The 50,922-nt window shown below is 67.4% G+C and carries 75 protein-coding genes and 1 pseudogene (2 of these 76 only partly in view); 33 read left to right on the top strand and 43 right to left on the bottom strand.

From position 1 onward, the window contains the following. Nucleotides 1-57: the start of a hypothetical protein gene (locus ABIE45_RS22940; protein ID WP_192708161.1), read on the bottom strand. 663 nt of this gene lie to the left of the window's left edge; the window shows 57 of its 720 coding nt (coding positions 1-57); the start codon lies at nt 55-57; its stop codon lies beyond the left edge, outside the window. Nucleotides 58-72: 15 nt separating this feature from the next. Beyond that, nucleotides 73-747, bottom strand: coding sequence for a MarR family winged helix-turn-helix transcriptional regulator (locus ABIE45_RS22935; protein WP_192708162.1), 675 nt, complete (start codon nt 745-747; stop codon nt 73-75). Between the two features lie 969 nt (nt 748-1,716). On the opposite strand from ABIE45_RS22935, the gene ABIE45_RS22930 reads away from it, so the two are divergent. Then, nucleotides 1,717-2,394, top strand: coding sequence for a class I SAM-dependent methyltransferase (locus ABIE45_RS22930; RefSeq protein ID WP_192708163.1), 678 nt, complete (start codon nt 1,717-1,719; stop codon nt 2,392-2,394). A gap of 59 nt (nt 2,395-2,453) precedes the next feature. Here the strand turns inward: ABIE45_RS22930 and ABIE45_RS22925 are convergent, their stop codons facing one another. Continuing rightward, nucleotides 2,454-2,588 carry a hypothetical protein gene (locus ABIE45_RS22925; RefSeq protein ID WP_373622545.1) on the bottom strand — a complete coding sequence of 45 codons (135 nt, stop codon included), beginning with the start codon at nt 2,586-2,588 and terminating at the stop codon, nt 2,454-2,456. A 193-nt stretch (nt 2,589-2,781) separates the two neighbouring features. Between ABIE45_RS22925 and ABIE45_RS22920 the strand changes: the two genes are divergently transcribed. Both ABIE45_RS22920 and ABIE45_RS22915 read left to right on the top strand, forming a co-directional pair. Continuing rightward, nucleotides 2,782-3,036: a hypothetical protein gene (locus ABIE45_RS22920; protein WP_192708164.1), complete on the top strand. Its 255-nt coding sequence runs from the start codon at nt 2,782-2,784 to the stop codon at nt 3,034-3,036. 32 nt (nt 3,037-3,068) lie between these two features. Beyond that, complete coding sequence (locus tag ABIE45_RS22915) at nt 3,069-3,302, top strand: hypothetical protein (protein WP_192708165.1); 234 nt, start codon at nt 3,069-3,071, stop codon at nt 3,300-3,302. Between the two features lie 108 nt (nt 3,303-3,410). Here the strand turns inward: ABIE45_RS22915 and ABIE45_RS22910 are convergent, their stop codons facing one another. After that, nucleotides 3,411-4,205, bottom strand: a complete 795-nt coding sequence (locus tag ABIE45_RS22910) for an ABC transporter permease (RefSeq protein ID WP_192708166.1) — start codon at nt 4,203-4,205, stop codon at nt 3,411-3,413. Between the two features lie 150 nt (nt 4,206-4,355). Here ABIE45_RS22910 and ABIE45_RS22905 point away from each other — a divergent pair, with 150 nt between their 5' ends. After that, on the top strand, nt 4,356-4,766 hold the full coding sequence (locus ABIE45_RS22905; protein WP_373622544.1) for a hypothetical protein: 411 nt from the start codon (nt 4,356-4,358) through the stop codon (nt 4,764-4,766). A 337-nt stretch (nt 4,767-5,103) separates the two neighbouring features. Here the strand turns inward: ABIE45_RS22905 and ABIE45_RS22900 are convergent, their stop codons facing one another. The 5 genes from ABIE45_RS22900 to ABIE45_RS22880 form a co-directional block, all read right to left on the bottom strand. Further along, nucleotides 5,104-5,244, bottom strand: a complete 141-nt coding sequence (locus tag ABIE45_RS22900; RefSeq protein ID WP_192708168.1) for a hypothetical protein — start codon at nt 5,242-5,244, stop codon at nt 5,104-5,106. Nucleotides 5,245-5,602: 358 nt separating this feature from the next. Beyond that, nucleotides 5,603-5,881 carry a hypothetical protein gene (locus ABIE45_RS22895; protein ID WP_192708169.1) on the bottom strand — a complete coding sequence of 93 codons (279 nt, stop codon included), beginning with the start codon at nt 5,879-5,881 and terminating at the stop codon, nt 5,603-5,605. Between the two features lie 259 nt (nt 5,882-6,140). Further along, nucleotides 6,141-6,311, bottom strand: coding sequence for a hypothetical protein (locus tag ABIE45_RS22890; protein ID WP_192708170.1), 171 nt, complete (start codon nt 6,309-6,311; stop codon nt 6,141-6,143). A 228-nt stretch (nt 6,312-6,539) separates the two neighbouring features. Further along, a complete protein-coding gene (locus tag ABIE45_RS22885; protein ID WP_192708171.1) occupies nt 6,540-6,791 on the bottom strand; it encodes a hypothetical protein in 252 nt (83 codons plus the stop codon). Between the two features lie 32 nt (nt 6,792-6,823). Next, nucleotides 6,824-7,084, bottom strand: a complete 261-nt coding sequence (locus ABIE45_RS22880; RefSeq protein ID WP_373622543.1) for a twin-arginine translocation signal domain-containing protein — start codon at nt 7,082-7,084, stop codon at nt 6,824-6,826. Nucleotides 7,085-7,526: 442 nt separating this feature from the next. On the opposite strand from ABIE45_RS22880, the gene ABIE45_RS22875 reads away from it, so the two are divergent. The 14 genes from ABIE45_RS22875 (at nt 7,527) to ABIE45_RS22810 (ending at nt 21,783) form a co-directional block, all read left to right on the top strand. After that, on the top strand, nt 7,527-8,633 hold the full coding sequence (locus tag ABIE45_RS22875) for an ABC transporter substrate-binding protein (RefSeq protein ID WP_192708172.1): 1,107 nt from the start codon (nt 7,527-7,529) through the stop codon (nt 8,631-8,633). Next, on the top strand, nt 8,630-9,424 hold the full coding sequence (locus ABIE45_RS22870) for an ABC transporter ATP-binding protein (protein ID WP_192708173.1): 795 nt from the start codon (nt 8,630-8,632) through the stop codon (nt 9,422-9,424). The genes ABIE45_RS22875 and ABIE45_RS22870 overlap by 4 nt, the downstream gene beginning before the upstream one ends. After that, complete coding sequence (locus ABIE45_RS22865) at nt 9,421-10,206, top strand: ABC transporter permease (RefSeq protein ID WP_192708174.1); 786 nt, start codon at nt 9,421-9,423, stop codon at nt 10,204-10,206. The genes ABIE45_RS22870 and ABIE45_RS22865 overlap by 4 nt, the downstream gene beginning before the upstream one ends. After that, on the top strand, nt 10,203-11,687 hold the full coding sequence (locus tag ABIE45_RS22860; protein WP_192708175.1) for an amidase: 1,485 nt from the start codon (nt 10,203-10,205) through the stop codon (nt 11,685-11,687). The genes ABIE45_RS22865 and ABIE45_RS22860 overlap by 4 nt, the downstream gene beginning before the upstream one ends. A gap of 459 nt (nt 11,688-12,146) precedes the next feature. Continuing rightward, a complete protein-coding gene (locus ABIE45_RS22855) occupies nt 12,147-12,863 on the top strand; it encodes a GntR family transcriptional regulator (protein ID WP_373622542.1) in 717 nt (238 codons plus the stop codon). Further along, the gene (locus tag ABIE45_RS22850) at nt 12,860-13,627 is read left to right on the top strand and encodes an ABC transporter ATP-binding protein (RefSeq protein ID WP_192708176.1); all 768 of its coding nucleotides are present in this window, start codon (nt 12,860-12,862) and stop codon (nt 13,625-13,627) included. Before ABIE45_RS22855 ends, ABIE45_RS22850 begins: the two co-directional genes overlap by 4 nt. After that, nucleotides 13,621-14,436: an ABC transporter permease gene (locus ABIE45_RS22845; RefSeq protein ID WP_192708177.1), complete on the top strand. Its 816-nt coding sequence runs from the start codon at nt 13,621-13,623 to the stop codon at nt 14,434-14,436. Before ABIE45_RS22850 ends, ABIE45_RS22845 begins: the two co-directional genes overlap by 7 nt. Before the next feature lie 53 nt (nt 14,437-14,489). Continuing rightward, nucleotides 14,490-15,470: an ABC transporter substrate-binding protein gene (locus ABIE45_RS22840; RefSeq protein WP_192708178.1), complete on the top strand. Its 981-nt coding sequence runs from the start codon at nt 14,490-14,492 to the stop codon at nt 15,468-15,470. A gap of 149 nt (nt 15,471-15,619) precedes the next feature. Next, entirely contained in the window at nt 15,620-16,636 is a 1,017-nt protein-coding gene (locus tag ABIE45_RS22835) for a zinc-binding dehydrogenase (RefSeq protein ID WP_192708179.1), read from the top strand. 11 nt (nt 16,637-16,647) lie between these two features. Continuing rightward, nucleotides 16,648-17,079, top strand: a complete 432-nt coding sequence (locus tag ABIE45_RS22830) for a PaaI family thioesterase (RefSeq protein ID WP_192708180.1) — start codon at nt 16,648-16,650, stop codon at nt 17,077-17,079. Further along, nucleotides 17,076-17,900, top strand: a complete 825-nt coding sequence (locus ABIE45_RS22825) for a VOC family protein (protein ID WP_192708181.1) — start codon at nt 17,076-17,078, stop codon at nt 17,898-17,900. The genes ABIE45_RS22830 and ABIE45_RS22825 overlap by 4 nt, the downstream gene beginning before the upstream one ends. Next, on the top strand, nt 17,888-19,402 hold the full coding sequence (locus ABIE45_RS22820) for a class I adenylate-forming enzyme family protein (protein ID WP_192708182.1): 1,515 nt from the start codon (nt 17,888-17,890) through the stop codon (nt 19,400-19,402). Before ABIE45_RS22825 ends, ABIE45_RS22820 begins: the two co-directional genes overlap by 13 nt. Nucleotides 19,403-19,720: 318 nt before the next feature. Then, on the top strand, nt 19,721-21,319 hold the full coding sequence (locus ABIE45_RS22815; protein WP_192708183.1) for an SUMF1/EgtB/PvdO family nonheme iron enzyme: 1,599 nt from the start codon (nt 19,721-19,723) through the stop codon (nt 21,317-21,319). A 38-nt stretch (nt 21,320-21,357) separates the two neighbouring features. Continuing rightward, a complete protein-coding gene (locus ABIE45_RS22810) occupies nt 21,358-21,783 on the top strand; it encodes a DUF4399 domain-containing protein (RefSeq protein ID WP_210331754.1) in 426 nt (141 codons plus the stop codon). Between the two features lie 782 nt (nt 21,784-22,565). Here ABIE45_RS22810 and ABIE45_RS22805 read toward each other — a convergent pair. Next, a complete protein-coding gene (locus tag ABIE45_RS22805; RefSeq protein ID WP_192708185.1) occupies nt 22,566-22,775 on the bottom strand; it encodes a hypothetical protein in 210 nt (69 codons plus the stop codon). Nucleotides 22,776-22,933: 158 nt separating this feature from the next. Next, entirely contained in the window at nt 22,934-23,155 is a 222-nt protein-coding gene (locus ABIE45_RS22800; RefSeq protein WP_192708186.1) for a hypothetical protein, read from the bottom strand. Nucleotides 23,156-23,673: 518 nt separating this feature from the next. Between ABIE45_RS22800 and ABIE45_RS22795 the strand changes: the two genes are divergently transcribed. Then, the gene (locus tag ABIE45_RS22795) at nt 23,674-23,910 is read left to right on the top strand and encodes a hypothetical protein (protein ID WP_192708187.1); all 237 of its coding nucleotides are present in this window, start codon (nt 23,674-23,676) and stop codon (nt 23,908-23,910) included. 37 nt (nt 23,911-23,947) lie between these two features. Here the strand turns inward: ABIE45_RS22795 and cyoD are convergent, their stop codons facing one another. The 6 genes from cyoD to ABIE45_RS22765 all read right to left on the bottom strand — a co-directional run bounded on the left by cyoD (nt 23,948) and on the right by ABIE45_RS22765 (nt 29,960). After that, a complete protein-coding gene (gene cyoD, locus ABIE45_RS22790) occupies nt 23,948-24,400 on the bottom strand; it encodes a cytochrome o ubiquinol oxidase subunit IV (protein WP_192708188.1) in 453 nt (150 codons plus the stop codon). Then, nucleotides 24,397-25,080, bottom strand: coding sequence for a cytochrome (ubi)quinol oxidase subunit III (locus tag ABIE45_RS22785; RefSeq protein WP_192708189.1), 684 nt, complete (start codon nt 25,078-25,080; stop codon nt 24,397-24,399). Before ABIE45_RS22785 ends, cyoD begins: the two co-directional genes overlap by 4 nt. Beyond that, nucleotides 25,077-27,086 carry a cbb3-type cytochrome c oxidase subunit I gene (locus ABIE45_RS22780; protein ID WP_192708190.1) on the bottom strand — a complete coding sequence of 670 codons (2,010 nt, stop codon included), beginning with the start codon at nt 27,084-27,086 and terminating at the stop codon, nt 25,077-25,079. Before ABIE45_RS22780 ends, ABIE45_RS22785 begins: the two co-directional genes overlap by 4 nt. Nucleotides 27,087-27,154: 68 nt before the next feature. Continuing rightward, complete coding sequence (gene cyoA / locus ABIE45_RS22775; protein WP_192708191.1) at nt 27,155-28,057, bottom strand: ubiquinol oxidase subunit II; 903 nt, start codon at nt 28,055-28,057, stop codon at nt 27,155-27,157. A gap of 656 nt (nt 28,058-28,713) precedes the next feature. Then, a complete protein-coding gene (locus tag ABIE45_RS22770) occupies nt 28,714-29,130 on the bottom strand; it encodes a TonB family protein (RefSeq protein ID WP_192708192.1) in 417 nt (138 codons plus the stop codon). A gap of 80 nt (nt 29,131-29,210) precedes the next feature. After that, a complete protein-coding gene (locus ABIE45_RS22765) occupies nt 29,211-29,960 on the bottom strand; it encodes a sigma-70 family RNA polymerase sigma factor (protein WP_192708193.1) in 750 nt (249 codons plus the stop codon). A 296-nt stretch (nt 29,961-30,256) separates the two neighbouring features. On the opposite strand from ABIE45_RS22765, the gene ABIE45_RS22760 reads away from it, so the two are divergent. Continuing rightward, a complete protein-coding gene (locus ABIE45_RS22760; RefSeq protein ID WP_192708194.1) occupies nt 30,257-30,502 on the top strand; it encodes a hypothetical protein in 246 nt (81 codons plus the stop codon). Between the two features lie 18 nt (nt 30,503-30,520). On the opposite strand, the gene ABIE45_RS22755 is transcribed toward ABIE45_RS22760, so the two are convergent. Together ABIE45_RS22755 and ABIE45_RS22750 are read right to left on the bottom strand one after the other, a co-directional pair. After that, nucleotides 30,521-30,820, bottom strand: a complete 300-nt coding sequence (locus tag ABIE45_RS22755) for a metal-sensitive transcriptional regulator (protein ID WP_373622896.1) — start codon at nt 30,818-30,820, stop codon at nt 30,521-30,523. Between the two features lie 107 nt (nt 30,821-30,927). Beyond that, complete coding sequence (locus ABIE45_RS22750) at nt 30,928-31,785, bottom strand: manganese catalase family protein (RefSeq protein WP_192708196.1); 858 nt, start codon at nt 31,783-31,785, stop codon at nt 30,928-30,930. 611 nt (nt 31,786-32,396) lie between these two features. Here ABIE45_RS22750 and ABIE45_RS22745 point away from each other — a divergent pair. After that, nucleotides 32,397-33,119, top strand: a complete 723-nt coding sequence (locus ABIE45_RS22745) for a Crp/Fnr family transcriptional regulator (RefSeq protein ID WP_192708197.1) — start codon at nt 32,397-32,399, stop codon at nt 33,117-33,119. A 28-nt stretch (nt 33,120-33,147) separates the two neighbouring features. Here ABIE45_RS22745 and ABIE45_RS22740 read toward each other — a convergent pair whose 3' ends face one another. The 8 genes and pseudogenes from ABIE45_RS22740 to ABIE45_RS22705 all read right to left on the bottom strand — a co-directional run bounded on the left by ABIE45_RS22740 (nt 33,148) and on the right by ABIE45_RS22705 (nt 37,081). Further along, nucleotides 33,148-33,429, bottom strand: a complete 282-nt coding sequence (locus ABIE45_RS22740; RefSeq protein ID WP_192708198.1) for a hypothetical protein — start codon at nt 33,427-33,429, stop codon at nt 33,148-33,150. A 295-nt stretch (nt 33,430-33,724) separates the two neighbouring features. Continuing rightward, a complete protein-coding gene (locus ABIE45_RS22735; protein ID WP_192708199.1) occupies nt 33,725-34,789 on the bottom strand; it encodes a site-specific integrase in 1,065 nt (354 codons plus the stop codon). Between the two features lie 17 nt (nt 34,790-34,806). Further along, nucleotides 34,807-34,941: pseudogene (locus ABIE45_RS22730) on the bottom strand (helix-turn-helix domain-containing protein); the annotation flags it as partial. A 54-nt stretch (nt 34,942-34,995) separates the two neighbouring features. Beyond that, nucleotides 34,996-35,397, bottom strand: coding sequence for a hypothetical protein (locus tag ABIE45_RS22725; RefSeq protein WP_192708200.1), 402 nt, complete (start codon nt 35,395-35,397; stop codon nt 34,996-34,998). Then, nucleotides 35,394-35,804: a hypothetical protein gene (locus ABIE45_RS22720; RefSeq protein ID WP_192708201.1), complete on the bottom strand. Its 411-nt coding sequence runs from the start codon at nt 35,802-35,804 to the stop codon at nt 35,394-35,396. Before ABIE45_RS22720 ends, ABIE45_RS22725 begins: the two co-directional genes overlap by 4 nt. Then, nucleotides 35,804-36,280: a hypothetical protein gene (locus ABIE45_RS22715; RefSeq protein WP_192708202.1), complete on the bottom strand. Its 477-nt coding sequence runs from the start codon at nt 36,278-36,280 to the stop codon at nt 35,804-35,806. The genes ABIE45_RS22720 and ABIE45_RS22715 overlap by 1 nt, the downstream gene beginning before the upstream one ends. After that, a complete protein-coding gene (locus ABIE45_RS22710; RefSeq protein WP_373622541.1) occupies nt 36,277-36,867 on the bottom strand; it encodes a metal-dependent phosphohydrolase in 591 nt (196 codons plus the stop codon). The genes ABIE45_RS22715 and ABIE45_RS22710 overlap by 4 nt, the downstream gene beginning before the upstream one ends. After that, complete coding sequence (locus tag ABIE45_RS22705; protein WP_192708203.1) at nt 36,860-37,081, bottom strand: hypothetical protein; 222 nt, start codon at nt 37,079-37,081, stop codon at nt 36,860-36,862. Before ABIE45_RS22705 ends, ABIE45_RS22710 begins: the two co-directional genes overlap by 8 nt. A gap of 179 nt (nt 37,082-37,260) precedes the next feature. Between ABIE45_RS22705 and ABIE45_RS22700 the strand changes: the two genes are divergently transcribed. Beyond that, nucleotides 37,261-37,497, top strand: a complete 237-nt coding sequence (locus ABIE45_RS22700; RefSeq protein WP_192708204.1) for a hypothetical protein — start codon at nt 37,261-37,263, stop codon at nt 37,495-37,497. Nucleotides 37,498-37,540: 43 nt separating this feature from the next. Here ABIE45_RS22700 and ABIE45_RS22695 read toward each other — a convergent pair whose 3' ends face one another. The 15 genes from ABIE45_RS22695 to ABIE45_RS22625 form a co-directional block, all read right to left on the bottom strand. Further along, the gene (locus ABIE45_RS22695; RefSeq protein WP_192708205.1) at nt 37,541-37,756 is read right to left on the bottom strand and encodes a hypothetical protein; all 216 of its coding nucleotides are present in this window, start codon (nt 37,754-37,756) and stop codon (nt 37,541-37,543) included. A gap of 4 nt (nt 37,757-37,760) precedes the next feature. Next, entirely contained in the window at nt 37,761-38,000 is a 240-nt protein-coding gene (locus ABIE45_RS22690) for a hypothetical protein (protein ID WP_192708206.1), read from the bottom strand. After that, nucleotides 37,993-38,283: a hypothetical protein gene (locus ABIE45_RS22685; RefSeq protein WP_192708207.1), complete on the bottom strand. Its 291-nt coding sequence runs from the start codon at nt 38,281-38,283 to the stop codon at nt 37,993-37,995. Before ABIE45_RS22685 ends, ABIE45_RS22690 begins: the two co-directional genes overlap by 8 nt. 4 nt (nt 38,284-38,287) lie before the next feature. Then, nucleotides 38,288-38,569, bottom strand: a complete 282-nt coding sequence (locus tag ABIE45_RS22680; protein WP_192708208.1) for a hypothetical protein — start codon at nt 38,567-38,569, stop codon at nt 38,288-38,290. A gap of 76 nt (nt 38,570-38,645) precedes the next feature. Next, the gene (locus ABIE45_RS22675) at nt 38,646-39,065 is read right to left on the bottom strand and encodes a helix-turn-helix transcriptional regulator (RefSeq protein ID WP_192708209.1); all 420 of its coding nucleotides are present in this window, start codon (nt 39,063-39,065) and stop codon (nt 38,646-38,648) included. Continuing rightward, nucleotides 39,062-39,469, bottom strand: a complete 408-nt coding sequence (locus tag ABIE45_RS22670; RefSeq protein ID WP_192708210.1) for an HNH endonuclease signature motif containing protein — start codon at nt 39,467-39,469, stop codon at nt 39,062-39,064. The genes ABIE45_RS22675 and ABIE45_RS22670 overlap by 4 nt, the downstream gene beginning before the upstream one ends. After that, nucleotides 39,469-39,681 carry a hypothetical protein gene (locus ABIE45_RS22665; RefSeq protein WP_192708211.1) on the bottom strand — a complete coding sequence of 71 codons (213 nt, stop codon included), beginning with the start codon at nt 39,679-39,681 and terminating at the stop codon, nt 39,469-39,471. The genes ABIE45_RS22670 and ABIE45_RS22665 overlap by 1 nt, the downstream gene beginning before the upstream one ends. After that, on the bottom strand, nt 39,678-40,205 hold the full coding sequence (locus tag ABIE45_RS22660) for a hypothetical protein (protein WP_373622540.1): 528 nt from the start codon (nt 40,203-40,205) through the stop codon (nt 39,678-39,680). The genes ABIE45_RS22665 and ABIE45_RS22660 overlap by 4 nt, the downstream gene beginning before the upstream one ends. Further along, entirely contained in the window at nt 40,202-40,618 is a 417-nt protein-coding gene (locus ABIE45_RS22655) for a hypothetical protein (protein WP_192708212.1), read from the bottom strand. Before ABIE45_RS22655 ends, ABIE45_RS22660 begins: the two co-directional genes overlap by 4 nt. Next, complete coding sequence (gene bet, locus ABIE45_RS22650; protein WP_192708213.1) at nt 40,615-41,595, bottom strand: phage recombination protein Bet; 981 nt, start codon at nt 41,593-41,595, stop codon at nt 40,615-40,617. The genes ABIE45_RS22655 and bet overlap by 4 nt, the downstream gene beginning before the upstream one ends. Before the next feature lie 2 nt (nt 41,596-41,597). Further along, entirely contained in the window at nt 41,598-42,125 is a 528-nt protein-coding gene (locus tag ABIE45_RS22645; protein ID WP_192708214.1) for a siphovirus Gp157 family protein, read from the bottom strand. Continuing rightward, a complete protein-coding gene (locus tag ABIE45_RS22640; RefSeq protein WP_192708215.1) occupies nt 42,125-42,598 on the bottom strand; it encodes a hypothetical protein in 474 nt (157 codons plus the stop codon). Before ABIE45_RS22640 ends, ABIE45_RS22645 begins: the two co-directional genes overlap by 1 nt. Then, nucleotides 42,598-42,999, bottom strand: a complete 402-nt coding sequence (locus ABIE45_RS22635; protein ID WP_192708216.1) for a hypothetical protein — start codon at nt 42,997-42,999, stop codon at nt 42,598-42,600. Before ABIE45_RS22635 ends, ABIE45_RS22640 begins: the two co-directional genes overlap by 1 nt. Nucleotides 43,000-43,101: 102 nt before the next feature. After that, nucleotides 43,102-43,662: an Nmad5 family putative nucleotide modification protein gene (locus tag ABIE45_RS22630; protein WP_192708217.1), complete on the bottom strand. Its 561-nt coding sequence runs from the start codon at nt 43,660-43,662 to the stop codon at nt 43,102-43,104. A 3-nt stretch (nt 43,663-43,665) separates the two neighbouring features. Further along, nucleotides 43,666-44,082, bottom strand: coding sequence for a hypothetical protein (locus ABIE45_RS22625; protein ID WP_192708218.1), 417 nt, complete (start codon nt 44,080-44,082; stop codon nt 43,666-43,668). A 271-nt stretch (nt 44,083-44,353) separates the two neighbouring features. On the opposite strand from ABIE45_RS22625, the gene ABIE45_RS22620 reads away from it, so the two are divergent. Then, nucleotides 44,354-44,647 carry a hypothetical protein gene (locus ABIE45_RS22620; RefSeq protein ID WP_192708219.1) on the top strand — a complete coding sequence of 98 codons (294 nt, stop codon included), beginning with the start codon at nt 44,354-44,356 and terminating at the stop codon, nt 44,645-44,647. Here ABIE45_RS22620 and ABIE45_RS22615 read toward each other — a convergent pair. Then, a complete protein-coding gene (locus ABIE45_RS22615; RefSeq protein ID WP_192708220.1) occupies nt 44,637-45,362 on the bottom strand; it encodes a LexA family transcriptional regulator in 726 nt (241 codons plus the stop codon). The genes ABIE45_RS22620 and ABIE45_RS22615 overlap by 11 nt on opposite strands. A gap of 87 nt (nt 45,363-45,449) precedes the next feature. On the opposite strand from ABIE45_RS22615, the gene ABIE45_RS22610 reads away from it, so the two are divergent. The 10 genes from ABIE45_RS22610 to ABIE45_RS22565 all read left to right on the top strand — a co-directional run. Beyond that, the gene (locus ABIE45_RS22610) at nt 45,450-45,728 is read left to right on the top strand and encodes a hypothetical protein (RefSeq protein ID WP_192708221.1); all 279 of its coding nucleotides are present in this window, start codon (nt 45,450-45,452) and stop codon (nt 45,726-45,728) included. Then, a complete protein-coding gene (locus ABIE45_RS22605) occupies nt 45,725-45,958 on the top strand; it encodes a hypothetical protein (protein WP_192708222.1) in 234 nt (77 codons plus the stop codon). The genes ABIE45_RS22610 and ABIE45_RS22605 overlap by 4 nt, the downstream gene beginning before the upstream one ends. Before the next feature lie 108 nt (nt 45,959-46,066). Further along, complete coding sequence (locus ABIE45_RS22600) at nt 46,067-46,717, top strand: hypothetical protein (RefSeq protein ID WP_192708223.1); 651 nt, start codon at nt 46,067-46,069, stop codon at nt 46,715-46,717. Between the two features lie 380 nt (nt 46,718-47,097). Beyond that, nucleotides 47,098-47,460: a hypothetical protein gene (locus ABIE45_RS22595; protein ID WP_373622539.1), complete on the top strand. Its 363-nt coding sequence runs from the start codon at nt 47,098-47,100 to the stop codon at nt 47,458-47,460. Next, the gene (locus ABIE45_RS22590) at nt 47,457-47,732 is read left to right on the top strand and encodes a hypothetical protein (RefSeq protein WP_192708225.1); all 276 of its coding nucleotides are present in this window, start codon (nt 47,457-47,459) and stop codon (nt 47,730-47,732) included. Before ABIE45_RS22595 ends, ABIE45_RS22590 begins: the two co-directional genes overlap by 4 nt. Before the next feature lie 49 nt (nt 47,733-47,781). Beyond that, on the top strand, nt 47,782-48,042 hold the full coding sequence (locus ABIE45_RS22585) for a DUF2312 domain-containing protein (protein WP_192708226.1): 261 nt from the start codon (nt 47,782-47,784) through the stop codon (nt 48,040-48,042). Then, nucleotides 48,042-48,410 carry a hypothetical protein gene (locus ABIE45_RS22580; protein WP_192708227.1) on the top strand — a complete coding sequence of 123 codons (369 nt, stop codon included), beginning with the start codon at nt 48,042-48,044 and terminating at the stop codon, nt 48,408-48,410. The genes ABIE45_RS22585 and ABIE45_RS22580 overlap by 1 nt, the downstream gene beginning before the upstream one ends. Then, nucleotides 48,407-49,516 carry a DNA polymerase III subunit beta gene (gene dnaN, locus ABIE45_RS22575; RefSeq protein WP_192708228.1) on the top strand — a complete coding sequence of 370 codons (1,110 nt, stop codon included), beginning with the start codon at nt 48,407-48,409 and terminating at the stop codon, nt 49,514-49,516. Before ABIE45_RS22580 ends, dnaN begins: the two co-directional genes overlap by 4 nt. Before the next feature lie 7 nt (nt 49,517-49,523). After that, on the top strand, nt 49,524-50,909 hold the full coding sequence (locus ABIE45_RS22570) for a helicase (RefSeq protein ID WP_192708229.1): 1,386 nt from the start codon (nt 49,524-49,526) through the stop codon (nt 50,907-50,909). Further along, nucleotides 50,906-50,922 carry the start of a DNA methyltransferase gene (locus tag ABIE45_RS22565; RefSeq protein ID WP_192708230.1) on the top strand. 1,042 nt of this gene lie beyond the right edge of the window, so the window shows 17 of its 1,059 coding nt (coding positions 1-17); its start codon is at nt 50,906-50,908; the stop codon falls past the right edge of the window. The genes ABIE45_RS22570 and ABIE45_RS22565 overlap by 4 nt, the downstream gene beginning before the upstream one ends.

Below are 50,922 nucleotides of genomic sequence, written 5' to 3'. Positions count from 1 at the left end.
GAGCGCGCACAGGGCCGCCGCCCCGAGGCCGAGGCCCCGTGCCTTCATTCGTCTCATGACAGCTTGTCCTTCTCAGGTCTCAGGTCGTGCTTGGAGGGGCGGCGATCCGTCGGCGAAGGACGTCCAGGTGGCAGCCTGAACGTCGGGATCGGCCGCTTCATGCTCGCCACAATCGAGCCGGAGATCCCGGGTCCCGATCGGGGCGTTCACGAAGGCGCAATGATGGGGCTTGGCCGCGTCCGGATGGGCGTTCGGCCTGAAATGGCGGCAGCTGACGCACATCCGCTGGAGGGGGATGGCGCCGGCCTGCTGCAGGGTCCGGATGAGCTTGATCTGGGTGAGCAGAAGGTCGGCCTGCTCGGCCGGCGAGAGCCGGGCCAGAGCGGACATCACCTGTGAGGTCGCCGAGGCCAGAGCCCGCCCGAGGGCGCATCCTTCCTCCGTCGGGCGGACGATCACGGCCCGGGCATCGGCGGCATCGGGTGCGCGCGTCAGGAAGCCCTTGCGTTCGAGCGCGGCGAGGGTGTCGGCCATGCTCGGTGCCGAAACGGCGAGGTGCGCGGCGATCAGCTTGGCCCTCAGGCCCGCCGGACGCGCCGCGAGCAGGGCGAGCACCTGCGCCTGAGCCGGGTTCAGGCCGGCCTCACCGGCCGCCGACCAGAGATCGGCGCGCAGCACCAGCGCGACGCGCTCGAAGCCCTCACGCAGGCGGATCAGGACAGGATCTGGGTCATCCGCGTGGTCCATGCGGTTTTAATTAGGACTCCTAATTATTCGCGTCAAGCGGATGCCCGGCTGTCGGGCAGGTCGGCGCAGCTCATGCAGGCCGATGTGCACGTGAGGCACGAAGCGAGGCAAGGGTCACGTGATCTTGCGGACCCGTCCAGGGAAGGCGCGATGCCCCGGGGGCGCGCTCCCGCGGCGATCGTCTCCGATCTGTGCGGTGCCGGTGAGGTGTGGCTACCGTCCAGAAACGTCCTGCCCGTCTCAGCATGAAGCCCGAGCGGCCTCGATCCGACCTCGCGCCCGGGACAACGCGTCCTGTACGTGCCTTCTGTCGCCCGTGATCCCGCCAGCCACATGGCCGCTGAGCCGCCACCGTTGAGACGTCACGCTGCCGCCTGGTCTTCCTCACTGCGCTGAATCGTTGCCGACCTCTCGGTCGAGTAAAGGGGCGGATCAGCGCGAACCAGGGCTCGCATCTGCGACCAGCCGGCATGAAACTGCACCGGTCACGCCCGTTTCTGACTGGAATTCCAGAGCGGATAATTTGATTAAAATAACAAGGTCAATTTATTTTTACTTCAAGAAAATTTGAAGAAACTGCAGACCTTTACGTTAAATAGTCCATGAAACCATTTCGTTTGTCTTCGTATCGCACCGATGTGCAGCTGCGAGATGAAAGACACCGTCACTATGACAAACAATCCAATTTCTTGACATTTATCAAGCTACTTTGTTTCTTAATATATAGGAAAATACCATATTGAACGGTTTTACTCAGATCAGGCAAGTTTTCGCCCAGATCGAGTCCTGGTTCGAGGTCCCGACATACGCCAGTCGGCCTCCGAATAGCGCGAGGGCCAGAATCAGCCCTATGTCCGCGCAATGAAAGCAAACTTCAAATACGAATAAAGTAAAAAAGTGAGGGAAGCCATGCTCAATTTACCACAATTTCCCACAGTCCGGCACTTAACCAGTGCAACCAGAAAGATCATGCATCGTTTCGAGCGCTCGTTCCAAGACGAGAGACGCTATCGAGAATGGCTGTCGAGCCATGAGACGACCTTCGATCGGTGGGCGGACGGCTTATCGCGGGACCTTTGCCGCGAGGCGGTGGCATTCGAGAAAGACCTGTACGCCTTCGCGCAAACTCAAGATTTCCCCGTCCACATGGGCGGGAATGCATATGTCAGGCTCCTGTACTTCCTGGCCAGATACCTTCAGCCCGAAACCGTTGTCGAGACCGGGGTTTCGATCGGGTATTCCAGCCAAGCGATGTTGAGCGCCCTGGCCATGAATGGCAAAAGGCAACTCTACTCAAGAGAACTGCAATATCTTCATGACAACCAGTCCCATGAATACATTGGCCTACTGGTCAGCCCTGAATTTCGAGATCGATGGACGTTGCTGACAGAGGGTGACCGCATCAACCTGGCGCAGATCGCACAGCGGGTGGGCCGCATCAATCTGTTTCACTACGATTCCGACAAGAGCATTTCCGGGCGCATTTTCGCCTGCAATATCGCTCTCGAGCGAATGTCGAAGGGCGACGTTCTCGTCCTGGATGATGTGAATGACAACGATCATCTGCTGTCTCTGTCCAACCAGATCGGTCGCGCTCCGACCGTGTTCACCACGAAGTACAAATCGATCGGCCTCTTCATGATGTGACGACGGCTCGCCGCCAGGGGCCCGCGCGCATGCGATCGCGCGCGGGTGGAACGCGGCGACTACGCGTAGGCGAACGGTCGCGCACGCACCTGTGTCGTGAAGCGGGGCGTGCGCATCTTGTACTGGGTGGTCCCGTCGCGCCGGCTCACGTCGAGGCTCTGAACCGGCAGCGCGTCGATCCGGCTGAGGTGCACCCCGCGCTTCGCCGTGCTAGAACGGAGACAGAACAAACCCGACGGGCCGGGTCGGTTCAATCTGCGGGCGGACAGGGTCTTCCGCGGCGGATGGATGTGAACACGGCTCGAAGATGCCAAACGCGGCGCGGCCTTCGACGGCGCCCGTGGCTGGCGGTGAATCTGCGGCCGACCTGGGCGACGAGAGGCGACGATGGCGATGAAGACGGCGTTCGTGGTGCAGCCGTTCGAGGTGCACCGGAAGCGGTTGCGGCCGGCCCGGCAGGAGCCGGCGCAGACCGAGAGCGGGGCGCTGAAGAAGGCCGAGAACCTGGCCAAGCGGATGCCCGGCGCGGCGGCGCTGAAGGTGGTGGCCGACGACGAGACGGGCGAGCTGGAAGGCGTCACCATCCTCGGGCAGTGGGGCGAGATCCCGGACGACTTCGCCGAGAGCCTGCAGGGCGCGTAGGCCAGCGTTTACCAGCGGGGCGGGAGAGCGCCATGGCGGCCGTTCGGCGGGTCGGGAACTTCCTCCAGGTGCAGGACGGCGACGGCTGCCGCCACCTGCTGCGCGTGACGAGCGTTCAGGCGCTCAGCGACACGGACCTGATGCGCAACGAGACGTTCATCACGGCGGCCGGGCGAACGATCCGCGTGACGCAGCCGCTCGACGAGATCGTGGAGCTGGTGGCGCCGGGCGAGCGAACGGCGTCGGAGGAGGCGTGGCCGTTCTGACGCGGCGTCCGGCCGATCGCCACGAAGAAGCGGCCCCGGCCGAGGCTGACCGCGAGCGCCCCTTCGCGGCGAACTCCCAGACCGGGAAGGGGCGGCTGGCTGCCCCAATCAAGCACTCATCTTGGCAACAATGTGCTTAACAAGGTAGAGTCCGATCGACACCGAAATCAGCGCGAACATCAGAACGTAAAGATAGTCTATTTCAATCCTGGCGTAGGGATAATAGGCAGACCTCATCCATTCGGCCAGCTGAAGAACGGGGTTGTATTTCATCCAACTGTATATTTTGTCGGGCATATAGCTCGGCAGAAACATGACCCCGCTGGATATATACAAAATGATACTCAAAAGAGCGTATCCCAGCAGCCAGCCCGGAAAGAAGCCGATGATGGCGACATTGATCGTTCCGATGCCGATGCCGAGAAGGATGGCCGACAGATAGGCGCACATTGCCACGAACGGATCGGCCGGCACCGGATTGGCACCGATGCTGACAAGAACGGCAATGATGACGAGGAGGGCCAGAAATCCCGTCACGATCTCAACCAAAATCCGCGCAAAGATAACGTCGAATAGCTTAACTTGCGGATAATAGGTCAGCGGACGATTCGAGATGACCGCCTTCATGACTTCGCGCGAGATGTATTGGAAGACCAGCACCGGGACTGCGCCCGAGGCGAAGAACAGCGCCCGGTTGTCACCCAAAGGGGCGGGCAGCTTCTGGAACGTGTAGATGGCGATCAGCAGGAACACGTGCACGCAGGGCCAGAGCACGACGACGCCATACCCCCACAATGAGGCTCCGAAGCGCGTGCGCATGTCGCGCAGCATCAGGGCGTGCAGCACGTGCAGATAGGATTCGCCCGGGCTTTTCACCGCCGCAGTGCTGGGTAATGTCGACATCGGGCACAGATCCCTTCTGGTCCCTGTGGCTGTTCCGCGAAAAATCGGGCTAAAGTTGGTTAGAAGCGTCGCCGCCCGTCCCGGTATCCGGCTCTCGGTTACGGGCGGTCGTTGCGAACCGCGACGAGCGCGTCGGCAGAGCGCGCGCCGATGCAGGAATCGGCGCAGCGCACGCGCGGCCACCAATGGCCGGCTCGCGCGTTGGCTGCACGGTCCGATCTCGCTTTTCGATCTCGTTTGGAGCGCCTGATGCTCGCCCGATCCGCGTTGTTGCTCGTGATTCTCACGTCGAGCGCCCAAGCCGCGGCCTTCGACGACCTGAAGGGCTATCTGGCTTCTTGCCTGCGGTTCGAGATGGGGGGCTCCGCCGCGCAACGGGGCACGCCCCTGTCATCCCGGATCCACGACGCGCTGGATCGTTGCTCCGACGACGTCGCCCGGCTCGAACGGGCGGACGGGCGCCGTCTGCGCGGCGATGGTGGGATCAGCCCATCGACCAAGGAGGTGATCCAGAGCGTCGTGGGTCGCGGCGGTAGCGGTATCCGCAATGTCGGGTACTGAACGCCGCGATCGAAGCCCTCCGTGCCATAATAGGCTCTGAAAAAGCCCGTTCCGGCGGACCGGGCGGGCTGACGTGATCGCGTCATGGGGACGCTCTGAATGGCGCGATTTCGGACCCACGCGCCTCGTCTGTTCGGATGACGCCGGCGAGACAGTCGCGCGCAGCGCCAGGGGCGCGGGGTGGTCTCGTCTTCAGAACGGAGATTCCGGTCGCGCCGAGCGGGTCCGCCGGGCATGCAAACCGCAGGGCGCCCGGCGTCGTTTGAAGGCAGAGGGCGACGCTGGGCTGACCGCCCGGCTCCGATCCACTCACGCGGCAGAGCAGCGTCCGATCGGCTTACCGGTAGTAGCCGCCGCACACGAGATGACCGTGCTGGTTGCTGACGCCCGTGCCGCCGCAACGGGACGCGAAGATCCGGCTCCAGCGGGCCCCACCGTACCCGTCACCGCAGAGCGCCGTGAGGTAGGGACCTTCCATGTGGATGCGGTGACAGCTCGCTGCGTATGAGCCGCCGGGGAAGGCGAGAGCCGGAACACAGCCGAGCGATGAGAATATCGCACCTGCAACAAGCTGTTTGCGCATCTAAATCGACCCACTCTAATGTTTTTGGATCCACAACATGAGGATCTTTCCGGGACTCAGAGCTGTACAGCGCTCCGTTTTGGGCGTCTCCTGCTATCGTGTTGCGACCGTAACCTTGCGCCTCATCCCTCCATGGACCGCGAGCACGAAAAAGCCCGCACCGGCGGACCGGGCGGGCCAAGGCGGTTCGTGGTCTCAGGAACGAACTAGAAGCCCGTCTGGCAAGGTGCGTTCCAAAGGTGTGCCCCGAGGATCACTTCGAGCCGCCGCTGCCGGTCGAGCCGACCCGAGAGGGCTGACCCTCGTTGCCGGCCGCTGCAGAGTCGGTTGCGATGCTGTCCGCGGCGCGTCCCGTCGGCGAGTAGGTCGCCGCAGCGGCATCGCCGGTCGATCCGGGCTGGCGGGTCACGACGCCGGGCGCGCCGGGCGGCACGATGACGGTCGTGCTGGTCGGAGTCTCGATGATGGCCTGAGCGAAGGCTGGGGTCGCCAGAGCTGTGGCTAAGGCAGCGGCGAGGGCGAACTTGGTCACGTTGATCTCCTGTCGGGATTGATGCGGCAGGAAACTCCTGAAGCGTTCGCCAACAAGGACCGCGCGCAATCGATCCAAATCTCAGCACATGACGGAACGCCCGTGTGTGCAGGCGCACCCGAGACATAAAGAGAAACAGACTTCGTCTTGCGCTCGACGACCGGATTGGGAAAAGCCCGCCGCGGCGAAGCGGACGGACTGAGAGTAAGTCTCGGGCTTAGCGCCGCGTGAACGCGTTGATCACGCGCCGCGACAACACTCACCCCATGCTCAACGCGAGCACGAGCTGCTGGGCGGTGAAGGCCAGACCGGTCAGGAGCCCACCGACCACGAACACGTCGGCGAGGCCGCGCTCCGGTCGGCTTCTGGCAGCAGTCCGGCTCGGCGCGCGCGGCTCGCGCAGCCACACCACGTTGCCCGATTGTCTCATGACCGCCTCCAGCATCATTGCTGGGTCGTATCTGGGTCCGGTGACGATCGCCCGGCATGCGCCAGCGCACATGCGAGGCGCGCGGAAGTGGCAGCATCACCCGAACGGCGGCTTCGCGCTGGTCCGCGACCGCCAAGCGCGCCTTGCGCGCCTCGACTTCGCTCTCGGCCTTCCCGGACGGTCGATCTTTTGGGCGGCATGCCGGAGCGCCATAGGTCAGCGTGCCACTCAACGGGCGTACACGAGACCAATCTTGCGGCCGTTCTGCCAGGCGACCCTGCAGGGCTGGTCGACGCGCAGTGCTGCCGAGATCAGCCGCACCTCTCTGGGCAACATCAGGTCTGAAGCGACTTCGATCGTCGCACCGGATTTGTTGCGATCCCATACGAGGCAATCGCGACGTTCCAGGGGTTCGCCAAAATAGACCTGTCCGGTTTTCAGGGCGGCCCTGTGTAGCGGGTCTGTGCAATCCTCAGACATCGCCCGGCTCTGCATTGAAGATTCAGCTGGGGCTAAAGAGTCCGCACGGCCCGATTCCGTTCCAAAATTTCCACGCCCGGCGCGCGCGGCAGCGCGAGGGCGGCCGAGGACGGAGGATGCCCGCAGGTCTGGCTGCCGACATCGGCGCCCGGCGTCGTCATCCACTCGGGAATGCCCGGCGGGGCCGCCTCGTCCGATCGGGCCTGACCACCCGCCAGGAGAGCCGCCGCAGCCGCCGCGCCCTGCGCGAGGAAGCGGCGCCGCGTCGCCGGCGGTTCATCGTCGTGGCTCATCGCATCGAACTCCGGCCTGCGCCCGTTCCAGACCGCCCCTGAAGGCGCGTGACCCTGGGATCGATGAGTTGTTCATCGATCACAAGCCGCAATGCAACAATCGAGGATTTTTAGAAGTATATTTTGCCCCCAATTGGAACGTTAATACGTTTACCTCCCGAAGATCGATTGCAGAGAAACGCAGTCCGTCTCTCGGATCCGCAGGCGCCGGATGGCCGTCAATGGGCGACGAGACGACGTGAATGGATCGACATTCGCCGCCCGTGATGGCGCGGCCGCAGGCCGTGCTGTGTCCAGCATGGGAACGGAAACGGCATTGTTCGTCTAAAAATTGGACGAACAAGCTATAAAATCAGCTGTAAATGAAAGCAATTTCCTCCCTGATGAAATTGTATTTCGTATATACCGGCCGGGCTCGACGGACAGCCCGGTATATGTGCTTGTGACATCTCGATTTCGGACGCGTCTCAGCGCCTCGCCACTGCTCCGAGCGGCTTTCGCGACGGCCGCCCTGAGCCTTTGCCTCTCGGCGCCGGCCCAGGCCCTCGACAGCGTCAAGGTCGGCCTCGCCATACCGCCGACGGTCACCGACGGCAGCGTTCAGGCGATTGCCGAGGAACTCGGGTTCTTCAAGCAGGAAGATCTGGACGTCGCCTACGTGGTTCTTCCCGGGGCCGGTGCGCTGCTGCCGCAGCTGCTGCAGAAGACCATCACGATCGCTCTGCCGCTGCCCGAGACCCTGCTCGCCGCACACAAGGCCGGCGAGAAGCCGCTGCCGGTCGCCTATTTCTACAATGCCGGGCCCCGCAACACGCTCGAACTCGCCGTCCGGGCCGATTCCGACATCCGCAGCCTCGCCGACCTGAAGGGCAAGCGGATCGGCGTCGGCGCCCTGACCTGGGGCACGATCCCCCAGACGCGCGCCCTGATGCGCTCGGTCGGCCTGGAGCCCGGACGGGATGTGAGCATCGTGGCGGCCGGGGTGCTCGGGGCCGGCTTCCACGCGCTGCGGGAGGACCGGGTCCAGGCGCTCAACTTCAACAGCTCCTGGATCGACATCATGGAGGACCAGGGCATTCCGGCGCGCCGGCTGGATTATCCGCCCGTGTTCCGGCGCATGGTCGTCAACGGGTTCCTCGCGCACCGGTCGACGCTGGAGCAGAACCCCGCGCTTCTCGAGCGCTTCGGACGGGCGTGGTCGAAGGCGCTCGCCGTCTGCGACCTGAATCCGAAAGCCTGCATCGAGGCGTTCTGGCGCAAGAACCCGTCCGTGGCGCCGCAGGCGGACCGCGACAAATCCCTGGATGCGAGCACCCGGCTGCTCAGGCGGTGGATCGAGCCGGTGATGCGGGACGAGGCCGGTGCCGCCCGCGTGCCGGGTGCCTTCGATCTCACGATCATCGCCGCCTATGTCCGCGAGATGCATCGCTACGGCGAGTTCGCGACGGCCGACCTGCCCCTGGACGCCTATTTCTCGAACGCCCTCGTGCCGGGCTTCGCACGGTTCGACCGTGCGGCCCTCGAGGCGCAGGCGCGCGCGCTGCCATGACGGCCGCGCCCGCTTCCGACCATGTCCGCCTCGAGGCCGTCCGTTTCGCCTATGGCGGGTCGGCGGGAGCCCCTGTGCTCGAGAACCTGTCGCTCTCGGTGGAGGAGGGGGCCTTCGTGGCGATCCTCGGGCCGTCGGGCGGCGGCAAGTCCACGGTGCTGAAGCTCCTGTCCGGCTTGGTCCGGCCGCAGGGCGGGACCATCCGGATCGGCGGCACGCCGGTGACCGGCCCGCGCCGGGACGTCGGCATGGTGTTCCAGAAGCCGATGCTCCTGCCGTGGCGGAACGTGCGCGACAACGTCCTGCTGCCGGCCGGCTTCGCGCGCGCGGCCTCCGCGCGCGAGGTCGCGCGCGCCGACGCGTTGCTGGCGACCGTCGGCCTCTCCGACAGCGTGAAGCTCTATCCGGGCCAGCTCTCCGGCGGCATGGCGCAGCGGGTCGGGCTGGCCCGGATGCTCCTGCACGATCCGCGCCTCCTGCTGCTCGACGAACCCTTCTCGGCCCTGGACGCGATGACCCGGGAGCACCTCTCCCTGGAGCTGCAGCGACTCTGGATGGAGGAGCGCCGCACGGCCCTGTTCGTCACCCACTCGATCCCCGAGGCGCTGTTCCTGGCCGACCGGGTCGTCGTGCTCGCGGGGCGGCCGGGCCGCATCCTCGCCGACATGCCGGTGCCCCTGCCGCGACCGCGCACCCTCGAGACGCTCAGCGGCGCGCAGTTCGGGACCCTCGCGCTCGAACTCCGCCGGTTGTTCGACGCGGCGGCCCGGCCCGGAGCCCGCGCCGCATGACCCTCCTGCGCAACATTGTCCCGCCTCTGATCACGCTGGCCCTGGTGCTGGCTCTCTGGGCCTACGTCACCGGACCCGGCGGGCTGCCGAGCTACCTGCTGCCGGATCCGGTCTCGGTCGGTCGGGCACTGTGGACCGGGCTCGTCAGCGGCGAGTACGGGCCGCACATCCAGTTCACCCTGACCTCGACGCTCCTCGGATACGGCATCGGCTCCGTCGCGGCCGTGATTGCGGGCGTCCTGGTGGCCGAGAGCCGGACCTTCGAGCGCTTCGTCTTCCCCTACATCGTGGCGATCCAGGCGATGCCGAAGGTCGCGCTCGCACCGCTGATCCTCGTCTGGTTCGGCTTCGGGCTCGCCTCCAAGGTCGTGCTGGTCGCGCTGATCTGTTTCTTCCCGCTCCTCGTGAACACGATCGCGGGCATCCGCCGGACCGACCCTGAGCTCATCGACATGGCCCGGTCGTTCTCCCGGCCGGCCTGGTGGATCTTCCTGCACGTGAAGCTTCTGGCGGCCGCCGGGGCGATCTGCGCGGGCCTCGAGATCGGGATCGTGCTGGCGCTGATCGGCGCGATCGTCGGCGAGTTCGTCGCCGCCGAGAAGGGGGTCGGCTACCTGATCGGCTCCGCGACGGTGAACATGAACGTCGCCACCATGTTCGCGGGCGTCCTGCTGCTCGCCGGCTTCGGCATCGCGGGAAGCGCGCTCGTGCGCTTCGCCCAGAGGCGGATCGTGTTCTGGGAACGGGCGCCGGATCCATCGACGCGGGGAGAGCGCGCATGAGCCTGGATGCACAGCTGCCGGAGGCGCTCGCCTTCGCGTCGGCGACCGAACTGGTCGGGCGCCTGAAGGCGCGGGAGTTCACGGCACGCGCGCTGCTCGAATTCCAGCTCGCGCGCGTGGCGCGGCTCAATCCCGAGATCAACGCGATCGTCTACACCGACCTTCCGGCCGCGCGGGACCGCGCCGACCAGGCCGACGCGGCTTTGGCCCGCGGCGAGGATTGGGGGCCGCTCCACGGGCTGCCGATGACCGTGAAGGAGACGAACAACGTCGCCGGCTGGCCGACCACCTACGGCGATCCGGCCCTGGCCGAGGCGATCCCGACGCACAGCGCCGTCATCGTCGAGCGGCTGCTTGCGGCCGGCGCGATCCTCTTCGGCAAGACCAACGTGCCGATCAACGCCCTCGACTGGCAGAGCTACAACGCGATCTACGGGACGACGCGCAATCCCTGGGATCTCGAGCGCACGCCGGGCGGCTCGTCCGGCGGCTCCAGCGCGGCTTTGGCCGCGGGGCTCGTGCCGCTCGAACTCGGGAGCGACGCCGGCGGCTCGATCCGCTTCCCGGCCCATTTCTGCGGGGTCTACGGCCACAAGCCGAGCCCCGGCATCGTCCCCGTCGCCGGCAATGAGCGCGGGGCAAGCCTCCTCGACAACGACCTCGTGGTGAGCGGCCCGCTCGCCCGGACGGTGGCCGACCTCACCTGCGCCCTCGACGTCCTCGCGGGACCGGCGGGGCCGGCCGCCAAGGCCTGGCGCCTGGACCTCCCGGCGCCGCGGGCGAGGCGCCTCGCCGCATTCCGGGTGGCCTACGTGACCGACTCGCCCGTCGCCGAGGTGGACGAGCCGGTCCGGGCCGCGATCCGGGCCCTGGCCGAGCGCCTCGCGGGCCTGGGCGCCCGGGTCACGGCCGACGCGCTCCCGTTCGACGATCACGCCGCGCACCACGCGACCTATCTCCAGCTGCTGCGCGGATCGGCGTCGGCCCGCCTCCCGCAGGCGGTGTTCGAGGAGGCCGTCCTGCGCCTCACGGAGCCGGGCACGAACGCGACGCCCTACGTGGCGCGGATGGCGCAGGCGCACGCGCAGCGCCACCGCGACTGGATCCTGGCCGAGGAGCGCCGGGCCGCGCTGAAGCGGGATTGGGCAACCTTCTTCGAGCGCTACGACGTGCTCCTCGCCCCCGTCACGGTCTGCGCGGCCTTCCCGATCGACGAGGCGCGGCCGCGGGAGGAGCGCGTGCTGCAGATCAACGGACACGCGGTCGACTACAACGACCAGCTGTTCTGGGCCGGGCTGGCGACGCTGCCGTCCCTGCCGGCGACGGCGGTCCCGATCGGCTATGACGGCCACCTGCCGATCGGCATCCAGGTGATCGGGCCGCATCTCGAAGACCGGACGACGCTCGCGTTTGCGGCCGAGCTCGAACGTCTGCATCCATTCGCGCCGCCCCCGCGCTACGCGCCGTCTGCTGGCCCGTGACACGGAAATCGACACGCGCGGCCGGCTGTCTAAGCCCGTCTCCGTAGTAACGGGGCACGTTGCCAGTTTCGCGCGAGAATTATCTGCTTCCGGACCGCTCAGCGCAGGCAGAACCTTCTGCCGACATCCGGCAGCAGAGCGTGAATCGATCAAACACGCGGCGCGCGCGCCGACAGGCCGGCAAAGTCCTGGCACGGTCCATGCCTCTGTGGGATGCTCACCAGGCTCGGTAAGCGTCTCATCCGCTCTCGGTGGATGCGTTCGCCGCGGCCGTCCTTGCGAGCGGAGCGAGGAAATCCAGAGGGCGTCGCGATCGTCGAGGTCGCGCGGCCCTGGGTCATGTCGCTGCGCTCGTGATGATGGCGGGAAATGCATCGCGCGATGCGCTCAAATGGAAACCGTCTCAGGGGAACTATGCGGAAGCCGCACGGCGATCTGGCATCCATTCAGCCGATGAGCGTGGTCGGCCTGCCTTCGGCCACGCTGAAGGCGAACCAAGCCTACGACACCCTGCGGCGGGAGATCGTCTCCTGCCGCCTGCTGCCGGGCACGCGCTTCACCGAGACGGAGCTGATGGAGCGTTTCGCGCTGGGCAAGGCCAGCTGCCGGATCGCGCTCCAGCGCCTGACGCAGGACGGCTTCGTCGCCTCCATGCCGCGGCACGGCTACCGGGTCGCGCCGGTCACCGTGAAGGACGTGGACGAGATCTTCGCCCTGCGCACCGAGCTGGAGCCGCTGGCGGCCCGCGGCGCGGCCGGGCGGGTGAACCGGGGGCAGCTGGAGCGGCTCGAACAGGCCTGCCGCCGGCGCATCGACGTCGATGTCGGCAACCAGATCGACTTCTTCCTGGAGGCCAACCGCAGCTTCCACATGGCGATCGCCGTCGCGTCCGGGAACCAGCGGCTCTGCCGCGCCCTCTCGGGCCTCCTCGACGAGATGACCCGCCTCGTGGCGCTCGGCTTCGGCGTGCAGGGCGTGCGGCCCAACATCGAGAACGACCACACCGCCATGATCGAGCATCTCGTGGCGGGGGATGCCGAGAGCGCCGCCCAGGTGGCGCGCCGCCACGTCGAGACCTTCCGCGCCATGACCCTGGAGAAGGTGATCGCGAGCCTGCGCGACACCGCCGTGATCGGGCCGGCGGCGCCCGTCCAGTCGGACGGGAGCGAGCGGTGAACGCGGTCGAGATCGACCATGTCGGAAAGTGGTTCGGCCAGCGCGAGGGCGCGCCGCTCCACGTTCTCCAGGACATCGCCCTGACGGTGCCGCAGCGGGCGGTGGTGGCGATCGTCGGCGCGTCGGGCTGCGGGAAGAGCACGCTGCTCAACATCATCGCCGGGCTGATCGAGCCGGATGCCGGCGGCGTGCGCCTGTTCGGGACGGCGGCCCGGGAATTCCGCGACTGGCGCGCCATGACCTACATGTTCCAGGAGGACCGGCTCCTGCCGTGGCGCACGGCGGCGCAGAACGTCGCCTTCGGGCTGGAGGCCGGCAGCATGCCGGCCGCCGAGCGCCGCCGGCGGGTGGATGAGACCCTCGAGCTCGTCGGCCTGTCGCGCTTCCGCGATGCCTACCCGCACGAGCTTTCCGGCGGCATGCGCAGCCGGGTCGCCCTGGCCCGCAGCCTCGTCACCGAGCCGAGCCTCCTGCTCCTCGACGAGCCGTTCTCGAAACTCGATCCGACGATCCGCGCTCAGATGCACGCCGAGCTGCTGCGCATCGCGGCCTTGCGGGCGATGACCCTGATCTTCGTCACCCACGACGTGGAGGAAGCGGTGGTGCTGGCCGACCGGATCGTTGTGCTGCAGCCCAATCCCGGCCGCGTGCGCCTCGTTCAGGAAGTCGCCCTCGACCGCCCGCGGGATCCGCTCTCGGAGGCGGTGACCGAACAGGTCCGCCGCCTGCGCCTCGCCCTCTCGGAGGAGCCGGTCCCATGCTAGTCCGGACACCCGAGGCCATGCTGCGCCGCCCGCGAGCTGGCGTTGTCCGCACCCATGGCGGCACACTCCTGCAGCGTCTGGCCCTGATCGGGCTGGCCCTGGCCGCCTGGTATGTCGGCTCTCTCCACGCGCCGAGCTTCGTCCTGCCGAGCCCGGCCCGTGTCTGGACGGCCTGGACCGGCCTCGTCGCCACGCCGAGCTTCGCCGCCGATCTCGGCATCACCCTCGGCCGCGTCGCCGCGGGCTTCGCCCTCGCCGCCCTGGTCGGCCTGCCGCTCGGCCTCGCGCTGGGCGCAAGCCGGGCGCTCGGCGGGTTCTTCGAGCCAGTGCTCACGGTGATGAACACCGTCTCGTCGGCGATCTGGGCGATCTTCGCGCTGATCTGGTTCGGGCTGTCGAACTGGACCACGATCTTCGTGGTGTTCATGACCGCGATGCCGCTGATCCTAACCAATGTCTGGCAGGGCACCCGGACGGTCAGCGCCGAGCATCTCGAACTCGCCCGCACCTTCCGCATGCCCCGGCGAAAGGTGCTGACCAAGATCTACCTGCCGACCATCCTGCCGGCCTTCTTCTCGGGCGCCCGGCTCGCCATCGGCTTCGGCGCCCGGGTGGTGCTGGTGGCCGAGAGCCTGGGGGCGAGCAGCGGCATCGGGTACCGGCTGCGTCAGGCCGCCGACCTCGTGCAGACCGATCAGGTCTTCGCCTGGACCCTCACCCTCGTCGCCCTGATGATCGGCCTGGAGACCCTGGTCCTCAAGCCGGCGGAGCGGCGCCTGTTCGCCTGGAAGAAGGCGAGCCCGGCATGAGCGCGGCCTCTGATCTCCCTCGTCGCCCCGCTACCAGAGTTCAGGAGGCCGCGTTGAAACGGATCGGTGCCCTTCTCGCCTGCGCGCTGCTCGCGGCGGCTCTGCCAGGCCGCGCCCAGGCCGAAACGGTCCGCATCGGCTACTGGAGCTCGGGCATCAGCCTCGGCTTCGGCGCGGTGCTCGAAGCCGGCCAGTTCATGGAGAAGCAGGGGCTGACGCCGGAATACGTCAAGTTCCCCGACGTCAACGCGCCCACCAAGGCGATGGCGGCCGGCGCCATCGATTTCGCCATCGCGGCGAGCGCCGGAACCTCGCTGAGCGTCACCGCCGACGGCCTGCCGCTCAGCATCGTGCTGGCGACGCAGGTGGCCGATCTCGACTTCGTCGTGCCGGAGGATTCGCCGATCCGCACGATGGCGGATCTCAAAGGCAAGAAGATCGGCACCTCGCCGGCGGGCAGCGGCACCGCCGCCATCGCGGCTGCGATCCTCGAAGGCAATCACGGCCTCAAGCCCACGGATTATCAAGCGGTGCCGGGCAACGACTCGCGGCTGGCGCAATTCCTCGTCCAGAAGGACATCGACGCGGCCGCCTTGCGGACCGTCACCCTGGCGCTCCTGCCGGACGTCAAGATGCGCCGGCTCGGGACGTTTCGCGAGGAATGGAAGCGCCTCACCCGGCAGGATGCCCCGCCCGTGCTCGGCGTCGGCCTGATGCGCAAGGCCTGGATGACGCAGAATCCGGACGGCCCCGCCAAGGTGGTCGCGGCGATGCGCAAGGCGTTCGAATACGGCAAGGCCGATAAGCCCGGCGTGGCCAAGATCCTGATGGCCTCCGCCAACCTGAATGCCACCGATGCCGCGGCCTACGCGGCGCTCTGGGACGGCATCTACACCGTCAGCCTGGAACCCGCCGACATCGCGTCGCTCAAGCGGGAATTCGAGGTCTTCAAGGCGGTCGGCGCCGTCCAGGGCAGCCTGCCCGAGGGAGCCCTCGTGCCAGGCCCCTACGAGCAGTCGAAGGCCATCCCTTAGAGCCGTGCGCGATCGCGCTGCGATCGGTCTCGGCTCTAAGGTCTTGTTTTAACGCGCTCCCTTGCGCCGAACCGAGGTCCACTTCGGCGGAGAGCGCTCTAACCGTCGGCCAGAAGACCCGACGCCGTACCGAGAGGAAACAGGTCCCCATGGCAGACACGATGCGAGCCCTCGTGCTGGAGGCGCACGGCGACATCGATACGCTGAAGGTCGTCGCCGACTATCCGAAGCCCGCTCCGGGCCCCGACGAGGTCCTCATCCGGGTGGGCGCCTCCTCGTTCAACTACCACGACGTGTTCACCGTGAAGGGCATGCCCGGCATCAAGGTGCCGATGCCGGTGGTGATCGGCCTCGACATGGCCGGCCAGATCGTCGAGCTCGGCGCCGGCGTCGCGGATTGGCGCGTCGGCGACCGGGTGCTGGTCAATCCGCTGAACAAGGCCAAGGGCCTGATGGGCGAGATGCTCGACGGCGGCATGGCCGAGTATTGCCGGGTCTCGACGAGCCAGCTGATCGCGATGCCGCCCGACGTGAGCTACGCGGACGCCGCCTCGCTGCCCGTGGCCTACGGCACCGCCCACCGGATGCTGATCACCCACAACACCGTAAAGGCCGGCGACAAGGTCCTGATCCTGGGCGCCAGCGGCGGCGTCGGCACCGGCTGCGTGATGCTGGCCAAGCAGCTCGGCGCCGAGGTGATCGCCTGCGCGGGCAGCGCCGAGAAGATGGAGGCGCTGAAGGCGCTCGGGGCCGATCACGTGGTCAATTACCGCGAGACCGACTTCTCGAAATGGGCGATCCAGACCTACGGCAAGCCGCAGCGCCGGACCTACGAGGGCGGCGTCGACGTGGTGATCAACTTCACCGGCGGCGACACCTGGGTGCCCTCGCTCAAATGCCTGAAGCGCGGCGGCACGCTGCTCGTCTGCGGCGCCACCGCGGGGCACGATCCGAAGGAGGATCTTCGCTACATCTGGAGCTTCGAGCTGAAGGTGATCGGCTCGAACAGCTTCTACGACGACAATCTCGCGGCCCTGATGGACATGATCCAGGCCGGCACCCTCAAGCCCACGATCGACAGGGTCCTGCCCCTGGAGGAGGCGGCCGAGGGCCTGCGGATGATCCGCGACCGTGAGGTCATGGGCAAGATCGTCGTCACGCCGTAGGAGCACCTGCCATGTCGGATACCCAGACGCCCGCGCCCCTGAGCCGGGAAGACGTGGAGGCCTTGCTCCTGCGCGGCCCGTTCCACCAGTGGCTCGGCCTCTCCGTCGTCTCGGTCGGCGCGGGCACGATCGAGCTGAAGGCGACGTGGCGCCCCGAATGGGTCGTCAACGCCGAGCGCGGCTACGTCCATGGCGGCATCCTGGCGACTCTGGTCGACCTGACCGCCGACTGGGCGCTGGTGTCCAAGACCGGCCGCGGCGTGCCGACCGTGGACCTGCGCGTCGATTATCACCGCCCGGCGATGCAGGGCGACCTGACCTGCCGGGGCAATGTGGTGAAGTTCGGCGGCCAGCTCTCGGTGGCCGAGGCGCAGATCCTCGATTCCGAGGGCCGGCTGCTCGCCAGCGGCCGCGGCGTCTACATGACCGCGCCGCCGAAATGAGCGACGCCGCGGGGAGGGCGGTCCGGCCGGGTCCCGCCCTCGACCACGTGGTGATCAACGTCCTCCGCCGCATGGATGCGGCGGCGGCCCTGTTCACCGAGCTCGGCTTCCAGCTGACGCCGCGCGGGCGCCATTCGCTCGGGTCCATCAACCACCTGATTATGACGCCCGGCGCCTATCTGGAGCTGGTCGGCGTGCCCGAGGACGGCCCGCAGCGCCAGGACGTGCTCGACAGCCCGTTCGGGCTGAACGGTCTCGTCGTGGCGAGCGCCGACGCGGACGAGACCTTCGCGCGTCTCTCGGCGGTCGGCCTGCCGGTCGGGCCGCCGGTGGCGTTCTCGCGGCCGGTCACTCTGGGTGACAGGACCGAGGAGGCCCGGTTCCGGACCGTACGCCTGCCGACGTCGCTATTTCCGGCCGGCCGGATCTACCATTGCCAGCACCTGACCCCGGATCTGGTCTGGCGGGAGCCCTGGTTCGTTCACCCGAACGGGTTCTGCGGCATCGGCGGCTTCACGGTGGCCAGCCCGGCGCCGGAGGCGGAGGCGCCGCGCTATGCCGCCGCCTGCGGCGCGGTTGTCGAGCGGGCCGGGGAGGCGTGGACCTTCCGCCTGGGCGAGACCTGCGTGACGATCGAGCCGGGCCCGGCGGCGCGCTTCGCCGGCCTCGTGCTGCACTTTACCGACCTGACGGCGCTCGAGGCCCGGGCGCGCGCCGTACCGGACGCGGACTGGATCCGGCTCTCCTCCGAGGAGGCGGAGCTGGCGCTGCCGGACTTCCAGCTCACGCTGTGCTGCAGGAGCGCCCGATGCGCCCCGTGACCAATCTCGGCGCCCTCGTCGACCCCACCGGCGATCCCGACGCCCCCATGATCATCGGATTGCGTCCGGGCGCCGAGCCGGCAATCCTGTCGCGCGCGGCCCTCGACGCGATGGCCGACGCTTTCGCCCGGGGGCTGCTGCGCGGCGGCCTGCGGCGGGGCGAGCGCATCGCCATCCTGTCGGCCAACCGGCCCGAGTTCATCGCGCTGCTGCTCGGGGCGATGCGCGCCGGGATCGTCCCGACGCCGGTGAACCACAAGTTCCCCGCGGCCACGATCCGGAGCGTGCTCGCCGATTGCGGCGCGCGCCTCGTCGTCTGCGACGCGCCGCGGCGCGCGCAGCTTCCCGCCGACCTGCCGCCGGATCTGCGCGTCGCCGCGTTCGATGCCGCGGGTGCGGACGGGATCGGGCCCTGGCTCGATCCGGGCCCCTTCGACCCGATCGACCCGCACCCGGACGAAATGGGCCTGCTCCTGTACACGTCCGGCTCGACCGGCCGTCCGAAGGGCGTGATGCTCTCGCATGCGAGCCACCTCTGGGTGGTGCGCACGCGCATGGCGGAGGACGACCTGCGGCAGGACCGCGTCCTGATCGCGGCGCCGCTCTACCACATGAACGCGCTGGCCCTGGCGCTCCTGGTCTGCGCGTCCGGCGCCACCATGGTGCTGCTGCCGCAATTCGAGGCCCGCGCCTATATCGAGGCCATCAGCCGGCACCGCTGCACGTGGCTCACCGCCGTGCCGCCGATGATCGCCATGATGCTGCGGGAGCGCGACGCGCTCGCGCAGGCCGATCTGACGAGCGTGCGCGCGGTGCGGATGGGATCCGCCCCGGTCAACGACACCCTGGCGCACCAGATCCGGGCCCTCCTGCCCAACGCCCGCATCATCAACGCCTACGGCACCACCGAGGGCGGTCCGATCGTGTTCACGCAGCACCCGGACGGGCTGCCGACGCCGATCGCCTCCGTGGGATATCCCCATCCGGGCGTCTCCGTGCGTCTCGTCGGTCCGAAGGCTCCGGAAACCGGCGTGCTGCAGATCCGCAGCCCGGCCCTCATGCTGGGCTATCACAACAGGCCGGAGACGCCGTCGCCGATCACCGCGGATGGCTACTACGACACCGGCGACATCTTCCGCCGGGACGAGCACGGATTCCACACCGTCCTGGGCCGAACCGACGACATGTTCGTCTCCGGCGGCGAAAATATCTTCCCGGGCGAGGTCGAACTCGTCATCGAGAGCCACCCGGACGTGCTGCAGGCCTGCGTGGTCCCGGTCGAGGACGCGATCAAGGGCACCAAGCCGGTGGCTTTCGTCGTGCTGCGCCCGGGCGCCGCGGCCGACGAGGCCGTGATCAAGCAGCACGTCCTCGCCAACGCCCCGGCCTATCAGCATCCCCGGCGGGTCTGGTTCCTCGATGCGATGCTGCTCGCCTCGACCAACAAGATCGACCGGAACGGATTGCGGCAGCGGGCGGCGGCGGCGGTTCGGGCCGTGTGAATCACGCCGCGTCAGCCGCAGCACCCGTCACGTCCTTCAAACGTGATGGATGAATCGTACGCTGCAGATCATCTGTTTGCAGGTTCAAAATTCTGCCCGCTTCGTCCACTGACTGAAACGCGGCCGCAAGATCGCAGCCAACATTTCCCGGGCGGTTCGCCACCGGACGATGACTGTGAACGGCACCGGTCCGAAGACAGCCGTCGAATATTGCAATCAATGCGCCAGAATAGTACGTTTTGGCGCGTCAATAGATTTCATCGAACCGGTTAGGATTTTGGTCTGCGCCATTGCGGGTCGGTCTTGGAGGTTTCCCGCATGCTCAGGGATGCGTCATCTCATTCCGCGGCAAGTACACGCCGGCTCTGCGCGATCATGAGCGCCGATATAGCCGGATACAGCCGCATGATGGGACATGACGAGGAGGGAACACATGCGCGGATGAGTCGGTATCGACGGGACATCGTCGAGCCGACCGTTGTGGAGCACAGCGGCACGATCATCAAACACATGGGCGACGGATTCCTGGCCGTCTTCGACAGCCCGCTCGAAGCGACGCGCTGCGCGATCGTCATTCAACAAACCATTGCCGCCCGCAACGCCGCGGTATCGGACAAATCCAGCTGGCTGCAATATCGCATCGGTATCAATCTTGGCGATATCATATGCGAAGAGCACGATGTCTTCGGAGACGGCGTAAACGTCGCCGCGCGCTTGCAGACCGCGGCAAGACCTGGCGACGTCAACATCTCGGGCGGCGTGTACGAGCAGATCAAGAACAAGCTCGTCTGCGGTTACCAATCTCTCGGCGATGAGCGCCTGAAGAACATCACCGATCCCGTCCGGATCTACCGCGTCCTGCCCGATCCGTCGGCTGTCGTCCGGGCCGAGCACGGGGTCAGGCGCGCCGCCCGGACGCTCATCCCGATCGTCGGCGCCTGCGGGGCGACCTTTGCCATCGGCGTCTGGTTCGCGACCCACAAGATGACCGGCAGCCCTGAGCCGGTCGGCATCGTCATCGGCTCCGGCGAGGTGCCCGCGCCCGAGGCCGCTCCACGGCGTGGGACCAGCACGGCCCAGGTTCCGATCCCCGCGCCCGTGATCGACACGGCGAGACCCGAGATGGCCGCCGCAGCCCCGCCCGCGCCCAGCCCGGAACCCGTACCGGTCGCGTTCGCCGTACCGCCGCCGCCGGCCCAGAAGCCGGAGCCGCCCGCGTCGTCCGGTGCGTTGAAGGACTGCGCCGACTGCCCCGAGATGCTCAAGCTGACCGGCGGGGTCTTCCGGATGGGGGGCTCGTCGGATGCGTCCGAGAAGCCGGTGCATCAGGTCGTCATCGCGCCGTTCGCGCTCAGCCGCCTGCCCGTCACGAAGGCGCAATGGCAGGCCTGTGTCCGCGCGGGTGCCTGCACATACCGGCCGGACGGCCCCGACGACCTGCCGGTGCGCAACGTGAGCTGGAACGACGCCCAGCAATACGTGGCGTGGCTGTCGAAGCTGACGTCCAAGCCGTACCGCCTGCCGAGCGAGGCCGAGTGGGAATATGCAGCGCGGGCCGGGACGGCAACCGCCTACTGGTGGGGCGCACAGATGGTGCCCGGCTTCGCCAACTGTAAGGGTTGCGGCACGCCGCACGACCTGGAGAAGCCGATTCAGATCGGCCTGCTGCCGCCGAATGCCTTCGGGTTGCAGGGCATGGGCGGTGGCGTCGCGGAATGGGTCCAGGATTGCTGGCACAGTAATTACCAGGGTGCCCCGCGCGTCGGAGCCTGGACCTCCCCGAAGTGCCGCGAGCACGTCCTGCGCGGCGGGTCTTGGTTGAGCGAGCCCGCCGATATTCAAGTCAGCAGTCGCGAACACTACGACACCAACGTCCGGTACCCGGCGCACGGGTTCCGGGTCGCTCTGGGCGAGTGAGGAGGCGGGCAGTGAGGACGACACTCCACGGTGTATGCCTGATCGGCATTGTTCTGGCGGCGACGCCCTGCTCGGCCCAGACCCCCGCGCCGGAGGATGCGGAACTCTACTTCATCTCACCGCGCGACGGCGCGAAGCTCAGAGGCCCGATCACGGTCCGCTTCGGCCTGAAGCATATGGGCGTGACCCACGCGGGCGACACGACGCCCAATATGGGCCACCATCATCTTCTGGTTGATGTCACGGAGCCGATCAGCCCAACCGAGCCGCTTCCGTCGAACAAGCGGTACCTCCATTTCGGATCCGGCCAGACCGAAACGCAGGTGGATCTTCCGCCGGGACCGCACACGCTGCAATTGGTCTTGGGAGATGCCAACCACAAACCCTTCCAACCGCTGGTCGCGTCGAAGACCATTCACATCAGGGTTCTGCGGCCGAATACGAGCACCGCAACGAAAAATTAGAGCCCAATTCAGAGTTTGCGATCCCGCCAGATCGGCTTTCGTCGGAACGGCCGCGCGCCAACAGACAGATCAAGTCATTCCAAGCGCGGCGCCGGGCCGCAGACCGGGTTTCTGACTTCTCCATCCCAGGACGGGTGGTGCTTCAGGCCATGATGAAAGCGGCTCACGGTGGAGACCACGTCTCCTGGATGCAGCCCTATGTCTTCAAGGCATCGACAATCGAGCCGGCACAGATCGCGGCCGCAGGCTTTGGTGGCGAACAGAGAGCGTAGGGAAACGGCTATGTGACTCAGCATCGGTGCCTCCCCATCTAGCCAGGGGAGAACGATGCCGCGTCGCGGCCCCGCAAGTCGGTGCTGATCCGCACGTCCGGCGCGGAAGTTTGTGCGTCGGCGTCGTCAATGATCCGCGGTCGATCAATTGATGTCGTGATCTTCTGAAGCGGTCGAGCACATGGCCTGTGGACGTCGGACGGCGCGCAGCGATCTCGCGTCCATCTTGGCCGCCTGTCTTGCAGCATCGGCCGCGACGTGCCCGCCCGGTGGAACTGGCGCTTGCTGAGACCGTCCCGGTGACCCTCAACGCGCGCGCGACCGCGCACCCCGGGCTGAGAGACGCAGGCGCCGGCCACCAGGCGTAGCCAGCACCGATTTCCGCCAGCGGCGAATAGCCGTGCCGTACACGCGATCGGCCAGCTCGGGCGGTTCGGCCGCTTGGTCGTTCGGCCTCGTCGGAGATGATGCCATGGGGCGCTCCGGATACGGGCCGCGGGAAGCCCGGTGCTAGACGCCGAGGGTTTCAGGCTGCTCTGTGCAGGTGAACACGACGTCCCCGGTTCGCTCGCAGGTCACGCTCACGGAGGTCGCACCACTCTGGTCGCGCTGGAGCGGCAGCTGTGCCCTGGCATGGGCGATGGCGGCTTCGAGGTCGCAGGGCCAAAGCTTTGTGGCGCTGACCCGTTTTCCTTTTCGGAAGGTGATCTTGTAGGCCATCGGTTCCTCCATTTTGGCGGAGGATACACCTTCCGTCGAAGAGGACACGCCCGCGGTGGGCATGGCAACGATGCGCCGTCGGCTGGGAGCGCAGACCCGGCGGTATTGGCGTTGCGGGCTTTGAAATCCGCCCGCAACGCGTTCGATCATGGCCTGCCTTACCGGGTCGGCACCGCTGTGGCGACGACCCGCGGGGTGGCCGGGGCGGTCGGAACGAGACGCGGCGTCGTGGTCAGCTCGGAAGCCGGGCGCAGGGTGGCCGTCGAACGGGCCTGCGCCCGATAGAGCGGCGGTGTCAGGCTGATGGTCTCGTCAGCCAGCGCAGGACCGACCAGCGAACCGGCAGCGAGGGTGGCGAGAACGAAGGAGCGAAGGGTCATGATGTGCAATCCTCTCGATGGCCGGTCTCAACCCGGCGTCGAGGCGTTATCTACGCTGCACAGCAACATGATCCAAACAGATGTGATCGATAACCCATATCGATGATGTCAATGATTGTCAGCGTCGAAGACGCACGGAGCGAACGCCATGCGGGACGGGCCGGGGCTCCGCGGCGTTTGCACGTTATGCGTACGATTCTCGTCGGTCTCATCGTCTTGGTCCGGTTCGGTCCGGACATCGCCTACGCGGCAAGCCTGTCGATGACGCCAGTGCCCTCTTCTGTCCGGAGCACCACTTCGGACGAGCTCATCAGCCCGCCCGCTTCCATCCTGGTTAGCCCGGCCCGTCGACCTGAGCCCGCCGCTCCCGCGGCAGGATCAACGGCGAGCGCCGTGATCGGCCGGTTAATGCAAAATTAATTTCCGACTCGGAGAGTCGGGCACACAGTCGCCGGGCTTTACGCTCACGAAGATCGGATGCCCGAATCTGATCTTCTCTCGCGAAAGGAGTCCGAATATTGCTGATTGCGGCCCTCCTTTTCGCGCTGGGCATGGCCGAAGGCTGGAACTACCGGGCGACGGCGCTGATGGCGAGTTCGATGCTCGTCAGCCTGGGCTGGCTGGCCCTCTGGGCGTTCGTCTGGACGACGCTCGATATCGAGAAGATCCTGCTGCTGTTCGCCGACCTCGCCGCGCACCAGGCCGGCTACCTCGTCGGCGCCTATTGGAACGGCGCGACCGACGAGGATCGCTGAGCGCTGGGCCCCCGGCGCCTTTCCATCCGGCCGCGCATCAGTGATGCGTCGGCTGGGTCATCGGCGGCTGGGGTGTCGCCGAGTGCGGCATGGCCGATTTGGGCATGGCCGGCATCATGTTGGAATTCATGTTGCTCATGATCCAGACCGAGCCGCCGACCACCAGCACCACGAACAGCACGCCGAAGGCCAGCGCCATGACATTGTTGGTGTTGTCCGGCCCCGTGGTGATGTGGAGGAAGAACACGAGGTGCACGCCCATCTGCGCGATGGCGAAGACCAGGATCGCCACCGGCACGGCCGGCGCCCAGACGAATTTGGCGTGCACGATCGCGAAGGAGCAGATCGTCAGGAGCGTCGCCAGGGCGAGGCCGATCAGATAGCCCCGGACACCCTTGCCGATATCCTCTTCGCCGTATTCCTCGCCCGGAGCGAGGTCGGCATGGTGCCGGTCGAGACCGTCCGCGCCGGCGTGATCCGCGTGGCTCATGTGATCGACCCCATCAGGTAGACGATGCTGAAGACCCCGACCCAGACGATGTCGAGGGCGTGCCAGAACAGGGCGAAGCACAGGGTCCGGCGCACGATGTCGGACCGGAACCCCTTGGCCAGCACCTGGGCCATCATGGTCAGCAGCCACAGCAGGCCGATCGTGACGTGCAGCCCGTGGCAGCCCACCAGCGTGAAGAAGCTCGATAGGAAGGCGCTGCGGGACGGGACGATGCCCCGGCTGACGAGGTCGTAGAACTCCATCACCTCCAGGGCGACGAAGCCCGCGCCCAGGAGGAAGGTCACCGCCATCGCCACCTGGAAATACAGCATCCGGCGGGCGCCCAGTGCGAGGCTCGCCATGCCGCAAGCGAAGCTCGACAGGAGCAACAGTCCCGTCTCAAGGGCGGTGTTGGTGAGGTCGAAAATCTCGGGGCCCGTCGGCCCGTCCGAGACGCCGCCCTGCAGCACCGCGTAGCTCGCGAAGAACGACGCGAACATCACGATGTCGCTGAGGATGAAGATCCAGAACCCGTAGGCGACGACGATGCGCTTCGGCGAGGGACCTCCGGTCCCGCGGCCGGTGGCCCGGGACTCGCCGTGGCCGTCCCGGCTGTGGCCGAGATGGTTCGGGTCGCCGCGGAACGCGGTGACCGAGCCGGGGGCAGCGGTGCTGGTCATGCGGCCCTCCGCTGCCCGACGCCCTGGAGCGCCTCAAGCCGGGTCGCGCGGTTCGCGCGGTTGACCTTCGCCACCTCGGAGGCCGGGATCTCGTACTCGACCGTGTCGCGCCACGCGAAGACCACGAAGGTCAGGAAGGCGCCGACGAGGCCCGCGGCGGCGAGCCACCAGATGTACCAGATCATCGCGAACCCGATCAGCGTCGCGAAGAAGGCGCAGATGAAGCCGGTCGGTGAGTTGAGCGGCATCTCGATCGGCTCGTAATCCGGCTCGTCGCGCAGGCGCAGCTGCTCGCGGGCGCGGCTCTTGATCGCCCAGTACGCCTCCTCGCCGTGGACCTCCGGCAGGGCCGCGAAGTTGAAGACCGGGGGCGGCGAGGCGGTCGCCCATTCCAGCGAGCGGCCGTCCCAGGGGTCGCCGGTGACGTCGCGCAGTTCCTCGCGGCGGCGGATCGAGACCACGAGCTGGATCACCTGGCAGACGACGCCCGCGATCATCACCACGGCGCCGAAGGCCGAGACCAGGATCCAGGGCCGCCAGTCGGCCACGTCGTAGTGCTGCATCCGGCGCGTCATGCCGAGGAGCCCCAGCCAGTAGAACGCCCCGAAGACGATGACGAAGCCCGTGATGCCGAACCAGAAAGCGGCCTTGCCCCACCACTCGTCGAGCCGGAAGCCGAAGGCCTTCGGGAACCAGTAGGTGTAGCCGGCGAACGCCGCGAACAGCACGGCCGAGACCATGACGTTGTGGAAGTGGGCCACCAGGAACATGCTGTTGTGGAGCACGAAGTCGGCCGGCGGGATCGCGAGCAGCACGCCGGTGGCGCCACCGACCACGAAGGTCACCATGAAGCCCAGCGACCACAGCATCGCGGTGGTGAGCCGGACCCGGCCGCCATACATGGTGAACAGCCAGTCGAAGATCTTCACGCCGGTGGGCACCGCGATGATCATCGACGTGATGGCGAAGACGCCGTTGACGTCGCCGCCCGGGCCCATGGTGAAGAAGTGGTGCAGCCACACCGTGAACGAGAGCAGGCAGATCGACATCGTCGCCAGCACCATCGACCGGTAGGCGAAGAGCGGCTTGCCCGAGAACGTCGAGATCACTTCCGAGAACACCCCGTAGGCCGGCAGCGCCAGGATGTAGACCTCCGGGTGCCCCCAGGCCCAGAACAGGTTCATGAACATCATCGAATTCCCGCCGTGGGAATCCGTGAAGAAGTGGAAGCCGAGATAGCGGTCGAGCGACAGCATCGCGAGCGTCGCGGTCAGGATCGGGAAGGCCGCGACGATCAGCAGGCTGGAGGCCAGCGCGGTCCAGCAGAACATCGGCATGCGCAGGTAGCTCATGCCGGGGGCGCGCATTTTCAGGATGGTCGCGACGAAGTTCACCCCGGTCATCAGCGTGCCGACACCGGAGATCTGGATCGCCCAGAGATAGTAATCGACGCCGACACCGGGCGAGTAGGTGATCTCGCTGAGCGGCGGCGCCGGCCACCACCCGGTGCGGGCGAACTCGCCCACGACCAGCGAGACGTTGACCAGCAGCGCCCCCGAGGCGGTGAGCCAGAAGCTGACGGAGTTGAGCGTCGGGAACGCCACGTCGCGCACGCCGAGCTGGAGCGGGACCGCGAAGTTCATCAACCCGATCATGAACGGCATCGCGCCGAAGAAGATCATGATCACGCCGTGGGCGGAGAAGATCTGGTCGTAGTGCTCGGGCGGGAGATAGCCGGCGGCCTTGTAGGCGAAGGCCTGCTGGGACCGCATCAGCAGCGCGTCCGAGAAGCCCCGGATCAGCATCACCAGCGCGAGGAGGCAGTACATGACGCCGATCCGCTTGTGATCGACGCTCGTGATCCACTCCCGCCAGAGATAGGGCAGGTGGCCGGCCAGCACGATCCAGGCGACCACCCCGAGGACGATGGCCACGACCACCGCCCCCGCGATCAGCGGGATCGGCTGGTGGAGCGGGATCGCTTCGAGGGTGAGCTTACCCAGCATGGAGTGATGTCCTCGGGTCTGGAACCGCTGCCGGTCGGGGAGGGGGCTCGGACAGGAGCCGCCCCTGATCAGGATCCGCCTTTGGGCCGCACGCCCTCGACGCCGCCCGCGGCCGGGCCCGGCCCCGGGGGGACGGTCTGCGCGACGATGCCGTCGAACAGGCCCGGCTCGACGGAGCCGAAGCTGCGCGGCGCATCGGCGATGCTCTGCTTGGCGACCTCCGCGTAGGCCGCCCGGTCGAGGGCCTTCCCCGAGCCCTTCGCGCCGTTGACCCAGTCGGCGAAGGCCGCGTCGGAGACCGACCGCACCGGGAAGTTCATGTCGGAGAAGCCGTCGCCGCTGAAATGCGTCGACAGGCCGTAGAGCTCGCCCTCCTGGTCGGCCATGAGGTTGAGCCGCGTGACCATGCCCCGCATCGTGTAGATCATGCTGCCGAGCTTCGGCACGAAGAACGAATTCCAGACGCTGCTGGAGGTCAGCCGGAAATTGACCGGCGTGGCGGCCGGCACGACCAGCTCGTTGACGCTGGCCACGCCCTGATCGGGGTAGATGAACAGCCACTTCCAATCGAGCGAGACGACCTGCACCTCCAGGGGCTTCTTGTCGGAGGCGAGCGGCGTGGCCGGGTCGAGCTGGTGCGCGCCGATCCACGCAATGCCGCCCAGGAACGCGATGGTCAGGAACGGCACCGACCAGACGACGAGCTCGATCCGACCCGAGAAGGCCCAGTCGGGCCGGTAGAGCGCCTTCGGGTTGGATTCCCGGTACCAGAGCGCGAACACCACCGTGGCGATCATCGTCGGTAGGATGATCGCCAGCATGATGACCGTGGCGATGATCAGGATGTTCGCCTCGGCCGACCCGACGGGACCTTTCCCGTCGAGGATGTTGTGCTGCTGGCACCCGGAGAGCAGGGGCAAGGCTGCGGCGAGAAGCACCGCGCGGAGTGGAAGGCCGGGACGACGGCGCATCGTGCCGTCAGGCGGCCGGAGGGCGGACGGCGCGCGAACGCACGGGTCGAAGAGTGCTCATTCGAAGCCTCCGGTCGGTCTCTGCCCCGATAGACCAAACCCGAAGTACATCAGCGGGTTTCGTCCTAAAATAACATCATTTGTCCTGCAGCGATGTTTTTTCTTAACATAGATTGCCTCTGCTCATTCCTGATCTTATCCGCGGCCAGGAATGCTTTCATGCGGCAAATACTAACATGAACGAAGGCAAGGCTGCCGGGAACGCGCGAACGTCGCGACCTGTCCGCCATCGCGTTCGTGCCGCATGCAGCCGTCCCGTCGCCCGGCCGAGATCCCGGCCCGATCCGCGAAGAGCGCCGCAGAAGGCGGCGTCTCGGGATGCCGCACGTGACCGGGCAGGGCAGCGCGCTGCTGCTGGCGGCCTGCTTCACGTTCGGCTGCGCGGCGATCTACGAGATGCGCGCCTGGGCCCAGGCCCTGACCGGCATCCTGATCCGCGTGGCTTTCTACCTCGGGTCCATCATGGTCGTCGTCGCGCTCCCGCGCTGGCCCGGGCAGCCCGCAAGGCAACCGGTCCCTCCGACAAACGCGGCAGCCCTGCCGCTGGAACGACGGCCGGTCCCGGTCGTCCGGGGAGCCGAGCGGCTGCCGGACGCTCAGCGGCCGAGATCGACCGGGACACTGAGGTCAGCGACGCCCGCCCCGCCGAGCAGCGCGGCCGGCGGCGGAGCCAGCGGGCCGGCGCCCTGAACCAAGCCTGCGGCCTTGCCCTGCACAGCCCCCTGGACGGCGCGGAGCGCCCGCCGATCGAGGTCCGGCACGCCGGAACTCCGCTCGATCTCGATCCGCTGCAGTGACCCGTCCGCGGCGATCTCCACGTGAACCACCACGGTACCGGCCCGCCGGCCCGATCGTGGCCGGGCGCCAGCGCGGTCCACGGCATCGATCCGCGTGATGAGGTCCGAGAGCCAGGCGCGCACCCTCGGGCCCTCAGCCCCGCGCGCCGGCGCGGCCCAGGGAACCAGAAGCAGACCGACCGCGACGATTCCCGGGGCGAGCATTCGTGACGGCATAGGGACGGCGCTCCGGGCGCGTGGCGACCGGCCCGACACGCGCCGGCCGGCCTCTCGCGCTCCCGGTTAGCCGAGTGCGCTCAGGAAACCGTTACCGCTTTCCGGCCCTTCGGCCCGGCCGCGGCCAGCATGACGTCGTCGCTGCCGACCTCCAGGCCGGTGTAGCCGAGCATCTCGGCGAGTTGTGTCCGAGCGCGCCAGACGCGGCTCTTCACCGTGCCGATCCGGCAATTCATCACGGCCGCCGTCTCTTCGTAGGTGAGGTTCTCGATCGCCACGAGAACCAGGGCCTGCCGCATCAACGGCGCGAGGCGGTCGAGGGCGGTGCGCACGTCGCTCAAGTCCAGGTGGCCGCCCTGCTCGGGCAGCGACACCATCCGCTCGGCCTGCGTGCCATCCTCGTCCTGCACCTCGCGGCCGCGCTTGCGGTGCTCGTTGTAGAACTGGTTGCGCATGATCGTGAACAGCCACGCCTCCAGGTTGGTGCCCGGAGCGAAGCTGGCGCGCGACCGCCACGCCCGCAGAAGCGTGTTCTGCAGGAGGTCGTCGGCCCCGACATGGTTGCGCAGCAGCGAGCGCGCGAAGCGCTGGAGGTTCGGCACCATGGCGAGCAGGGAGGTCTGAAACTCCTTCTCGCGACCGTCCTGCGCCTTGCCGAACGCGGCATCGAGCAGCGTCAGGAGTTCGGCGAAGCGGTCCGCGATGGAAGGCTCGACCGAATCCTGCGCGTAGGTCGCCGCCAGAAGATGGCCGAGGTGATACTGCACGCTGTCGGGGAGCCGGGGCGCCTGCGTGTCGATTGTATCACCGTCGAGCGAGAGTTCGAGCATGACAGCCGATCACCTGAGAGGGATGAAAGAGCGGGTTCGGTTATTAATCCCCAGGCACCGGCATGTTGCCGCAACATAGATCAGCGGATGGGCAGATCATAAGACTGATCTATGATACAAAGCATGATCAACGCGACAGATATGCGGAGCGGGACAACGTCTTTGATGAGAGAATTTCCAATCCAAATCTGGCCGCCGCCACGCCGAGTCTGCGGCAACGCACGGAAGATCCTCGCGACTGCGAGATCCGAGCCGCGCCGCCGCCTTTACCTGGACCGCAGCTCAGGACGACACCCATGAACCGACTGACCGACCTCGAAGACGATCCGGCGTTCCAGCAGGCCGTCCTGGCCGTGCGCGGAGCGGCCAGCACGCTCAGCGGCCGAGCCGTGACCGTGGAGGAGGCCCGCTTCCTCGTCGGCATCGCGCTGACCACCTTCGCCCATGCCGGCGGCCTGAACGAGCCGAGCCGGAGCCGGCTGGCCCGCTTCTCCGAGACGGTCGGGCAGGGCGCCGTCGTCGAGACGCTCACGAAGCACTGAGCCCGAGCCGTCCGATGCCTAGCCGGCCTCCGCCATGGCGGCGCGCAGGACGCGCTCGAGGTCCGCCATCACCGCCGCCCGATCCGCCGCGTGAAGCGCGAGATCGAGCCCCACCGTCACGTGCTGACCGATGATCAGGAGGCCGACTTCGCGCAGCGCGGCCGTCGCGGCCCGGATCTGCTGGATCTCGTCGAGACAGTGCCGATCCGCCTCGACCATCGCTCGCAGGCCGCGCACTTGGCCCTCGATCCGCCCCAGCCGCCGAACCAGCGGAGCGCGCTCCGCGTCCGTTCGGGCGAGGCAGACACGACCATCGATGACTGTACCGCTTGTCACCGCTCTGCGCCTCCCTGTTCCGACCCGGTGTCAGGCCCTGGGAACGGACGGTGCTCCGAAGGATCGTCCGCCTCCGGAGCACCGCGCCGTCAGCCGATCTGCTCGGACTGGGCCCCGCTGTCGGGCCGTGCCGGGCCGAGCACCGGCTCCTCGCCCATGGGCTGGTTCTGGACCACGCTGAACTCGCCCTTGCCGTCGAGGGACGGGCCCTGCGTCCAGCGGCCGGCCGGGGGCGGCGAGCCGTCCGCCGACGTCGAGAAGAAGTTATAATTGAACTTCTGGTTCTCCTCGCTCTGCGGGAAGGAGTTCGGGATCGGCAGCGTGCCGGCGTGCCCCCCGAGTTCCTCGATCACCGACAGCCATTGCTGCTGGTGCATCGTGTCCCGGGCGATGAGGAAGCTCCACATGTCGCGCATGCCGGCATCGTTGGTGGCGTTGTAGAGCCGGACCGCGAGGACGCGGCCGGTGCTCTCGGCGGCGACGTTGCAGTACATGTCGGCCGCGATGTTGCCGCTGGCGTAGATGTGGCTCATGTCGAAGGGCAGGCCGTCGGAATTACCCGGGAAGGCCGCCATGCCGGCCGACAGCAGCGTCTTGTGCAGCATGCCTTCGGCGATGTGTCGCGGATTCTCGCCGCCCATCACGGCGCCGACGATGGCGTCGGCGGCCCCGGCCTCCTGCACCTTGGTGGGGGCGTTCTCCAGATTCATCGCCACCGCGGTCGCGAGCATCTCGATATGCCCGAGCTCCTCGGTCGCGGTGTTGAGCAGCATATCCCGGTACTTCGTGGTCGGAGCGCGGTTGCCCCAGGCCTGGAAGAAGTACTGCATGCAGACCCGGATCTCGCCCTCGATCCCGCCAATCGCCTGCTGGAGCATCCGGGCATAGATCGGGTCCGGGCTGTCGACCTTGACCGGGTACTGAAGTCGCTTGTCGTGATAATACATGGTGTCTGTCCCTCGCGAGAGGCACGGCGCGCCCTAGCTCACCGCACGATCGGCCGCAGGCTCGGTACTCCCTGGGAGCATAAGCCTTCGCATCCTGACCAACCCGGCTTCAGGACCTCGGTTCGATGTTCCAACACATTTGGAACGATCAAGACGCCCACGATCCGATTTTTCGCTGTTGAATCAGGCTACAACGGCTAAAAATATTTTCTGCAGCTGCGCTTGATCGTCGAAATGCGGCACCAACACATGTTAATGTACCTCAACGCAGGTTAGCATTTTGCGGGTGCAGCGCCCTCACCATGCAGAAGCTTGACGTGCGGACGGTCGAGCCGGCCGCGAAGACGCTCCCGGGCGGATCGATCCGCGCAATCCGACCCGCATGCTAGCGCTTACCAGCCCCGCACCACCGTCAAGCTTGGCATGTATTCGACGTGCGGCAATACGACGTTGACCGGCATTCGCCGTCTGTACGCTAGCGTACACTTTGTATAATCTAGGATCCGCCGTTACCCGGAATACAGCGAGCGAACTTATACTTGAAAATGCACCATCTTATAATACGCGCCTAATCCGCGGTCGGCGCGGGGCCAACGGCTTGGAGTGCATTGATGCTCACCGTCCAGATCGCCGATTTGGCAGCTCTCCTGGAGACCCGCCCGCTCACCCCGGACGGCTTCGCGAAAGCCTTCGATCTGGCCGTGCGCGAGCGCTCGATCCCGAAGCAGCACGACCTGCTGCTGCCCGGTGCCGAGCCGGAAGTCGCGCACCTGCTGCTGGCCGGTCACGCCTGCCGCTATCGCATGCTGCGGGACGGCCGCAGGCAGATCACCGCCATCCTGGTTCCGGGCGACCTCTGCGACCTGGGTGCGATCCTCGCGAGCCGCGCGGATTACGCGGTCAACACGCTCACCCGCTGCACGGTCGGCGAGATCCCGATCGCGCGGCTTTCCGCCCGCGACAGCCCGGACCTCGCCGCAGCCTTGGGCCGCCGCCTGCGGCGCGACGAGGCCATCGCCCGCGAATGGATCGTCAGCCTGGGCCGGCGCGTCGGTATCGAGCGGATGGCGCATCTGCTCTGCGAGCTGCGCTGGCGGCTGGCGACCGTCGGCCTGGTCACCGACGACAGTTTCGAGATGCGGATCACGCAGAACGATTTTGCGGACGCGCTCGGGCTGACGTCGGTGCACGTCAACCGCGTGCTGAAATACCTGCGTGACAGCCAGCTGATCCACCTGAAGAGCGGACGGCTCACGCTCCTCGACCGTCCGCGGCTGGAACGGCTCGCGCAGTTCGATCCGGCCTATCTGGAGATCTGGTCCGATTCCCTTTGAGTCTGCCCGTCGTCCGGGCCGCGCGCGATCAGAGGTACCCGGTCCGGCGGGCGAGCATCATCCCGAAGGCGAGGCAGGCGGCCAAGCTGACGGCCAGCATGGCGACGTTCGTCCAGAACCGCACGGGCCGGCTGGAGCCATCGAGCCCGCTGGCGCGCAGGCGCACCCACGGTACGTAGAGGTAGAGGGCGGTCAGGGTCAGGATCAGGAAGGCCAGGGTGGCGAACCGGCCGGTGACCACAGCGGCGCCGGCGAGGATGGCCCATCCGATGACGAGGCCCAGCATCGTGATCAGGGCTGTCGAATTCACGTCCGCACGATCCCTTCAGCGCATGGATTCGGCAGGGCGGCCGCAGCGGAAACTCAGACTGCGACGAGCTCCCTCACGGAACACATAGCATCAGCGAACCGGCTACAAGATCGGAGAGAGTGCTGGTGCTGCGAGAGAGGATTGAACTCTCGACCTCTTCATTACCAAAAGGGTGTGCCGGGTCAACTTCTGGCTTCGTTTGCACCATGATCGTGATCCGTTCCGCCCGCTCCACGCTCTTGAACCCCGGTTTTTGGGTCCGCAGGTTCACGTGAACCCGTGAGCACTTCATAACTCAGCCCGCTGGCCGAGGGCCTCCGACCTCCAGCGATCCGGCAGCCTTTCGCAGATGCGCGGGCGAGAAGCGAGCGTAAACCCGCTGGGTGATGATCGCGTCGGCGTGGCCAAGGTAGGCGGCGATCTCCTCCATGCGCACGCCGTCCTCGGCCATCCATACCGCAGCCGAGTGCCGGAGCATGTGCGGCGTGACCTTCGGCAACCCGGCGCGCTTGACGGCCTTTCCGAGCGCGGTGCGCACGCTCGCCACCGGCTCGCCAGCCCAGGTGATGACGCGATCACCGCGACGGTAGGCGAGGGCATCGGACAGGGCGGCGCGGAGTGCGTTCGTCATCGGCACCGTTGCGCGCCCCTTTTGCGGCCGCAGCACGTGGCGCGGGCCGAGGAACACCAAGCCGCGCTCGAAGTCGACCCGATCCCAGGTCAATTCGAGGAGCGCGGCATTGCGACCGGCCGTCGAAATGGCGAGGAGCAGGTAGAGGCGCAGGTGCGGGGTCTCGGAGGCGTCGAGCAACCGCTCGAACTCGCGCCGGGTCAGGTGCCGCTCCCGCGCCACCGGGGCACTCGGCATCTCGATCGCGGGGGCCCGCCCGATCATCCGGCGCTTCTCCGCCCAGAGCAGGGCGGCGCGAAGTTGATTCAGCTCGGTTCGGATTGTGCCGTCGGCCACCCCAAGGGCAGGGGGCTTCCCGGCCGCCTCCAGGCGCGCCTGCTGCGCCGCCGATCCCCGCTTCGCCGATCGGCGCGTCGCGACATAGGCCCGGCAGGTCTTCTCGCTGATCGCATCCGGCTTGAGATCACCGAAGAACGGCAGGACGGCTCGGCCGGTCCAGCCCATGTTCTCCGCGATCCGGCGCCCGGCCTTGTCGGCGACATAGGCGTTCCAGATCGTGCGGACGTCCGGGTCTACCGGACGCTCTGCCTCCGCGACGATGCGGCTGAACTCGGCTGCCGCGCCCGCTGCATCGCTGCATTCAAGCCGACGACGGCTGACCCGCTTTCCATCCTCGTAGGCTGCGATGCTCCATCCTCCGCGGAGACGCTGGAGCCTGTATTCTGGCATCGCTCATATTCCTCGAGGTCCGCTTCGCGGATCCGGAGCAGCTTCCCGCCGGCCCGGAACGCGGTCAACTCGCCGTTGTCGATCATCTTCCGCACGAGGTTGGCCGAGCACTTCCAGCGCTGCGCAACCTCCGCCGGCGTGTAGCAGATCACGACCTTCCTCCTTCGATAGGGTAGGGGGATTCGTCTCGGGATGGGGCGCGAACGCTACGCGGCACTGCCCACTCCCTGCTCCTTCAGCCCTCGGGCGAGCTGCTCGGCGTTCTTCGGCGAGAGCCGCACGACGTCCCCGCCACGGTAGAAGATCTGGAACGACGAGATCGGCAGGGCCCCGGCATAGGCCGCTGGCTCGTTGGGCTGGCGCAGGCCGAACCAGCCGTTCGGCATGGCCAGGTCGACCTCGAAGCGAATGCCTGATCCCCCGCCGAGCCAGCGCGGGCGCTTGCCGCCAGGCATTACCTCGTCCAGCGGCTTGTGGCAGGCGTCCATGATCTCGGCGCCCGTAGGCGATGGCTCGCTGGGCCCCATGCTCGTGTTGAGGGCCGCCGGCCGATCCATCGCGACCGGCAGCGTTGTGCCGAGAAGACGGCGGCGGAAGGGTGCGTTCATAGCCGCCCTCCCTGCGCTGGCCGCGCCTCCGCCTTGTCCGCCATCCGCGGGTCGTAGAACTCGGCCCCGCTGTCCGGCGTCACGCCGAGCGGCCGGCGGATCGCGTCGTGGAAGGCGATGAGGAGCCGGGCGAAGCGGGCACGCAGCTCGTCGCGCTCCTCGCCGGCTCGCATCATGCACTCGAAGCCGGTCTCGCCCATGATGTCGAGTGTGCTGTTCTGCTCGTGCAGGCGCTCGTTCTCGGCGAGCAGCTTCGTGACGGCCTCGCTGGCAGCCCCGCAGTCCAGCAGCGCGCACGAGAGCACGTCACCCTGGAAGTAGGCCGGATCGGCATCGTTCTCGCCCCAGGCCCGCAGGCGCTCAGCGAGGGCTTCGTAGGCCGTGCGGCCGGGGTCGGGGGCGGTCATCAGAACCCCCTTACCCAGGTGTAGCGCTCAGCATTCCGAGAGTGCGTGAAGCCCCACGTGCGGACCTCAATCCTGTGCCACCACTGCCAGAAGCGAACGACACGGCGGACCCAATTCTCAAGGCGCCTATCGGCCGCAACGGGCCACACCCGATCCCACTCGATCCCGTCCTCGCCGCCGTACTCGTCATCGACGGCCTCGCAGACCCGCTCCATGACGTCGCTGCTGTCGACGTAGCGCCAGAGCGCGATCGGCCCCTGCCGAGCCTCAAGGAGGTAGAACCGGCCGACGCCTCCGACGCTGTCCCACTCGCCGCAGCGTTCTGAGCGGGCCGCAGCGATCGCGGCATCGCGGGTCACATAGGGCCCGCTGTAGTTCTCCTCGTCCGCCGAGAACCACCAACCCCATCGATGCGAGGCCGCACGCACTCGCGTCGGCCGGAGGAGCTTCTTCGTCTTGCGCTTCCACCAGCTCATGATGCCGCCCCCGCGATGTCGAGCGCGTCGGCCGGGGCGAGCTCGGCGAAGCGGACCAGGAACGCCTCCTTGGCCATGGCCGGCGTCATGGGCGGGATGCTGATGTCCAGCGGCTGCCGGCCCCGCGTATAGTTCCAGTCGTCGCGGTTGCGCATCAGCTCGCGCTGCTCGGTGGCGAGCAGTACCGTGTCGATCTCCTTGACCGACGGCGGCAGCGGAGTCGGCACGCCGAAGCGCTGGAACACCGCGGCCTCGACCCGCTTCTCGACCTCGCGATACTCCGGGCAGAGGTCCTTCAGCGGCTTCGCCATATCGCCGACGAAAGCCTCGGCGGCGTCGTGCATCAGCGCGGCGTAGCAGTCCGGTCCCGGCACGTGCTTCGACGCGATCACGCTGTGCTGGGCGACGCTGTAGAACCGGCTGCACTGGCCGCCAAACCGGCAGACGTGCGACAGCCCGTGGGCGATGTCTTCGATCGTGAAGGCGCTCTGCTCGGGCGCGAGGAAGTCGAAGTAGTTCCCGCTGGCGAGGAGGATCGTCGGGCCGACGATGCGGCGCACGGTCGGGCTCTGCATGATCTCACCCATGGCTCACTTCCGGCAGCTTGCGCAGGCCACGGAACGGCCGGACGACCCGGCTTCCGTCCTGGCGCTCGATCAGGACGTTGTGCGGGGCGCGGCGCCGGCCCCAGCTACAGTCGTTCAGCGGGCCGATCGGCGCGGATGGTCCAGCGGCAGTCTTGCCCCAGCGGATCAGGACGCGGACGGGCGAGCCCGCTTCGAGGTAGGTGCGGCCGATCATGAGCGCACCTCCGGCATGCCGTTGTGCTCGACGCCGTCGAGGAGGCGGCCGGCTACTGAACCACGCCGTGATGGATGTCGTGGGCCATCTTGAACGTCTATTTCCTGTAACTTCGCGCCGACCTCGGTGGCGGGGCGGCGCGCGGAGTGAAGAGATCGACTTGCAGGGGAGTACCCCCTATGTCGCGCGTCACGCTCTTTCCCCTCATCGTCGCAGCAGTATTCACGCTGGGTTGCATCGGCATTCACAGCGCGCGCCGGCATCCCGACGCTGTCACAGTGGCACTGCTTCTGCTGCTTGGGTTCGTCGCATCGGTGTATGTCGGCCAGTTCACGCAACTGGATGCGCATCACCCCATTTGGCAGCACGAGGCCTCTAAATCGTGGACTGAGCAGCTCGCGTTCCCGATGATGTGAATGGAGCCGCACCGTCGCGTTAGTCGGCTCAATGGATGAGGTTTCAGCCACGGGCGCCTCCCGTCGCGAGGGCGGCGAGAACCGCGGAGATGCAGGCGGTCCACTTCTCCCGAGCCCACGGGTTGCGTGACCAAGGCTGCACGTGGTGCCAGGCAGGATGTTCGTAGGCGATACGAGCGAGTCGCTCGATCTCTTCCGGCGAGTGAGCGGTCGCGGCCGCCTCGATCATCTCGCGCGTGATGGTGCTGGACTCGGCCATGGGGCTACTCCGGGGGAAGGTTGAACGGGTAGTCGGGATCGCGCCGCGGATCGTCCGGCGGGAGGACGGCTCGCAGAGCCTCACGGATAGCGATCTGAAGCCTGGCGCAGGCCTGCGCGTTCGCCCGCGTGCGCCGGACGCCAGCGGCCTTCGTGCCGGCGATCATCAGGTCGAGGCTGATCTGGTCGAGGCAGGGCTTGCGGCGGGCCGTGGCGCTCCGTGACCGGTTCGAGACATCAGCCATGACGGCGGAGCTCCTTCGCGAGCATGGTGAGCCGCGGCCACTTCCCCTCCTGGCGGATCCAGACGTAGCTGTTGGCTGGGTCGTCCCCCTCAGGGTCCACAGCGAGCACGCGACCGAAGTCGCGCTCCGTCGCGCCCTTCGGATGCCAGGACACTCGGTCGCCGACGGCCAGCGCCGGGGCCTCGACGGTCACGGTCTCGTCTTCCCAGACGATACGGCCATCGCGGACAGTGCCAGCGCCGCACACGCGGTCGCCGTCGCGCAGTGTCGGGGTCTCAGCCATGTCGCTACTCCGCGCTCACCAGCGTCTGGCGGAGATCGCCACACAGCCGGCAGTTCAAGGTGATGTCAGATCGGGTGATGGTGATCATGTCGGCGAAGGTCGGCAGATCGGCACGGTAGCCGGCCTCTCGGAACGCCTTCCATGAGGCGTAGCGGGCGGCTGCGCGGGACCGGGCGGCGATGACGTGCGAGTCGCCGCGCCACGTGATCCGGTACTCGCGCAGGGGCTGGATCTCGGCCTCGGAGCGCGGGGCCGGCGCGGGCATGTGGCAGGCGTTCGGCTTCATACCGCCGCTCCCTCGCTGCTCGCCGGGGCGGAGGCGCGGAACAGGTCGCCCGTGCAGGGGATGCGGGAGGTAGCCATCACGGGCACACCGCAGCGAGCGCGGCACGGCGCTCGTCCTCAGAAGCGGCGCGGAACCGGTTCAGAAGCGCCCGCTCATCCGGCGTGATCGCGACTTCCGCGATGTCGAGGCCAGCCAGAAGCTCGGCATCGAAGCCGTAGAACTCGGCGAGCATGGGCCGACGACTCGGCGGGATGGCCTCACGCCCGCGCTCCCAAGACGAGAGCTGGCCTTGCTGCAGGCCCATCTGCCGGCCGGCTTCATGCTGGGAGATGCCCTTGCGGACCCGGGCCTGCTTGAGGACGCGGCCGACCCGTAGGCGCTCAAGAAGATCGGCCGGCGTGTCCTCGCGTCGAATGTGAGGGACCTGCAGGTACCGTGGGCGGGACGGTCCGCGCATGGTCTGATCGCGCAGGAAGGCGAGTTCGGTGCTGCTCATCGCGAGCGCTCCGTGAAGGTGTTGCGGGGAAGGCCGGCGAGCTTGTCCGGCACACGACTGGGCGAGGGCTTGGGTGGCGGTGGGGTGAATCCGCGGCTGACGAGCGGCCGTCGGTGGGGATCACGCACGCCGTCGTAGGCATCGGCTCGTCGCTGAGCCTTGCCCCGGATTGAGGCGAGCAACGCCGTCTCGATCTTGTGGCAGCGCGGGCAGAGCGCAGCGCAGTTCTCTAGCGTCGGCTCGCCGCCCATCGTGTCGGCGACGATGTGGTGGTACTCGACCGGGGCGCCGCGGCCGACCTTGGCGGGGCAGCGCACGCCGGCCGGCGTCACAGCCTCGCACCGGTACCCGGAGCGATTCAGCGCCTCACGCTGAGTTGCTTTGCTGAACTCGCGGCGGGCCATCAGAACTGCCCCCCAGTCAGGTGCCGGGTCAGCGTGGCGAAGCCAATGGCGAGGGCGGAGCCCAACAGGGCGCCCGTCCCGTGCTTTGCAGCGGTCGCCCTGTCCTTGAGAAACGCGGCACGGTGCGCGGTGAAGAGGTCCGCAGCCACGCCAACAGCCAAGGACAGTGCCACGCCGTAGCCGACGAGGGCGATTATCGCGGAACCGATCATGCGGCCTCCCTCGCGTTCTGGGCGAGCGCGTCCCGATCCGTGCCGATCATCGCGGCCACGTAGTCGAGGACCTTGCTCTTGCTGTCTTGGAATCGGGCCTTGCCCATTGCCCGCATGGACTGGCTCTGCGCCGTCCAGACGGTGACGGTGGCGGCCTCGACGGTGACGACCGAGAACAGGTCACGCGGTTTCATGAACACCGCGAGGTCGCGGGCCTGCTTGGCGCTCGCGGCCACGAAGGTGGCGCTGTCGGCAAAGCCGGTTCGGATCAGCGCGTAGGCCCGGAGGTGATCGACCGTCGGCAGGCGCTCTGCCCATCGCTCCGGCAGGTTGCGCCACGCATCGGTCAGCTCGGCGAAGTAGTGGTTGTGCGAGTTGCGGGAGCGCTGCTCCTGGTGGGCGAGGTTGTAGGTCTCGCCGATCACGAAGTGCTTGTCCGCGGTGTGCCGCCAGTGCGGCGTGGCGGCCGAGAAAGCGCCCTCGCCATCGTAGCGGCACGGGATCTCCGGCAGAGCGTCCGTCACAGCGCGCCTCCTGCGAACAAGTCGATCTGGCCGGGAAGGCCGGAGGTCTGCGGCGGCCGCCGGCCGGGCGCTGTCGGCACCGTGGCGCGCCCGAACAGCATCGAGCGGTAGACCGGGGACTGATGCGCGTGCTTCGTGCGGTCGGTCCGGCAGGCGCGGATGCGACCGGTCCGGACGATGACGCCGTCACGGATAGCGCGGGCCCAGACGCTGCCGGCGGCGTTGAAGTGCTGCGCACGGATGGTCAGCAACGGCAGCACGTCGTCCACGTGGACGGTGGCCTGCCGGCGCGCGACGGCGACGATCGCGGCATACAGCGCGGGCGCATACTCAGGCTGGTCGCGGCGCTCGGCCTCGGCCGCAGCCTCCATGCCCTGGTCGCGCCGGGCGCGAGCGTCGAAGATGGCGCTCATGCCACCACCTCGCGCTGCGCCGCCTCGATCGCCTTCTTCGTCTCCAGCGGATCGCGCGAGGTGTCACGACCCCACCACTCTCGCAGGCCGTGCCGGTTCTGCATCTCCCAGGCGCGCACGGCGGCGGGATCGCCGGCAAGGACGTGTAGGTGCTCCCGCACGCGGTCGGCGATACGGCCGATCTCGACGGGCTCCAGAGGCGTGTTCGGCCCGAACTGGAAGAGGATCGTCCGGCCGGCGCCGATGCGCTCCAGCCGCTCCTGCGTGGCGCCCTCTGCCGCGGCCTCGGATGGCAGCACCTCGGATGCTCGGCTCCGATCCATCTCCTCGGCGGCGTAGACGTTCGCGAGATCGTCCGGCCACGCCTTGCGTAGCGCCAGGGCCTCCGCGACCTTCGCCAGCATCAGCCGGGGCATCTTTCCCCAGTTGCCGGACGTGTCGAGCTTGAGGATCCGGGTTGCGCCTTCGGCCGGGACGACGTCGTACCTCACGTCGCCATTCGGCCACGTCTTGCCCGAGTCCTTCCGAACCACGTCCGACCACTGCTCGGTGACCGGCGCGTATTCCTCCCAGTAGGCGGAAGCCGTCACCCGGTGCCACGCACCGTGCGCGAACTTGAACACCCGCACGGTGGCCTTCACGAGCCCCGCGGGGTTGGCCGGGCCCTTCAGCTCCGGATCGATCTCGTAAGACGGTTCGTCCTCGTCCGGCCGGTAGGCGCCGGTACGGTCCGCGATTGCACGGAAGCCGTCGATCGCCACGATGATGGACATCCGCCGCTTGGCCGGCTTGTCCTTGTTGTAGACGAAGGCGAAGATCTGCCGGCGCAGCGGATCGAGGCGCAGATGCCGAGCCGTGTGGACGAAGAGGTTGAACTCGTCGTCGTTGGTGTCGGCAGCGACCGTCCGGCGGATCAGAGCGACGGCCTTGGCGTCGTAGGCGGCCGCGGCCGTGGGCATGGTGACGACGCTCGACACGCTCAGGCCCTCCGGATGCTGATCGTGGTGCCGCCGTTGCTCAGGCTGGCGCCGGGCACGTCCCGGCCCTCTTTCAGCGCGGCGAGCAGTGCTTTGCGGTCGAGCTTCGGCGGCTGCGGCTGCCAGAACTCCGCAGGGATGTCGGCGATCTCGCCCTCAATGACCTTCGGGGCGACGGGGCGCAGGCTGACCGTGCCGCCGTCCGTCTCGATGGTTGACCGACCCGAGATTTCCAGTGCCTGGATCAGCAGCCGACGCTTGAACTCGGCGCGTTCTCCGTACAGCGCGACGCGCAGCCCGATCTGGTCCTGGTAGGCCTTCAGGCCGACTGCGTGCGCCTCGTCCTCGCCGATGGCGTGCACCAGCGTGGCGACGAGGCCGTCGAGGTCCGTCTCACCTTCGAGCGAGTCCCGGACGAAAGCCTCGTCTCCCTGCGCGAGGTCGGAGAGGTGCTCACGGAGAACGCGGGCAGCCTCCAGCTCTTTCACGGCGTCACGGGTAATGTCCGGGCGGCGACGAGCGGCGGCCATCAGGCGGCCTCCCCATTCGCGCCAGCGATGCTGACGATCTCGAACGGGCCGCGGCCGGCCATCTCGTTCGCCTTCGCGCAGGCTGCCGACCCGAACCGGAGCACGTCACCGACGGAGAACTTCGACCCACGCAGGGCCGCGTCCGTGCAGCAGCCCTGCTCATCCGTGATGCGGATGATCTCCAGGGCCATGTCGGCCGTCATCCGGCGCGCATGTTCTTCCTGGAAACCAGCCCAACCGGCGCGCAGAGCGGCGACTACCTCGCCAATGTCATCGCCATTGCAGGAGAAATTCGGGCTCGTCTGACCGATACCGCCCGCATAGATGCTGGCGTAGACTGGGGCTTCGCGATGGTCAGACGCTGTGATGCTGATGGTGACGTAAGCCTTCGGACCAATCTCGGACCGAAGCTCTTTCAGCGCCGCATAGGCCTCGACGGCGCTCATAGGGACGATAGACTTCTTGGCGCCCATCACAGCGCCTCCGCCGAGATGCCGACCACCGGCCGGGCTGCCCGCGCCTCGATCTGCGCGACGGTCCGGTTCTGCGCGAGCCGGAAGCGCATGGAGCGGGCGACGCCGCCGTGCGAGGCCTCGAGCAACCGGTAGGGCTCGCCGCGGGCCTGGGTGCAGAGGGCGCGGTTGTAGGCGTCGAAGGCCTCGGCGACGCCGCGCTCGGCGTCCACGATGCGCTTATCGAGATCGGCGTCGGTCCGACCGGCAGCGATGGTCCGGGCGACGCCTACCTGCTGCAGCAGGGCGACCTGCAGGTCGCACAGCGCCAGGTAGACCACGCCGCCTGCGGACGCGCTGCGCTGAACCTCTGCGACCGCATCAGGCTCGTTATCGCTCGGTGAGGAGATGTAGCAGCACATGGCTCAGCGATCCTTGGCGATGAAGGGCTGAGGCAGCAGGACGATGCTGCCGACGATGAAGGCGGGGACGAAGACCGCGTAGGCGAGGATCTCGGCCATGAGTCAGGCGGCCTCTTTCAGGCCGAGCATCGCGTTCAGTTCGGAGATCTGCGGAGCGGGTAGGCCAGGCGCGCCGGCTTTGCTGGCAAGACCAGCCAGGAAAGGCTCACCCTCGGGCCAAAGCTCGCGCAGGGCCTTCACGGTCGAGACGCTGTAGAGCAGGGCCCGCAGCGACGATTTTGCCTTGGCCCGATCGTCTTTCAGGCGCTCGACGTCTGCGAGATGCGCCTGAACAGCTCCGACCAGATCGGGGTCAGCTACGGCGCCGAGGCGGCGACAGTCGCGGCCGGCACCGCCCGGCACGGGAACACCCTCGCCGACTAGGTTCAGCACCACGTCGAGGCCGCCGACATTGAACCGCAGACAGCTATCGAGGCGGAGCCAGCCCTTCGGCATAGCTGCGGCTGCCTTGCGCTCGGAGGCCTTGAAGACGCTGTCGTAGCAGGTGCGACCAAGCCTATCGGCGGCCAGATCAAGCGAGGCACGTCGCTCGGCGAATGCGCTGGTGAGCGCGGCAGCCACGACGTTGTCGCGATCGAGATTGGTGAGGCGGATCGAGGCCATTGCTCAGACCCCCGGCTTGAGATCGGAGATGATGTCTGAGCGCTCGGCGGCATTGTCCGCGAGCCGGTGCACGTGCACCTCGGTCGCGCCCTTGCTGCGGGCCTTCTCGGTCCAGCGGCGCAGCGTGTCGGCGTCCAGGCCGGACACGACGCTGATCGGCTCGGCGATGCCGCTGGTACCGCGCTCCACGGCGATGCAGACGGCCTCGCCAACCTCATCGGCGTCCAGACCAACGATCGGGTGCACGCCGACCACGTACCGACGACCGGAGCGACCGCGCCAAGCGGAGAGCGGCAGTGCCGGCGCGCCACGTAGGCCGGCCGTTGTCTTCAAGCGTTCCTCGCGCACATCATTCCTCCGCTGCCTGTCGGATTTCAGGTCGCGAAGGGCGGCGGCCCAGCTGATCGTGCGGTTGGACATGGGCGGCTCCATCGCGTCGCTGCGATGAGCCAAAGCTAGTGGGGGACATTGCCCCCGTCAAGTCGATATGAGGGCAAAAGCCCCCATTATTTTCTCGGCGGAACGAAAATCGCCTTCAGGTTGTGTTGTCCACACGGAACATGAATGGTTTAACCCAATAAAATCAGTCTCATAACGTCCATCTGTCCACCGCAAGAAAGATTTCAGCGCCCGCCGTTGACTCCCGCCGGCACTAGAACATCATGGCAACATCCAACAGGGGATATAGCCCATGCCGTTGCTGATGCCGTCGAATTGCGAACTCGCTCGGGAGACGCTTCCGCTCCTTCAAGAGCGCTCATTCAGCGTCCGCCTGCGGTGCGTTTGCTGCGACCGAGAGCGCTCACAGATCGTCCGTCTCGCCGACGAGCCCAACGATCCCGCGACAGTTCAAGAGTTCTACGAAGGGGGTGGGATGAAGGAGATCGACCCCGATTGCATCTACTGCGGTGAGACCGGCGCAGTGATCCTGGGCGTCGTCTATCTGCGACAGCCAGGAGACGAGCGACCGGCCTCTATCGGATGACCTGGTTGTTGAAGACGAAGCGGACGAGCGCGAGCACTACGACCTCGCGCCCGTCATCCGGCGCATCGTTCTCGGGTATGAAGATCGCTTCATGCTCGGCGTTCGTCGATTGGGGCCGCAGCTCCCAGCCGCCTTGCGCCTTGAACACCGCCTTGACCGATCGTTCGCGAAGGCGGCCGCCATCGATCGTCTGCTGAACTACGACGATCTGACCGTCTGAGAGGCGGATGCCTAGGTCGGACCAAACGGCGCAGATGATGAAGTCGCCGTCCATGATCGGCCGCGGCTTGGCCGCGTTCATGGAGTCGCCATCAACCCGATACGCGATCTGCCGTGCGGCCGGATAATCCGGGTCCCGCGGCGCGGAGATAGCTTCGCCTAGATCATCATCGAACGCTGACGCTCTCAGGAACGCCCCAGCTTTCACGGCGCCGTCTACGCGCGCGAGCGTGAACAGATGCCCGGCATTGGTGAGGCCGCCGCGGTCCTGAACCCTGAGGGTTTTCGGACCAGCTTCGAACGCGAGCCACGAGGGCGAGACATTCAAGCCGATTGCCAGCTTCTCCACGGTCGCCATCGTCGGCGAATTGTCCGTGCGCTTTAGGATGTCTTTGATCGCAGTGGCGCCCAGCCCAGAATCCAATGAAGCAGCTCGGGCTGATTTCTTCAGCTCCTCCAGGCGCTCGCTTATGCGCTCGCGAATGTCCCTCGTCATGCGGGGGACGATACCCTCAACTATTTTTGTTCCGGAGGAGGATGTAGCCCTTGACCGATGGGGGACATTGCCCTCAGTTATAGAGCCATGCTCACGACCGATCATCTCCTGCGGGTCATCGACGCCTTTCGGGAAGCCCGCGAGGTGTCGGACGCCCGTGTCTCGGCGCTGCTGTTCAACGACGGCAAGCGAGTGCGGATCCTGCGTTGCGGTGGCGATGTCGGGTCTCGGCCGTTGGCCGCCTCGTTCCAGTGGCTTTCGGATCATTGGCCGGCCGGTGGTAAGTGGCCGTCTGACGTGCCGCGGCCGCCGGTTTCACCGATCGAGACCGTAGCCAGCGCTCAGCCCGAGGCGTTGGCCTCATGACCACGCTCGCGAACACCCCCACCCGGATCACTCGCAAGCTGCCGGACGGATCTCTGGTCGAGATCACGCACGCACACGGACGCAGCTACCTGCGGATCAAGCCGCAGGGCGCCCGCAAATGGTGTTCGGCCGCCATCGACCTCGCCAGCGCTGAGATCCTGGCCGGCCGCTGGGCTCTCATGAACAGCGTCGAGCGCGCGGCCCGCGCCGCCAAGCAGGCGGAGGGCTGACATGAGCCGCTGGGAACTCTTCTGCTTCGCCACTGCGCTCCTACCCATGCTGGCTCTGCTGCACTGGTCGCGCGCGCCGGCGGGCAACGACTTCGAGGGTGAGCTGTGATGGCCGCCCTCTTCATCATCCCCCCATTCCGCGGTGCCAGCGCAACCACAACACCGCGGATGATGGGTGCCGGTCGAGATCTGCCCAGATTGGGAACCGGCACCCCGCTCATTTCCCCGATCCGCGACGCCAGCTGCCCCGCTGGCCCGTCGCGGAGGGCTGCCGGCCGTCCCTCGGTCGCTCTTGGTGCTCCGGCAGCCCGCGCCTTCTCACCGCGTATCCGCGCCGCCCAGTTGGTGGCCTCTCACCGGAGCATGCGCCGCGTGACGCAGAACGCCCCCGATCTCTCAGCCCTGGCCGCCGCTGCGCGCGTCGCTGCCGATGACGCGCTCGCCCTCGCGGCGCGCACCGATCACCTGACGCATATGTGCGGCGAGAGCGCCGGACCATGCCAGCGCGGTATGGCCGACGCGATCCGCGCCCATGCGGAGGATCTGGACCGCGGCGCCGTGTTCCTCGACCGCTGCGCGGCCATTCCCGGGCTGCCGGCGATGATCTCGGCCATCGAGTCCGGGACAACCTTCGTGCCGACGTCCGCGACCACCGCCCGCTCGGTTGTCGTTGTCGGCCAGAACGAAGCCGCCAACGGGCTGCCGCTTCGCGATCGTGTTGCTGCCGGCCTTCTTCGCCGCCTGCGCGGGGTCGCCTGAAATGATTTCGTCCGTCGCCATGGCCGCGCCGACCAGTCTCCGTGCCACCGGACACTGTATCGCGTGCGCCGCCATGTCGTCGTCAACGGCTCGAAATGAGCTGTGCATCGGTTCCACCTCTTCGCGCGTGCCGCGCGATCTCAGGCCCCGTCAGGGGCGGCTCCTTGTGAGCGTTTCCTCCCTGACTGCCGGTGCCTCCGTGGCGCCGGCCCTTTCTCCCACACCCCTGCCGCGAAGCCGCCAAGCAATCGGCCTGGGTGTCTGTGCCTTCGTGCGTACCTGCCTGAACCTCCTGTCGTCTCATCGCTGCCTCCTGGGGTGTCCTCAAGACACCACGGGTCGGTTTGCAGATGTGCAAGAAGCTTTTGCGGGACACGCAAATGTCGACTGCTGAAGTCGTTCAGTCGAAAGCCCGGCTCAGCGATCTGCTGCGCTGGGAAAGCCGGGGTCCAGGAGACCTCGACAACGCGATGCGGCGCCTCTCGCGCCGTCATGGCGTGGACTACGGGACGCTCTGGTCTCTCCGCTACCGCACGCCAAAGCGGATCTGGGCCGACGTCTACACCGCCATCGCGGATGCCTACGCCAACGAGATCGAACGCCAGCGGGGGAAACTCGACGATGCCGCGACCGCCGCCGAACCGCTCCTCGGGTCTGATCGCGCTTCTGTCCGCGCGGCTCGTACTCTTTCTGGACGTCCAGCGAGAGCGTCTGCGGCGCTGGTGGACGAGGACCGGCAATGACTAGCGGCTCGTCCATCACCTCGCAGAAGCATGTCAAGACGACGGCGCTCATTCACCGAGCCTCTGCGGTCGCACGAGAGCTGCCTGACCCGCACCGCTACCGCTTCCGCATCCAGGACATCGCCGAGGTGATGCGCCGCTGGGCCGCCGGGCATGACACCGCGGCCATCGCCGCTGCGACCGGCATCGCCGAGCCTGACGTTATCCGCATCGTTCACGCCGATCTGGACCGCCGCCACGCGGCGCGCGCTGCCACTCAGCGCCAGCCCTGACCTTCACCGCGGCGGGCGGCTCCCGCCATCACCACCACGAGGCATCGCTATGGCACAGCCCGACGTGTCGTCAGCCGAAGGCGTCGCCGCCGACGAGCTCAAGCAGTTCATCGAGCGCCTGGAGCGGCTGGAGGAGGAGAAGGCCGGCATCCTCGGCGACATCAAGGAGGTGTTCGCCGAGCTGAAGGGCCGCGGCTTCGACGCGAAGGCGGTCCGCGAGATCCTGCGAATCCGCAAGCAGGACCATAGCGAACGCCAGGAGCAAGACGCGATCCTGGAGCTCTACATGCAAGCACTGGGGATGGTCTGATGGGCGTCCCTCGCAACTTCCCGGCTTTCGCGGAGCGGGACTACCGCGACTATGAGAACGGCCACGGACACGTCGACCCGTTCGCCCGCTGTGAGCATGCGCTTGACGCCCTCCGCGCCGGAGATGCCGCGACGGCTCTGACGACCCTGGCGCAGCGCGACGCGCGAGGCGGCTTGGCCGATCGCATTGGTGGCGAGGCTGAAAGCCTCATCCGGGCTGGCCTGCTCGCGGACGCCGAGCGTCGGTTGGAGTGCGCCGTCTCCCCGAAGTTCAGTTCCGACAACGCGGCTCGCGATGCCTACGAGGCGCATCGCGCCGCCGAGCCAAAATTCGAACAGCTGCCCCTCTCGCTGGAGTGCGCCGCGTGAAATTTACTGTCGAGCGCGATGTCCTTCTCGGCATCCTCAAGCACGCGCACAGCATCGTGGTCCGTCAGGACAACACGCCGGTGCTCGCCAGCATCCTGATCTCGGCCACGGACGGTCGTCTGACCGTCAAGGCCACCAACACCGATATTCTCGCGCAGACGGGATGCCCGGCCGACGTAGAGGCGACCGGCGATGGCTGCGTGCCGTTGGAGCCGCTGTTCAAGCTCCTGCAGCGGCTTCCGGCCCGGTCGGTGATCGTCGCGAATGGCCTATCCGGCAGCGGGATGATCGAGATGCGCTGCGGCCGCTCGTCGTTCGAGCTGCCCGTGCTCAGCGCCTCCGGCTTCCCCGACTTTCCTGCGGGCGAAGAGGCCGGCGAAGTCGAGGTCGAGGGCTCCTTGCTCGCCCAGGCCATCGGCGTACCGCTGCACTGCGCGGACGCCGCCGACCAGCGCGTCTTCGTGAACGGCGTGCACATCGGCCCGACTGCCGACGGCACCACGCTCCTAGGCATCGCCACCAACGGCAAGCGCATCACCCGCGCGCTGCTGCCGCTCCCTGCGGGATGGGCGGATCTTCCCGCGGTCATGATCGCGGTCAAGCCGGCCGAGGAGATCGTGAAGCTTGCGCGCGCCGCCAAGGGGCCGGTGAAGCTCCGCATCGGGACCAGTCTGCTCAGCGCCTCCGCCGACGATGTCGTGCTGACGACAAAGCTCCTCGACGCCCGGATGCCGGATTGCTCGCAGTTCTTCCCGCCGGCGTTCGACGGCGCTGTTGCTTTCCCGGCCGGCCAGGTCATCGAGACCCTGCACCGCGCCGAGATCCTCGCCGACGATCAGTACCGCATGGTCCGCATCGACGTGTCCGGCGGTGAACTGTCGATCGCGTCCCGCAGCACGAAGGGCGGCGCGATCACCGACACGCTGGAGGTCGAGGGCGGCGACGGCATCGGCTTCAACGGCAACGTCCGGATGCTGCGCGAGGGCCTGGAGGCTGTCGGCGGCGACGTCGTCGAGCTTTTCCATGCAGGCCCAGGAGCGCCGATCGTGATGCGCGCCCGCGGCGGCGGTCCGATCACCGCCCTCGTCATGCCGACGCTCGCGTGAGGCAGCCATGCGCTACGACGACTTCCTTGCCGCAAAACGCCGGGTCGATCCGCTCACCGGCCTGACGGATCTGCCGGACCTGTGCCCGGCCTTGTTCCCGTTCCAAGCCGACATCGTGCGCTGGGCGCTCCGCCGCGGCCGCGCCGGCATCTTCGCCGGTACCGGTCTTGGCAAGACACTGATGGAGCTCGCCTGGGGCGATGCGATCCATCGCGCCACCGGCGGCATGGTCCTGCACCTCGCACCGCTGGCGGTCGCAGCGCAGATCGTGCGCGAGGCCGAGAAGTTCGGGATCCCCGCCCGGCAGGTGCGGACGCAGTCCGAGTGCGGCCCCGGCATCAACGTCACGAACTACCAGAAGCTGGAGCACTTCGACCTTGCCTGCTTCATCGCGGTGATCCTGGACGAATCCAGCATCCTGAAGAATGAGACAGGCCACTATCGCACGCAGCTGGTCGCGGCCTGCGCCTCGATCCCGTACCGCCTCGCCGCGACCGCGACGCCGGCCCCCAACGACTTCATGGAGCTGGGCAACCACGCCGAGTTCCTCGGCGCCATGTCCTACACGGACATGCTGTCGACGTTCTTCGTGCACGACGGCAGCGAGACTCAGAAGTGGCGCCTGAAGGGCCACGCCGAGGCCGCGTTTTGGCGGTGGCTGGCTTCGTTCTGCGTCATGCTGCGCAGCCCGTCCGATCTCGGCTACGATGACGGCGCGTACCTACTGCCTGCGCTTCGGCAGCTGCAGCACACGGTGAAGGCGGAGCATGATCCGGCCGTCACCGGTCTGCTGTTCCCGCTGGAGGCGCGCACGATGCGCGAGCGGCTGCAGGCGAGGCGTGACACCGTCGCCGAGCGCGTAGCGCTGGCCGCGTCCATTACCCCCGCCGATCAGCCGTTCGCGTGGTGGTGCAACCTGAACGCCGAGAGCGAGGCGCTCGCCCAGGCGATCCCGGGCGCGGTCGAGATTCGCGGTTCGGACAGCGAGGACGACAAGGAGCGCAAGATCCTCGACTTCGCCGAGGGTCGCATCCGCGTCCTCGTCACCAAGGCCTCGATCTGCGGTTACGGCCTCAACTTCCAGCACTGCGCCGATACCGGCTTCGTCGGGCTCAACGATAGCTGGGAGCAGATCTACCAGGCCGTCCGCCGCTTCTGGCGCTTCGGCCAGACCCGCCCTGTCACGGCGCACTTCATCGCCGCCGAGACCGAGGGCGCCGTCGTCGCGAACCTGAAGCGCAAGGAGGCCGACGCCGAGCGGATGGCCACCGCGATGGTGGCGCACATGGCCGACCTGAGCACCGCTGCCGTCCGCGGTGCCGAGCGCGATCGCCCCGTCTACGCGCCGACCAAGGCGCTCACCCTTCCCGCCTGGCTGGAGACCGCCGCATGAGCCACCTCGCCGA

The organism is Methylobacterium sp. OAE515 (assembly GCF_041806315.1).
Classification (GTDB): domain Bacteria; phylum Pseudomonadota; class Alphaproteobacteria; order Rhizobiales; family Beijerinckiaceae; genus Methylobacterium; species Methylobacterium tardum.
The sequence above is the reverse complement of the archived record's forward strand: the minus strand, read 5'-3'. Positions and strand labels throughout refer to the sequence as shown.

Bases quoted from the DNA above. Each gene is read 5' to 3' on its own strand.
- ABIE45_RS22695 (WP_192708205.1), bottom strand. From the start codon at position 37,756: ATGGCCGAGTCCAGCACCATCACGCGCGAGATGATCGAGGCGGCCGCG.
- ABIE45_RS22655 (WP_192708212.1), bottom strand. From the start codon at position 40,618: ATGAGCGCCATCTTCGACGCTCGCGCCCGGCGCGACCAGGGCATGGAG.
- ABIE45_RS22570 (WP_192708229.1), top strand. From the start codon at position 49,524: ATGCGCTACGACGACTTCCTTGCCGCAAAACGCCGGGTCGATCCGCTC.
- ABIE45_RS22835 (WP_192708179.1), top strand. From the start codon at position 15,620: ATGGCAGACACGATGCGAGCCCTCGTGCTGGAGGCGCACGGCGACATC.
- ABIE45_RS22615 (WP_192708220.1), bottom strand. From the start codon at position 45,362: ATGACGAGGGACATTCGCGAGCGCATAAGCGAGCGCCTGGAGGAGCTG.
- ABIE45_RS22610 (WP_192708221.1), top strand. From the start codon at position 45,450: ATGCTCACGACCGATCATCTCCTGCGGGTCATCGACGCCTTTCGGGAA.
- ABIE45_RS22705 (WP_192708203.1), bottom strand. From the start codon at position 37,081: ATGATCGGCCGCACCTACCTCGAAGCGGGCTCGCCCGTCCGCGTCCTG.
- ABIE45_RS22675 (WP_192708209.1), bottom strand. From the start codon at position 39,065: ATGAGCAGCACCGAACTCGCCTTCCTGCGCGATCAGACCATGCGCGGA.
- ABIE45_RS22880 (WP_373622543.1), bottom strand. From the start codon at position 7,084: ATGAGCCACGACGATGAACCGCCGGCGACGCGGCGCCGCTTCCTCGCG.
- ABIE45_RS22825 (WP_192708181.1), top strand. From the start codon at position 17,076: ATGAGCGACGCCGCGGGGAGGGCGGTCCGGCCGGGTCCCGCCCTCGAC.
- ABIE45_RS22885 (WP_192708171.1), bottom strand. From the start codon at position 6,791: ATGTCTGAGGATTGCACAGACCCGCTACACAGGGCCGCCCTGAAAACC.
- ABIE45_RS22640 (WP_192708215.1), bottom strand. From the start codon at position 42,598: ATGGGCGCCAAGAAGTCTATCGTCCCTATGAGCGCCGTCGAGGCCTAT.
- ABIE45_RS22870 (WP_192708173.1), top strand. From the start codon at position 8,630: ATGACGGCCGCGCCCGCTTCCGACCATGTCCGCCTCGAGGCCGTCCGT.
- ABIE45_RS22580 (WP_192708227.1), top strand. From the start codon at position 48,042: ATGGGCGTCCCTCGCAACTTCCCGGCTTTCGCGGAGCGGGACTACCGC.
- ABIE45_RS22595 (WP_373622539.1), top strand. From the start codon at position 47,098: ATGTCGACTGCTGAAGTCGTTCAGTCGAAAGCCCGGCTCAGCGATCTG.
- ABIE45_RS22620 (WP_192708219.1), top strand. From the start codon at position 44,354: ATGCCGTTGCTGATGCCGTCGAATTGCGAACTCGCTCGGGAGACGCTT.
- ABIE45_RS22785 (WP_192708189.1), bottom strand. From the start codon at position 25,080: ATGACCAGCACCGCTGCCCCCGGCTCGGTCACCGCGTTCCGCGGCGAC.
- ABIE45_RS22590 (WP_192708225.1), top strand. From the start codon at position 47,457: ATGACTAGCGGCTCGTCCATCACCTCGCAGAAGCATGTCAAGACGACG.
- ABIE45_RS22910 (WP_192708166.1), bottom strand. From the start codon at position 4,205: ATGTCGACATTACCCAGCACTGCGGCGGTGAAAAGCCCGGGCGAATCC.
- ABIE45_RS22760 (WP_192708194.1), top strand. From the start codon at position 30,257: ATGAACCGACTGACCGACCTCGAAGACGATCCGGCGTTCCAGCAGGCC.
- ABIE45_RS22930 (WP_192708163.1), top strand. From the start codon at position 1,717: ATGCATCGTTTCGAGCGCTCGTTCCAAGACGAGAGACGCTATCGAGAA.
- ABIE45_RS22745 (WP_192708197.1), top strand. From the start codon at position 32,397: ATGCTCACCGTCCAGATCGCCGATTTGGCAGCTCTCCTGGAGACCCGC.
- ABIE45_RS22605 (WP_192708222.1), top strand. From the start codon at position 45,725: ATGACCACGCTCGCGAACACCCCCACCCGGATCACTCGCAAGCTGCCG.
- ABIE45_RS22715 (WP_192708202.1), bottom strand. From the start codon at position 36,280: ATGAGCTGGTGGAAGCGCAAGACGAAGAAGCTCCTCCGGCCGACGCGA.
- ABIE45_RS22865 (WP_192708174.1), top strand. From the start codon at position 9,421: ATGACCCTCCTGCGCAACATTGTCCCGCCTCTGATCACGCTGGCCCTG.
- cyoD (WP_192708188.1), bottom strand. From the start codon at position 24,400: ATGAGCCACGCGGATCACGCCGGCGCGGACGGTCTCGACCGGCACCAT.
- ABIE45_RS22685 (WP_192708207.1), bottom strand. From the start codon at position 38,283: ATGGCTGAGACCCCGACACTGCGCGACGGCGACCGCGTGTGCGGCGCT.
- ABIE45_RS22680 (WP_192708208.1), bottom strand. From the start codon at position 38,569: ATGAAGCCGAACGCCTGCCACATGCCCGCGCCGGCCCCGCGCTCCGAG.
- ABIE45_RS22860 (WP_192708175.1), top strand. From the start codon at position 10,203: ATGAGCCTGGATGCACAGCTGCCGGAGGCGCTCGCCTTCGCGTCGGCG.
- ABIE45_RS22830 (WP_192708180.1), top strand. From the start codon at position 16,648: ATGTCGGATACCCAGACGCCCGCGCCCCTGAGCCGGGAAGACGTGGAG.
- ABIE45_RS22900 (WP_192708168.1), bottom strand. From the start codon at position 5,244: ATGGAAGGTCCCTACCTCACGGCGCTCTGCGGTGACGGGTACGGTGGG.
- ABIE45_RS22625 (WP_192708218.1), bottom strand. From the start codon at position 44,082: ATGTCCAACCGCACGATCAGCTGGGCCGCCGCCCTTCGCGACCTGAAA.
- ABIE45_RS22815 (WP_192708183.1), top strand. From the start codon at position 19,721: ATGCTCAGGGATGCGTCATCTCATTCCGCGGCAAGTACACGCCGGCTC.
- ABIE45_RS22665 (WP_192708211.1), bottom strand. From the start codon at position 39,681: ATGATCGGTTCCGCGATAATCGCCCTCGTCGGCTACGGCGTGGCACTG.
- ABIE45_RS22805 (WP_192708185.1), bottom strand. From the start codon at position 22,775: ATGGCCTACAAGATCACCTTCCGAAAAGGAAAACGGGTCAGCGCCACA.
- ABIE45_RS22845 (WP_192708177.1), top strand. From the start codon at position 13,621: ATGCTAGTCCGGACACCCGAGGCCATGCTGCGCCGCCCGCGAGCTGGC.
- cyoA (WP_192708191.1), bottom strand. From the start codon at position 28,057: ATGCGCCGTCGTCCCGGCCTTCCACTCCGCGCGGTGCTTCTCGCCGCA.
- ABIE45_RS22720 (WP_192708201.1), bottom strand. From the start codon at position 35,804: ATGACCGCCCCCGACCCCGGCCGCACGGCCTACGAAGCCCTCGCTGAG.
- ABIE45_RS22935 (WP_192708162.1), bottom strand. From the start codon at position 747: ATGGACCACGCGGATGACCCAGATCCTGTCCTGATCCGCCTGCGTGAG.
- ABIE45_RS22690 (WP_192708206.1), bottom strand. From the start codon at position 38,000: ATGGCTGATGTCTCGAACCGGTCACGGAGCGCCACGGCCCGCCGCAAG.
- ABIE45_RS22700 (WP_192708204.1), top strand. From the start codon at position 37,261: ATGTCGCGCGTCACGCTCTTTCCCCTCATCGTCGCAGCAGTATTCACG.
- ABIE45_RS22780 (WP_192708190.1), bottom strand. From the start codon at position 27,086: ATGCTGGGTAAGCTCACCCTCGAAGCGATCCCGCTCCACCAGCCGATC.
- ABIE45_RS22890 (WP_192708170.1), bottom strand. From the start codon at position 6,311: ATGAGACAATCGGGCAACGTGGTGTGGCTGCGCGAGCCGCGCGCGCCG.
- ABIE45_RS22635 (WP_192708216.1), bottom strand. From the start codon at position 42,999: ATGTGCTGCTACATCTCCTCACCGAGCGATAACGAGCCTGATGCGGTC.
- ABIE45_RS22670 (WP_192708210.1), bottom strand. From the start codon at position 39,469: ATGGCCCGCCGCGAGTTCAGCAAAGCAACTCAGCGTGAGGCGCTGAAT.
- ABIE45_RS22645 (WP_192708214.1), bottom strand. From the start codon at position 42,125: ATGGCCGCCGCTCGTCGCCGCCCGGACATTACCCGTGACGCCGTGAAA.
- ABIE45_RS22735 (WP_192708199.1), bottom strand. From the start codon at position 34,789: ATGCCAGAATACAGGCTCCAGCGTCTCCGCGGAGGATGGAGCATCGCA.
- ABIE45_RS22585 (WP_192708226.1), top strand. From the start codon at position 47,782: ATGGCACAGCCCGACGTGTCGTCAGCCGAAGGCGTCGCCGCCGACGAG.
- ABIE45_RS22765 (WP_192708193.1), bottom strand. From the start codon at position 29,960: ATGCTCGAACTCTCGCTCGACGGTGATACAATCGACACGCAGGCGCCC.
- ABIE45_RS22630 (WP_192708217.1), bottom strand. From the start codon at position 43,662: ATGGCCTCGATCCGCCTCACCAATCTCGATCGCGACAACGTCGTGGCT.
- ABIE45_RS22905 (WP_373622544.1), top strand. From the start codon at position 4,356: ATGCAGGAATCGGCGCAGCGCACGCGCGGCCACCAATGGCCGGCTCGC.
- ABIE45_RS22820 (WP_192708182.1), top strand. From the start codon at position 17,888: ATGCGCCCCGTGACCAATCTCGGCGCCCTCGTCGACCCCACCGGCGAT.
- ABIE45_RS22915 (WP_192708165.1), top strand. From the start codon at position 3,069: ATGGCGGCCGTTCGGCGGGTCGGGAACTTCCTCCAGGTGCAGGACGGC.
- ABIE45_RS22600 (WP_192708223.1), top strand. From the start codon at position 46,067: ATGGCCGCCCTCTTCATCATCCCCCCATTCCGCGGTGCCAGCGCAACC.
- ABIE45_RS22920 (WP_192708164.1), top strand. From the start codon at position 2,782: ATGGCGATGAAGACGGCGTTCGTGGTGCAGCCGTTCGAGGTGCACCGG.
- ABIE45_RS22770 (WP_192708192.1), bottom strand. From the start codon at position 29,130: ATGCCGTCACGAATGCTCGCCCCGGGAATCGTCGCGGTCGGTCTGCTT.
- ABIE45_RS22800 (WP_192708186.1), bottom strand. From the start codon at position 23,155: ATGACCCTTCGCTCCTTCGTTCTCGCCACCCTCGCTGCCGGTTCGCTG.
- ABIE45_RS22750 (WP_192708196.1), bottom strand. From the start codon at position 31,785: ATGTATTATCACGACAAGCGACTTCAGTACCCGGTCAAGGTCGACAGC.
- ABIE45_RS22725 (WP_192708200.1), bottom strand. From the start codon at position 35,397: ATGAACGCACCCTTCCGCCGCCGTCTTCTCGGCACAACGCTGCCGGTC.
- ABIE45_RS22710 (WP_373622541.1), bottom strand. From the start codon at position 36,867: ATGGGTGAGATCATGCAGAGCCCGACCGTGCGCCGCATCGTCGGCCCG.